Annotated in this window: 62 protein-coding genes and 1 tRNA gene (2 of these 63 only partly in view); 58 read left to right on the forward strand and 5 right to left on the reverse strand. The window is 61.2% G+C overall.

The genetic code is table 11. The features are described from left to right. Together rpoB and rpoC are read left to right on the forward strand one after the other, a co-directional pair. A protein-coding gene (gene rpoB, locus KAK11_RS14260; protein ID WP_210809859.1) for a DNA-directed RNA polymerase subunit beta crosses the window boundary here: on the forward strand, positions 1-1,949 show its end. It extends 2,173 nt beyond the left edge of the window; the window shows 1,949 of its 4,122 coding nt (coding positions 2,174-4,122); the start codon falls outside the window, past its left edge; the stop codon is at positions 1,947-1,949. 156 nt (positions 1,950-2,105) lie between these two features. Further along, the gene (gene rpoC / locus KAK11_RS14265) at positions 2,106-6,326 is read left to right on the forward strand and encodes a DNA-directed RNA polymerase subunit beta' (RefSeq protein ID WP_210809860.1); all 4,221 of its coding nucleotides are present in this window, start codon (positions 2,106-2,108) and stop codon (positions 6,324-6,326) included. An 87-nt stretch (positions 6,327-6,413) separates the two neighbouring features. Here rpoC and KAK11_RS14270 read toward each other — a convergent pair whose 3' ends face one another. Both KAK11_RS14270 and KAK11_RS14275 read right to left on the reverse strand, forming a co-directional pair. Next, positions 6,414-6,908 (reverse strand): putative toxin-antitoxin system toxin component, PIN family, encoded by a 495-nt coding sequence (locus KAK11_RS14270; protein WP_246498954.1) that lies wholly within the window; start codon positions 6,906-6,908, stop codon positions 6,414-6,416. After that, complete coding sequence (locus tag KAK11_RS14275) at positions 6,905-7,984, reverse strand: LacI family DNA-binding transcriptional regulator (protein WP_246498956.1); 1,080 nt, start codon at positions 7,982-7,984, stop codon at positions 6,905-6,907. Before KAK11_RS14275 ends, KAK11_RS14270 begins: the two co-directional genes overlap by 4 nt. 406 nt (positions 7,985-8,390) lie before the next feature. Here KAK11_RS14275 and rpsL point away from each other — a divergent pair, with 406 nt between their 5' ends. The 43 genes from rpsL (at position 8,391) to KAK11_RS14490 (ending at position 38,636) form a co-directional block, all read left to right on the forward strand. Then, positions 8,391-8,768 carry a 30S ribosomal protein S12 gene (rpsL, locus tag KAK11_RS14280; protein ID WP_210809861.1) on the forward strand — a complete coding sequence of 126 codons (378 nt, stop codon included), beginning with the start codon at positions 8,391-8,393 and terminating at the stop codon, positions 8,766-8,768. Between the two features lie 196 nt (positions 8,769-8,964). After that, positions 8,965-9,435: a 30S ribosomal protein S7 gene (gene rpsG / locus KAK11_RS14285; RefSeq protein WP_210809862.1), complete on the forward strand. Its 471-nt coding sequence runs from the start codon at positions 8,965-8,967 to the stop codon at positions 9,433-9,435. Positions 9,436-9,512: 77 nt separating this feature from the next. Continuing rightward, positions 9,513-11,615, forward strand: a complete 2,103-nt coding sequence (gene fusA / locus KAK11_RS14290; RefSeq protein ID WP_210809864.1) for an elongation factor G — start codon at positions 9,513-9,515, stop codon at positions 11,613-11,615. 208 nt (positions 11,616-11,823) lie between these two features. Further along, a complete protein-coding gene (tuf, locus tag KAK11_RS14295; protein ID WP_210809851.1) occupies positions 11,824-13,014 on the forward strand; it encodes an elongation factor Tu in 1,191 nt (396 codons plus the stop codon). A gap of 11 nt (positions 13,015-13,025) precedes the next feature. Continuing rightward, positions 13,026-13,337 carry a 30S ribosomal protein S10 gene (gene rpsJ, locus KAK11_RS14300; protein WP_210801696.1) on the forward strand — a complete coding sequence of 104 codons (312 nt, stop codon included), beginning with the start codon at positions 13,026-13,028 and terminating at the stop codon, positions 13,335-13,337. Positions 13,338-13,573: 236 nt separating this feature from the next. Next, the gene (gene rplC / locus KAK11_RS14305) at positions 13,574-14,245 is read left to right on the forward strand and encodes a 50S ribosomal protein L3 (protein WP_210809865.1); all 672 of its coding nucleotides are present in this window, start codon (positions 13,574-13,576) and stop codon (positions 14,243-14,245) included. After that, positions 14,245-14,865, forward strand: coding sequence for a 50S ribosomal protein L4 (gene rplD / locus KAK11_RS14310; RefSeq protein WP_210809866.1), 621 nt, complete (start codon positions 14,245-14,247; stop codon positions 14,863-14,865). Before rplC ends, rplD begins: the two co-directional genes overlap by 1 nt. Continuing rightward, positions 14,862-15,173 carry a 50S ribosomal protein L23 gene (gene rplW, locus KAK11_RS14315; RefSeq protein WP_210809867.1) on the forward strand — a complete coding sequence of 104 codons (312 nt, stop codon included), beginning with the start codon at positions 14,862-14,864 and terminating at the stop codon, positions 15,171-15,173. The genes rplD and rplW overlap by 4 nt, the downstream gene beginning before the upstream one ends. Positions 15,174-15,176: 3 nt before the next feature. Next, on the forward strand, positions 15,177-16,001 hold the full coding sequence (rplB, locus tag KAK11_RS14320; protein WP_210809868.1) for a 50S ribosomal protein L2: 825 nt from the start codon (positions 15,177-15,179) through the stop codon (positions 15,999-16,001). A gap of 10 nt (positions 16,002-16,011) precedes the next feature. Continuing rightward, a complete protein-coding gene (gene rpsS, locus KAK11_RS14325; protein WP_210809869.1) occupies positions 16,012-16,287 on the forward strand; it encodes a 30S ribosomal protein S19 in 276 nt (91 codons plus the stop codon). Positions 16,288-16,299: 12 nt separating this feature from the next. Beyond that, positions 16,300-16,629: a 50S ribosomal protein L22 gene (gene rplV, locus KAK11_RS14330; RefSeq protein ID WP_210809870.1), complete on the forward strand. Its 330-nt coding sequence runs from the start codon at positions 16,300-16,302 to the stop codon at positions 16,627-16,629. An 8-nt stretch (positions 16,630-16,637) separates the two neighbouring features. Then, positions 16,638-17,495: a 30S ribosomal protein S3 gene (gene rpsC, locus KAK11_RS14335; RefSeq protein ID WP_210809871.1), complete on the forward strand. Its 858-nt coding sequence runs from the start codon at positions 16,638-16,640 to the stop codon at positions 17,493-17,495. Between the two features lie 2 nt (positions 17,496-17,497). After that, entirely contained in the window at positions 17,498-17,914 is a 417-nt protein-coding gene (gene rplP / locus KAK11_RS14340) for a 50S ribosomal protein L16 (RefSeq protein WP_210809872.1), read from the forward strand. Positions 17,915-17,941: 27 nt separating this feature from the next. Beyond that, a complete protein-coding gene (gene rpmC, locus KAK11_RS14345) occupies positions 17,942-18,142 on the forward strand; it encodes a 50S ribosomal protein L29 (RefSeq protein ID WP_210809873.1) in 201 nt (66 codons plus the stop codon). Next, positions 18,139-18,414, forward strand: coding sequence for a 30S ribosomal protein S17 (rpsQ, locus tag KAK11_RS14350; protein ID WP_210809874.1), 276 nt, complete (start codon positions 18,139-18,141; stop codon positions 18,412-18,414). The genes rpmC and rpsQ overlap by 4 nt, the downstream gene beginning before the upstream one ends. Before the next feature lie 169 nt (positions 18,415-18,583). Next, positions 18,584-18,805 (forward strand): hypothetical protein, encoded by a 222-nt coding sequence (locus KAK11_RS14355; protein ID WP_210809876.1) that lies wholly within the window; start codon positions 18,584-18,586, stop codon positions 18,803-18,805. Positions 18,806-18,878: 73 nt separating this feature from the next. Beyond that, the gene (locus KAK11_RS14360) at positions 18,879-19,313 is read left to right on the forward strand and encodes a hypothetical protein (protein WP_210809877.1); all 435 of its coding nucleotides are present in this window, start codon (positions 18,879-18,881) and stop codon (positions 19,311-19,313) included. Between the two features lie 8 nt (positions 19,314-19,321). After that, the gene (locus KAK11_RS14365; protein WP_210809879.1) at positions 19,322-19,711 is read left to right on the forward strand and encodes a hypothetical protein; all 390 of its coding nucleotides are present in this window, start codon (positions 19,322-19,324) and stop codon (positions 19,709-19,711) included. Between the two features lie 545 nt (positions 19,712-20,256). Further along, on the forward strand, positions 20,257-20,766 hold the full coding sequence (locus KAK11_RS14370; RefSeq protein WP_210809880.1) for a peroxiredoxin: 510 nt from the start codon (positions 20,257-20,259) through the stop codon (positions 20,764-20,766). Between the two features lie 266 nt (positions 20,767-21,032). Further along, complete coding sequence (gene rplN, locus KAK11_RS14375) at positions 21,033-21,401, forward strand: 50S ribosomal protein L14 (RefSeq protein ID WP_210809882.1); 369 nt, start codon at positions 21,033-21,035, stop codon at positions 21,399-21,401. A 27-nt stretch (positions 21,402-21,428) separates the two neighbouring features. Further along, positions 21,429-21,746 (forward strand): 50S ribosomal protein L24, encoded by a 318-nt coding sequence (rplX, locus tag KAK11_RS14380; protein WP_210809883.1) that lies wholly within the window; start codon positions 21,429-21,431, stop codon positions 21,744-21,746. Positions 21,747-21,784: 38 nt separating this feature from the next. Next, complete coding sequence (rplE, locus tag KAK11_RS14385) at positions 21,785-22,324, forward strand: 50S ribosomal protein L5 (RefSeq protein ID WP_210810071.1); 540 nt, start codon at positions 21,785-21,787, stop codon at positions 22,322-22,324. 8 nt (positions 22,325-22,332) lie between these two features. Next, positions 22,333-22,638: a 30S ribosomal protein S14 gene (gene rpsN, locus KAK11_RS14390; protein WP_210809884.1), complete on the forward strand. Its 306-nt coding sequence runs from the start codon at positions 22,333-22,335 to the stop codon at positions 22,636-22,638. A 22-nt stretch (positions 22,639-22,660) separates the two neighbouring features. After that, positions 22,661-23,056: a 30S ribosomal protein S8 gene (gene rpsH, locus KAK11_RS14395; protein ID WP_210809886.1), complete on the forward strand. Its 396-nt coding sequence runs from the start codon at positions 22,661-22,663 to the stop codon at positions 23,054-23,056. Between the two features lie 24 nt (positions 23,057-23,080). Continuing rightward, positions 23,081-23,614 carry a 50S ribosomal protein L6 gene (gene rplF / locus KAK11_RS14400; RefSeq protein ID WP_210809887.1) on the forward strand — a complete coding sequence of 178 codons (534 nt, stop codon included), beginning with the start codon at positions 23,081-23,083 and terminating at the stop codon, positions 23,612-23,614. An 11-nt stretch (positions 23,615-23,625) separates the two neighbouring features. Next, a complete protein-coding gene (gene rplR, locus KAK11_RS14405; RefSeq protein WP_210809888.1) occupies positions 23,626-23,985 on the forward strand; it encodes a 50S ribosomal protein L18 in 360 nt (119 codons plus the stop codon). A gap of 24 nt (positions 23,986-24,009) precedes the next feature. Then, positions 24,010-24,528, forward strand: coding sequence for a 30S ribosomal protein S5 (rpsE, locus tag KAK11_RS14410; RefSeq protein ID WP_210809889.1), 519 nt, complete (start codon positions 24,010-24,012; stop codon positions 24,526-24,528). A 23-nt stretch (positions 24,529-24,551) separates the two neighbouring features. Beyond that, entirely contained in the window at positions 24,552-24,737 is a 186-nt protein-coding gene (gene rpmD, locus KAK11_RS14415) for a 50S ribosomal protein L30 (protein ID WP_210809890.1), read from the forward strand. A 25-nt stretch (positions 24,738-24,762) separates the two neighbouring features. Beyond that, positions 24,763-25,194, forward strand: coding sequence for a 50S ribosomal protein L15 (rplO, locus tag KAK11_RS14420; RefSeq protein WP_210809891.1), 432 nt, complete (start codon positions 24,763-24,765; stop codon positions 25,192-25,194). A gap of 30 nt (positions 25,195-25,224) precedes the next feature. Continuing rightward, a complete protein-coding gene (secY, locus tag KAK11_RS14425; protein WP_210809892.1) occupies positions 25,225-26,535 on the forward strand; it encodes a preprotein translocase subunit SecY in 1,311 nt (436 codons plus the stop codon). 31 nt (positions 26,536-26,566) lie between these two features. Next, on the forward strand, positions 26,567-26,785 hold the full coding sequence (infA, locus tag KAK11_RS14430) for a translation initiation factor IF-1 (RefSeq protein ID WP_210809893.1): 219 nt from the start codon (positions 26,567-26,569) through the stop codon (positions 26,783-26,785). Positions 26,786-26,812: 27 nt separating this feature from the next. Beyond that, positions 26,813-26,926 carry a 50S ribosomal protein L36 gene (gene rpmJ, locus KAK11_RS14435; RefSeq protein ID WP_028997278.1) on the forward strand — a complete coding sequence of 38 codons (114 nt, stop codon included), beginning with the start codon at positions 26,813-26,815 and terminating at the stop codon, positions 26,924-26,926. A gap of 33 nt (positions 26,927-26,959) precedes the next feature. After that, positions 26,960-27,325 carry a 30S ribosomal protein S13 gene (gene rpsM, locus KAK11_RS14440; protein WP_210809895.1) on the forward strand — a complete coding sequence of 122 codons (366 nt, stop codon included), beginning with the start codon at positions 26,960-26,962 and terminating at the stop codon, positions 27,323-27,325. A 27-nt stretch (positions 27,326-27,352) separates the two neighbouring features. After that, a complete protein-coding gene (rpsK, locus tag KAK11_RS14445) occupies positions 27,353-27,757 on the forward strand; it encodes a 30S ribosomal protein S11 (RefSeq protein WP_210809898.1) in 405 nt (134 codons plus the stop codon). A 218-nt stretch (positions 27,758-27,975) separates the two neighbouring features. Beyond that, positions 27,976-28,599 (forward strand): 30S ribosomal protein S4, encoded by a 624-nt coding sequence (rpsD, locus tag KAK11_RS14450; RefSeq protein WP_210809899.1) that lies wholly within the window; start codon positions 27,976-27,978, stop codon positions 28,597-28,599. Between the two features lie 146 nt (positions 28,600-28,745). Then, positions 28,746-29,732 (forward strand): DNA-directed RNA polymerase subunit alpha, encoded by a 987-nt coding sequence (locus tag KAK11_RS14455; protein ID WP_210809901.1) that lies wholly within the window; start codon positions 28,746-28,748, stop codon positions 29,730-29,732. 99 nt (positions 29,733-29,831) lie between these two features. Then, positions 29,832-30,227 (forward strand): 50S ribosomal protein L17, encoded by a 396-nt coding sequence (rplQ, locus tag KAK11_RS14460; protein WP_210809903.1) that lies wholly within the window; start codon positions 29,832-29,834, stop codon positions 30,225-30,227. 214 nt (positions 30,228-30,441) lie between these two features. Next, entirely contained in the window at positions 30,442-32,322 is a 1,881-nt protein-coding gene (gene dsbD, locus KAK11_RS14465) for a protein-disulfide reductase DsbD (protein ID WP_210809905.1), read from the forward strand. A gap of 31 nt (positions 32,323-32,353) precedes the next feature. Then, a tRNA-Met gene (locus KAK11_RS14470) sits at positions 32,354-32,430 on the forward strand. Between the two features lie 251 nt (positions 32,431-32,681). Then, entirely contained in the window at positions 32,682-33,011 is a 330-nt protein-coding gene (gene yajC / locus KAK11_RS14475; protein ID WP_210809906.1) for a preprotein translocase subunit YajC, read from the forward strand. Between the two features lie 86 nt (positions 33,012-33,097). After that, a complete protein-coding gene (secD, locus tag KAK11_RS14480; protein ID WP_210809907.1) occupies positions 33,098-35,044 on the forward strand; it encodes a protein translocase subunit SecD in 1,947 nt (648 codons plus the stop codon). A gap of 71 nt (positions 35,045-35,115) precedes the next feature. Continuing rightward, positions 35,116-36,150, forward strand: a complete 1,035-nt coding sequence (gene secF, locus KAK11_RS14485; RefSeq protein WP_210809908.1) for a protein translocase subunit SecF — start codon at positions 35,116-35,118, stop codon at positions 36,148-36,150. Positions 36,151-36,188: 38 nt separating this feature from the next. After that, positions 36,189-38,636, forward strand: coding sequence for a DUF1631 family protein (locus tag KAK11_RS14490; protein WP_210809910.1), 2,448 nt, complete (start codon positions 36,189-36,191; stop codon positions 38,634-38,636). A 58-nt stretch (positions 38,637-38,694) separates the two neighbouring features. On the opposite strand, the gene KAK11_RS14495 is transcribed toward KAK11_RS14490, so the two are convergent. From KAK11_RS14495 to KAK11_RS14505, 3 genes are read right to left on the reverse strand one after another with little or no spacing between them, the layout of a single operon-like run. Further along, complete coding sequence (locus KAK11_RS14495) at positions 38,695-39,153, reverse strand: Smg family protein (protein ID WP_210809911.1); 459 nt, start codon at positions 39,151-39,153, stop codon at positions 38,695-38,697. 50 nt (positions 39,154-39,203) lie between these two features. Beyond that, positions 39,204-40,328 carry a DNA-processing protein DprA gene (gene dprA, locus KAK11_RS14500; protein WP_210809912.1) on the reverse strand — a complete coding sequence of 375 codons (1,125 nt, stop codon included), beginning with the start codon at positions 40,326-40,328 and terminating at the stop codon, positions 39,204-39,206. A gap of 15 nt (positions 40,329-40,343) precedes the next feature. Continuing rightward, complete coding sequence (locus KAK11_RS14505; RefSeq protein ID WP_210809913.1) at positions 40,344-41,540, reverse strand: LysM peptidoglycan-binding domain-containing protein; 1,197 nt, start codon at positions 41,538-41,540, stop codon at positions 40,344-40,346. Between the two features lie 272 nt (positions 41,541-41,812). Here KAK11_RS14505 and def point away from each other — a divergent pair, with 272 nt between their 5' ends. The 13 genes from def to KAK11_RS14570 all read left to right on the forward strand — a co-directional run. Continuing rightward, positions 41,813-42,325, forward strand: a complete 513-nt coding sequence (gene def / locus KAK11_RS14510) for a peptide deformylase (protein WP_210809914.1) — start codon at positions 41,813-41,815, stop codon at positions 42,323-42,325. A 35-nt stretch (positions 42,326-42,360) separates the two neighbouring features. Next, positions 42,361-43,320 (forward strand): methionyl-tRNA formyltransferase, encoded by a 960-nt coding sequence (fmt, locus tag KAK11_RS14515; RefSeq protein WP_210810073.1) that lies wholly within the window; start codon positions 42,361-42,363, stop codon positions 43,318-43,320. Positions 43,321-43,394: 74 nt separating this feature from the next. Continuing rightward, positions 43,395-44,249, forward strand: a complete 855-nt coding sequence (gene htpX, locus KAK11_RS14520) for a zinc metalloprotease HtpX (protein WP_210809915.1) — start codon at positions 43,395-43,397, stop codon at positions 44,247-44,249. 131 nt (positions 44,250-44,380) lie between these two features. Next, the gene (locus KAK11_RS21850) at positions 44,381-44,827 is read left to right on the forward strand and encodes a hypothetical protein (RefSeq protein WP_246498962.1); all 447 of its coding nucleotides are present in this window, start codon (positions 44,381-44,383) and stop codon (positions 44,825-44,827) included. A gap of 88 nt (positions 44,828-44,915) precedes the next feature. After that, positions 44,916-45,647 (forward strand): AzlC family ABC transporter permease, encoded by a 732-nt coding sequence (locus KAK11_RS14530; protein WP_210809916.1) that lies wholly within the window; start codon positions 44,916-44,918, stop codon positions 45,645-45,647. Continuing rightward, positions 45,644-45,976 (forward strand): branched-chain amino acid transport AzlD family protein, encoded by a 333-nt coding sequence (locus KAK11_RS14535; protein ID WP_210809917.1) that lies wholly within the window; start codon positions 45,644-45,646, stop codon positions 45,974-45,976. The genes KAK11_RS14530 and KAK11_RS14535 overlap by 4 nt, the downstream gene beginning before the upstream one ends. Before the next feature lie 37 nt (positions 45,977-46,013). Then, positions 46,014-47,207 carry a phosphoglycerate kinase gene (locus KAK11_RS14540; protein ID WP_210809918.1) on the forward strand — a complete coding sequence of 398 codons (1,194 nt, stop codon included), beginning with the start codon at positions 46,014-46,016 and terminating at the stop codon, positions 47,205-47,207. A 79-nt stretch (positions 47,208-47,286) separates the two neighbouring features. Continuing rightward, positions 47,287-48,294, forward strand: coding sequence for an acyltransferase family protein (locus KAK11_RS14545; RefSeq protein WP_210809919.1), 1,008 nt, complete (start codon positions 47,287-47,289; stop codon positions 48,292-48,294). 119 nt (positions 48,295-48,413) lie between these two features. Further along, positions 48,414-50,717 (forward strand): NADP-dependent malic enzyme, encoded by a 2,304-nt coding sequence (locus KAK11_RS14550; protein WP_210809920.1) that lies wholly within the window; start codon positions 48,414-48,416, stop codon positions 50,715-50,717. Positions 50,718-50,836: 119 nt separating this feature from the next. Beyond that, on the forward strand, positions 50,837-52,267 hold the full coding sequence (gene pyk / locus KAK11_RS14555) for a pyruvate kinase (RefSeq protein ID WP_210809921.1): 1,431 nt from the start codon (positions 50,837-50,839) through the stop codon (positions 52,265-52,267). Positions 52,268-52,432: 165 nt separating this feature from the next. After that, positions 52,433-53,497, forward strand: a complete 1,065-nt coding sequence (gene fba, locus KAK11_RS14560) for a class II fructose-bisphosphate aldolase (RefSeq protein WP_210809922.1) — start codon at positions 52,433-52,435, stop codon at positions 53,495-53,497. A gap of 125 nt (positions 53,498-53,622) precedes the next feature. Continuing rightward, positions 53,623-54,519 carry a phosphoribosylaminoimidazolesuccinocarboxamide synthase gene (locus KAK11_RS14565; RefSeq protein WP_210809923.1) on the forward strand — a complete coding sequence of 299 codons (897 nt, stop codon included), beginning with the start codon at positions 53,623-53,625 and terminating at the stop codon, positions 54,517-54,519. 9 nt (positions 54,520-54,528) lie between these two features. Then, a protein-coding gene (locus tag KAK11_RS14570) for a hypothetical protein (RefSeq protein ID WP_210809924.1) crosses the window boundary here: on the forward strand, positions 54,529-55,515 show its 5' portion. It continues 135 nt past the right edge of the window; only the first 987 of its 1,122 coding nucleotides appear in the window; the start codon lies at positions 54,529-54,531; its stop codon lies off the right edge, out of view.

Genomic DNA, 55,515 nt, shown 5'->3' on the forward strand with positions numbered 1-55,515 from the left:
TGGTGACGGCGCGCCGGGGTGGCGTGGTCGACTACGTGGACACCAACCGCATCGTGATTCGCGTCAATGACGCGGAGACCGTGGCCGGTGAAGTCGGCGTGGACATCTACAACCTGATCAAGTATCAGCGTTCCAACCAGAACACCAACATTCACCAGCGCCCCATCGTGCGCCGCGGTGACCAGGTTGGCGCGCGTGACGTCATCGCTGACGGCGCGTCCACCGACCTGGGCGAGTTGGCGCTGGGCCAGAACATGCTGGTCGCCTTCATGCCCTGGAACGGCTACAACTTCGAAGACTCGATCCTGATCTCCGAACGCGTCGTTGCCGAAGACCGCTACACCTCGATTCACATCGAGGAACTGGTGGTCATGGCCCGTGACACCAAGCTGGGCAGCGAAGAAATCACCCGCGACATCCCCAACCTGTCCGAGCAGCAACTGGCTCGCCTGGACGAGTCGGGCATCGTCTACATCGGTGCGGAAGTCAACCCCGGCGACGTGCTGGTCGGCAAGGTCACGCCCAAGGGTGAAACCACCCTGACGCCTGAAGAAAAGCTGCTGCGCGCCATCTTCGGTGAGAAGGCGTCCGACGTGAAGGACACCTCGCTGCGTGTGGACCAAGGCACCAGCGGCACCGTGATCGACGTGCAAGTCTTCACCCGTGAAGGCATCCAGCGTGACAAGCGCGCTCAGCAGATCATTGACGACGAACTGAAGCGCTTCCGACTGGACCTGAACGACCAGCTGCGCATCGTGGAGGCGGACGCCTTCGACCGTATCGAGAAGCTGCTGGTGGGCCGCGTGGCCAACGGTGGCCCGCAGAAGCTGGCCAAGGGCACGGCGCTGACCAAGGACTACCTGTCATCCATCGACAAGTTCCATTGGTTCGACATCCGCCCGGCTGAAGACGATGTGGCCAACCAGCTGGAGTCCATCAAGAACTCCCTGGAGCAAACCCGTCACAGCTTCGACCTGCTGTTCGAAGAAAAGCGCAAGAAGCTCACCCAAGGCGACGAGTTGCCGGCGGGCGTGCTGAAGATGGTCAAGGTCTACTTGGCCGTCAAGCGCCGCTTGCAGCCCGGTGACAAGATGGCCGGCCGTCACGGCAACAAGGGCGTGGTCTCCAAGATCACCCCGATCGAAGACATGCCTTACATGGCCGACGGCACACCGGCTGACATCGTGTTGAACCCGCTGGGCGTGCCCTCGCGGATGAACGTGGGTCAGGTTCTGGAAGTGCACCTGGGCTGGGCCGGCAAGGGCATTGGCCAGCGCATTGGCGACATGCTGCAGCAAGAGGCCGCCGTGGCCGAGCTGCGCAAGTTCATGGATGAGCTGTACAACCAATCCGGTGGCAAGAAGGAAGACCTGAGCGCTTTGTCCGACACGGAAGTGCGCGAAATGGCCGCCAACTTGGCCAAGGGCGCGACCTTCGCGACGCCGGTGTTCGACGGCGCCAAGGAAGAAGAAATCCGCGGCATGCTGAAGCTGGCTTACCCGGATGACATCGCGGCCAAGAAGGGCCTGACAGCCACTCGCACCCAGGCTTACCTGCATGACGGCCGCACCGGCGAGCGCTTCGAGCGCCCGACCACCGTGGGCTATATGCACGTGCTGAAGCTCCACCACTTGGTGGACGACAAGATGCACGCCCGCTCGACGGGGCCCTACTCGCTCGTCACGCAGCAGCCGCTGGGTGGTAAGGCGCAGTTCGGTGGCCAGCGTTTCGGTGAGATGGAAGTGTGGGCCCTGGAAGCGTACGGCGCTGCCTACGTGCTGCAGGAAATGCTGACCGTCAAGTCCGACGACGTGAATGGCCGTACCAAGGTGTACGAGAACATCGTCAAGGGTGAGCACTCGATCGACGCCGGCATGCCGGAATCGTTCAACGTGCTGATCAAGGAAATCCGGTCACTTGGTATCGACATCGAATTGGAGAAGAACTGACTTGTCAAAGCCGCGCCATGCGTCGTTGAAGGGTGGTCGGTTGCATAGCGCTGCCGAATGTCCCGATGAAGGGCCCTCCCTCTCGCCTAGCCTGGCGCACCTTTGCCGGCGTCATTTCCCTGCCAACGCGTTGAGTACCTCATTTAGGAGAAAGCCATGAAAGGCTTGTTAGACCTCTTTAAGCAGTTCACCCCGGATGAACACTTTGATGCGATCAAGATCGGGCTCGCGTCGCCCGAGAAGATCCGCTCGTGGTCGTTCGGCGAGGTGAAGAAGCCCGAGACGATCAACTACCGTACCTTCAAGCCCGAGCGTGACGGCTTGTTCTGCGCCAAGATCTTTGGCCCGATCAAGGACTACGAGTGCTTGTGCGGCAAGTACAAGCGCCTGAAGCATCGCGGCGTGATCTGCGAAAAGTGCGGCGTTGAAGTCACCCAGACCAAGGTGCGTCGTGACCGCATGGGTCACATCGACCTGGCCGCACCTTGCGCCCACATTTGGTTCTTGAAGTCGCTGCCGTCACGTCTGGGCCTGGTGCTCGACATGACCCTGCGCGACATCGAACGCGTGCTGTACTTTGAAGCGTACGTGGTGGTGGACCCCGGCATGACGCCGCTGAAGAAGTTCAGCATCATGACCGAGGACGACTACGACGCGAAGCGCCTGGAGTTCGGTGACGAGTTCATCGCCCTGATGGGGGCTGAAGGCGTCAAGAAGCTGCTGGAAGACCTGGACCTGGAAGTCGAGATCGACAAGATCCGCAACGACGCCACTGGCTCCGAGCTGAAGATCAAGAAGAACTCCAAGCGCCTCAAGGTCATGGAAGCCTTCAAGAAGTCGGGCATCAAGCCGCACTGGATGGTGATGGACGTGCTGCCCGTGCTGCCGCCGGACCTGCGTCCGCTGGTGCCGTTGGACGGCGGTCGTTTTGCGACCTCTGACCTGAACGACCTCTATCGTCGCGTCATCAACCGCAACAACCGTCTGGCTCGTCTGCTGGAGTTGAAGGCCCCTGAGATCATCGTGCGCAACGAAAAGCGCATGCTGCAGGAAGCCGTGGACTCGCTGCTGGACAACGGCCGTCGTGGCAAGGCCATGACCGGCGCCAACAAGCGCGCGCTGAAGTCCTTGGCCGACATGATCAAGGGCAAGAGCGGTCGTTTCCGTCAGAACTTGCTGGGTAAGCGGGTCGACTACTCGGGTCGTTCCGTCATTACCGTGGGCCCGACCCTCAAGCTGCACCAGTGCGGCCTGCCCAAGCTGATGGCGCTGGAGTTGTTCAAGCCCTTCATCTTCTCGCGTCTCGAGGCAATGGGCATTGCCACCACCATCAAGGCGGCCAAGAAGGAAGTCGAATCCGGCACGCCGGTGGTCTGGGACATTCTTGAAGAAGTCATCAAGGAACACCCGGTCATGCTGAACCGTGCGCCCACGCTGCACCGTTTGGGCATTCAGGCGTTCGAGCCCGTGCTGATCGAAGGCAAGGCCATTCAGCTGCACCCGCTGGTCTGCTCGGCCTTCAACGCCGACTTCGACGGTGACCAGATGGCCGTTCACGTGCCGCTGTCCATCGAAGCGCAGATGGAAGCCCGCGCGCTGATGCTGGCCTCCAACAACGTGCTGTTCCCCGCCTCGGGTGAGCCCTCCATCGTGCCGTCGCAAGACGTGGTGCTGGGCCTCTACTACGCGACCCGTGAGCGCACCAATGGCAAGGGCGAGGGCATGGTCTTCTCCGACACCGTGGAGCTGCAACGCGCGCTCGACAACGGCGCCGTGGAAATCACTGCCAAGATCAGCGTGCGTCTGGTCGAGTGGACCAAGGACGCCAACGGTGAGTTCCAGCCCGAAACCAAGTTGGTGGAAACCACGGTCGGTCGTGCGCTGTTGTCGGAGATCCTGCCTAAGGGGCTGCCGTTCTCGAACATCAACAAGGCGCTGAAGAAGAAAGAAATCTCGCGCCTGATCAACACCTCCTTCCGCAAGTGCGGCTTGAAGGAAACCGTGGTGTTCGCCGACAAGCTGCTGCAGTCGGGCTTCCGTTTGGCCACGCGTGCCGGCATCTCCATCGCCGTGGACGACATGCTGGTGCCGCCGCAAAAGCCCGCTCTGATCGAGCGTGCTGAGAAGGAGGTCAAGGAGATCGAGCAGCAGTACGTCTCGGGCCTGGTGACCGCCGGTGAGCGCTACAACAAGGTGGTGGACATCTGGGGCAAGACCGGTGACGAGGTCGGCAAGGTCATGATGTCCCAGCTCTCCAAGGAAAAGGTCCAAGACCGTCACGGCAAGGAAGTCGACCAAGAGTCCTTCAACTCCATCTACATGATGGCGGACTCCGGCGCCCGCGGCTCTGCAGCGCAGATTCGCCAGTTGGCTGGTATGCGGGGTCTGATGGCCAAGCCTGACGGCTCCATCATTGAGACGCCGATTACCGCGAACTTCCGCGAAGGCCTGAACGTTTTGCAGTACTTCATCTCCACCCACGGTGCTCGTAAGGGCCTGGCGGACACGGCGTTGAAGACCGCGAACTCCGGCTACCTGACCCGTCGTCTGGTGGACGTGACCCAAGACTTGGTGGTCGTTGAAGACGACTGCGGCACCGAGCACGGCTTTGCCATGCGTGCTTTGGTCGAGGGCGGTGAAGTCATCGAGTCGCTGCGCGACCGTATCCTGGGCCGTGTCACGGCCGTGGAAGTGCTGCACCCCGAAACCCAGGCCTTGTTGCTGCCGGCCGGCACCATGCTGGACGAAGATACCCTGGATGTGCTCGAAGCCGCTGGCGTCGACGAAGTCAAGGTCCGCACACCGCTGACCTGTGCCACACGCTTCGGCCTGTGCGCTCAGTGCTACGGCCGCGACCTGGGCCGTGGTGGCCGCGTCAACACCGGTGAAGCGGTGGGCGTGATCGCTGCGCAGTCCATCGGTGAGCCGGGTACCCAGCTGACCATGCGGACCTTCCACATCGGTGGTGCGGCTTCGCGTGCGGCCATTGCATCCAGCGTGGACGCGAAGTCCGATGGTTTCATCGGCTTCAACCCCACCATGCGCTACGTGACCAACGGCAAGGGCGAGTTGGTGGTGATTTCGCGTTCCGGCGAAATCATCATCTCCGACCAGCACGGCCGTGAGCGTGAGCGTCACAAGGTGCCTTATGGCGCGGTGCTGAACATCAAGGCGGACCAGCAGATCAAGGCTGGCACGGTCTTGGCGAATTGGGACCCGCTGACTCGACCCATCATCACCGAATTCGCTGGTAAGGCGCAGTTCGAGAATGTGGAAGAGGGCGTGACCGTGGCCAAGCAGTTGGACGAGGTCACTGGTCTGTCTACCTTGGTGGTGATCGACCCGAAACGCCGTGGCGCTGCCAAGGTCATTCGCCCGCAAGTCAAGCTGCTGGACGCGGCCGGCCAGGAAGTGAAGATCCCCGGCACCGACCACTCGGTGACCATCGGCTTCCAAGTCGGCTCGCTGATCCAGATCCGCGACGGCCAAGACCTGGCGCCTGGTGAAGTGCTGGCACGTATTCCGGTTGAAGGTCAGAAGACCCGAGACATTACCGGCGGTCTGCCGCGTGTGGCCGAGCTGTTCGAAGCCCGCTCACCCAAGGACAAGGGCGTGCTGGCGGAAATCACCGGCACCATCTCCTTCGGTAAGGAAACCAAGGGCAAGGTTCGCTTGGAGATCACTGATCCGGAAGGCAACAAGCACGAAGAGCTGGTGCCCAAGGAAAAGAACATCCTGGTGCACGAAGGCCAAGTGGTCAACAAGGGCGAATTGGTGGTGGACGGCGCGGCCGACCCGCAAGACATTCTGCGCCTGCTGGGCGTGGAAGAGTTGGCGCGCTACATCGTCGACGAAGTGCAGGACGTCTACCGTCTGCAGGGCGTGAAGATCAACGACAAGCACATCGAGGTGATCGTTCGCCAGATGCTGCGTCGGGTTCAGATCGTCAATGTGGGCGATTCGTCCTACATCTCGGGCGAGCAAGTCGAGCGCTCCGAGCTGTTCGACACCAACGACAAGCTGCGTGCCGAAGGCAAGGTGCCTGCCACCTACCAAGACGTGCTCTTGGGCATCACCAAGGCCTCGCTGTCGACCGACTCCTTCATCTCGGCGGCTTCCTTCCAGGAAACCACCCGCGTGCTCACCGAGGCTGCCATCATGGGCAAGCGCGACGAGCTGCGTGGCCTGAAGGAAAACGTCATCGTGGGTCGTCTGATCCCTGCCGGTACCGGCATGGCCTTCCACCAGGCTCGCAAGGCCAAGGAAGAGATGGACGACACCGAGCGCCGCGCCATCGCGATGCAAGAAGCGCAAGAGTTGGCCTCTGCCCAGCTGGCCAGCTTGGACGCTGAAGGTTCGGACAGCAGCGAAGGCTGATGATCCCCCGGGCCCGGTGACGACTGGGCCTGTCCATCCGCAAAGGGAGCCCTCGGGCTCCCTTTGTTCTTTCTGGTCGCTTGAGCGCTAGGCGTCCGCTGCGTGGACGTGGGCGGTGAGCCCGGGCCAGTGTTCGGGCGTGGTGATGGTGACGCCGTGAGCTGCGGCGCGGCGGGCCAACTTCAGCAGGGCTTTGTCGCGGCTGATCAGCCAGCGTGCCTGCTGAGCCAGCGCCAAGTCAATGAACTGCTGGTCGCTGGGGTCGCTGCAGCGCAAGCGCGGCAAGTCTTCGCTGCTTGGCGCGGGGACCACCCGGGCCTGCTGCCAGCGCTCGGTGTCCAGCAGCACCGCTTGGCGGGCCGCTTCAAAGCGCACTGGCTGTGGGCGAGCCAGCACGAAGCGCAGCTCGTCCAACATGCTGGCGCAAACCACCCATTGCAGCTGTTGAGCCGCGAGTGCTTCGCCAATCGGCGCCCAAGCCGGATTGCTAAACACCCAACCGTCCAGGATCACATTCGTGTCCAGAACAATCCGAGGCAGGTCTAGATCGGCGTCTGCGCCGACGTCCGCAGCCTCACTCAAACGCTATGCCCTGTGCTGCGGCTGGACTCGCGCTGCACCAACTCGGTGGGCAGCTGAATCGGCGCGACCTTCTGCCCCTTCATCAAGGCCACAAGGGCTTCCACCATGACCACCCCGGCACGGTCGATCGACTGGCGCACCGTGGTCAGGGATGGGTGGAGGTGGCGAGCCAGTTCCACATCGTCATAACCCACCACAGGAATGTCTTGCGGCACCTGCCGCCCTTGAGCGCGCAGGGCGTTGATGGCGGTCATGGCCAACAGATCCGAGCAGGCAAACAGGCCGTCGACGGGGGGTTGAGTGGCCAGGTAGTCGTCGATCATTGGGCGAGCCAGATCGGTGGCGAAAGGGGCCTTCAACAAGCAGCCTTCCTCGGGCTTCAGGCCTTGGGCGCGCAGGGCGTTCACAAAGCCTTCATAGCGCTGTGCCACTTCAGGCAGGTCCGTGTCGCCGACAAACAAAATGCGCTTGCAGCCCTGGGCCAAGAGGTGGGCTGTGGCCAACTCGCCGCCCGCGACGTTGTCGCTGCCCACGGTGCAATAAAGCTGGCCGGGCAGTTGCGCCCCCCAGACCACAATCGGCACGCCGCGCAGGGCCAGGGCATTGAGCTGGTCGTGGTGATGCCATTGGCCGATCAGCAACACGCCCATGGCGCGGCCGGTGTCCACCAGCGAAGCGGCGTGGTCCAGGCGCTCGGCATCCACCCGCGAGAGCAGCACGTCGAACCCCTTTTCCGTCAGTGCGTCCGCAATCGAGCCCATCAAGGCCAGAAAGAACGGGTCCGAAATGTGCTGCCGGCTTTGGGTGTCCAAGGGGATCACCAGCCCGACCGTGCGGTTCTGACCCAGGCGCAGGTTCTGGGCCCCGACATTGATGGTGTAGTTCAGCGAGCGTGCCAGCTCGATCACCCGGGCCCGCGTCTCGGGGTTCACCAACTCGCTGCCTGACAGCGCGCGCGACACGGTGGAGACGGAAACGCCCGCCAGCCGGGCCACATCGGCCATTTGCAGGCGGCGCTGTTTGGCGCTGTCGGAAGGATGGGTGGCGGGCGGGGTGGTCGGTGCGGGGCGATTCATGCCGGTCTTGAGCGGTCTACAAAGCGCTTGGAGCGCTCAGGGCGGCAGAGGGGAGACCTGCTGCCGTCAAGGGAGGCCGATTCTCACACGCGCCGCCCCAGCGCCGCCATGCGTGCAGACCTTGAGCGGAAGCGTCGGTCAAGGTGGCTGAAAACAGCGAGGCTTGCGGCTTGGGCCTGCACTACATATAATCGTCGGCTTTTCGGCAGTTTTTGCCGTGCCCATTGCTGCGCGCTATTGTGCAGCAAGAGCGGGTCAAAAACACCTAAAACCCAATCAAAACAAAGCCTTAGCGCTGTGCTGCCCATGTGGCAGTCGCCTTGAGGCTTGGCGAGAAGGGGTGAAGCGGTGCCTAGAGTGGCCGGAAAGTTTTTTAGTCGTAACTTCAAACGGGAACAAGTTACCCATGCCAACGATCAATCAGCTCGTGCGCCAAGGCCGTAAGGTCGAGGTCACGAAGTCCAAGTCGCCTGCGATGCAAAACTGCCCGCAGCGCCGCGGTGTTTGCACCCGCGTCTACACCACCACCCCCAAGAAGCCGAACTCCGCGCTTCGTAAGGTGGCCAAGGTTCGTCTGACCAACGGTTTCGAGGTCATCTCGTACATCGGCGGTGAAGGCCACAACCTGCAAGAGCACAGCGTTGTGCTCGTGCGCGGCGGCCGTGTCAAGGACTTGCCCGGTGTGCGCTACCACATCGTCCGTGGCTCCTTGGACCTGCAAGGCGTCAAGGATCGCAAGCAATCGCGTTCCAAGTACGGCGCGAAGCGTCCGAAGAAGAAGTAATGTGCCGCGCCGGCTTTTGCCGCGCTGTCTCGTTGCTGTGTCGAACACGCCAGAGTCTCAGATCTGCTGAGAGCCTGGATGTGAATTGCGGTAAGCCAAGAATTGGCCCCTGCCGAGTAAGTGAAAGATCCGCTTCAATGTGATCTTTCAAGGTGTACGGGAAACCGTCGCCAACTGAAGATGAAGGAAGAGAGAAATGCCTCGTCGTCGCGAAGTCCCCAAGCGTGAGATCCTGCCTGATCCGAAGTTCGGTTCTGTCGATCTGTCCAAGTTCATGAACGTGGTCATGGAATCCGGCAAGAAGGCCGTTGCAGAGCGCATCATTTACGGTGCCCTGGAACAGGTCGAGAAGAAGGCCAACAAGGATCCGCTGGAAGTCTTCATGGTTGCTCTGAACAACGTGAAGCCGATGGTTGAAGTGAAGTCCCGCCGCGTCGGCGGTGCGAACTACCAAGTTCCCGTGGAAGTTCGTCCTGTCCGCCGGATGGCTTTGGCCATGCGTTGGTTGAAAGAGTCCGCTCGCAAGCGCGGTGAGAAGTCGATGGCTGCACGTTTGGCCAATGAGCTGCTGGAAGCCTCTGAAGGCCGTGGCGGCGCCATGAAGAAGCGTGATGAAGTCCACCGTATGGCTGAAGCCAACAAGGCCTTCTCGCACTTCCGCTTCTGATCCACCGTTTTTCAGCCGCTCAGGGTTTCTGCTGACCCCGGGCGGCTTTCGCCGTTTCAGGCAATTGGAGTTACACCATGGCTCGCAAGACCCCCATTGAGCGCTACCGCAATATCGGTATCTCAGCGCACATCGACGCTGGCAAGACCACGACGACCGAGCGCATCCTGTTCTACACAGGCGTGAATCACAAGATTGGTGAGGTGCATGATGGCGCCGCCACCATGGACTGGATGGAACAAGAGCAAGAGCGTGGTATCACCATCACCTCTGCTGCGACCACCTGCTTCTGGAAGGGAATGGACAATTCCTACGAGCAGCATCGCTTCAACATCATCGACACCCCGGGGCACGTGGACTTCACCATTGAGGTGGAGCGTTCCATGCGCGTGCTGGACGGCGCTTGCATGGTCTATTGCGCTGTGGGTGGCGTGCAGCCCCAGTCTGAAACCGTGTGGCGTCAGGCGAACAAGTACAAAGTGCCTCGTCTCGCCTTTGTGAACAAGATGGACCGTACGGGTGCGAACTTCTTCAAGGTCGTCGACCAGATGAAGACGCGCCTGAAGGCCAACCCTGTGCCTATCGTCATTCCTATCGGCGCTGAAGAAAACTTCACCGGCGTGGTGGACCTCATCAAGATGAAGGCCATCTTGTGGGATGAGGCCTCGCAAGGCATGAAGTTCAGCTACGAAGACATTCCCGCTGACTTGGTGGAAGTGGCCAAGGAATGGCGCGAGAAGATGGTCGAAGCTGCGGCTGAAGCCACCGAAGAGTTGATGAACAAGTACCTGGAAACGGGCGACTTGACCGAGGAAGAAATCAAGCTGGCCATTCGTACCCGTACGATCGCCACCGAGATTCAGCCCATGCTCTGCGGCACGGCGTTCAAGAACAAGGGTGTGCAGCGCATGCTGGACGCCGTGATCGACTTCCTGCCCTCGCCGGTGGACATTCCTCCGGTCACTGGCACGGACGAGTCCGACAATGAAATCAGCCGCAAGGCCGATGACAACGAAAAGTTCGCCGCCTTGGCGTTCAAGCTGATGACCGACCCCTTCGTCGGCCAGCTGACCTTCGTGCGCGTGTACTCGGGCGTGTTGGCGTCGGGCACCACCGTCTACAACCCGATCCGTGGCAAGAAAGAGCGTATCGGCCGGATTCTGCAGATGCACGCCAACCAGCGTGAAGCCATCGAAGAAATTCTGGCAGGCGACATCGCTGCTTGCGTGGGCTTGAAGGAAGTGACCACGGGCGAAACCCTGTGCGATCCGGATGCCGTGATCACCCTGGAAAAGATGGTCTTCCCTGAGCCTGTGATCTCGCAGGCCGTGGAGCCCAAGACCAAGGCTGACCAGGAAAAGATGGGTCTGGCGCTGGGCCGTTTGGCTGCAGAAGATCCTTCCTTCCGCGTGCGCACCGACGAAGAGTCTGGCCAGACCATCATTTCCGGCATGGGCGAGCTGCACCTGGAAATCATTGTCGACCGCATGAAGCGCGAGTTCGGCGTGGAAGCCAACGTGGGCAAGCCTCAAGTGGCTTACCGCGAAACCATCCGCAAGACCGCGACCGACGTCGAAGGCAAGTTCGTGCGTCAGTCCGGTGGTAAGGGCCAGTACGGTCACGTGGTGTTCACCGTCGAGCCGCAAGAACCCGGCAAGGGCTTCGAGTTCGTCGACGCCATCAAGGGTGGTGTGGTTCCTCGCGAATTCATCCCTGCCGTCGAAAAGGGCGTGATCGACACCCTGCCGAACGGCGTGTTGGCCGGCTACCCCGTGGTGGACGTGAAGGTCACGCTGACCTTCGGTTCGTACCACGACGTGGACTCGAACGAAAACGCGTTCAAGATGGCTGCTTCGATGGGCTTCAAGGACGCTTGCCGCAAGGCCAGCCCCGTGATCCTCGAGCCGATGATGGCTGTGGAAGTCGAGACCCCGGAAGACTACGCCGGCTCGGTGATGGGCGACCTGTCCAGCCGTCGTGGCATGGTCCAGGGCATGGACGACATGGTCGGCGGTGGCAAGATCATCAAGGCCGAAGTTCCGCTGTCTGAAATGTTCGGCTACTCGACCACCCTGCGTTCGATGTCGCAAGGCCGCGCTACGTACACCATGGAGTTCAAGCACTACAGCGAAGCTCCGAAGAACGTGGCGGACGCGATCATTACTGCCCGCGGCAAGTAAACACACCCCCGAAGCGCCTGCGGCGCTCCCCCTCAAGGGGGCTCCGCCAGCAGCCCGGCCAAGCCGGGCTGCGGCTCCCACCAGATGGGTTGCGCTACTTTCTTTGTCTTCAGCGCCTCGCACAACGAGGTTGGCTTGCTGCCCGTGGCAGCCAAGGCTGGAGACGTTAAACCGACACGGGCAACTGTTCTTTCTCTAGGAGTTTGAAATGGCAAAAGGTAAGTTTGAGCGGACCAAGCCGCACGTGAACGTGGGCACCATTGGTCACGTGGACCATGGCAAGACGACGCTGACGGCAGCGATCACCACGATCTTGTCGGCCAAGTTTGGCGGCGAGGCCAAGGCCTACGACCAGATTGACGCAGCGCCTGAAGAAAAGGCTCGCGGCATCACCATCAACACCGCACACGTCGAGTACGAGACCGCCAACCGCCACTACGCGCACGTTGACTGCCCCGGCCACGCTGACTATGTGAAGAACATGATCACCGGTGCCGCCCAGATGGACGGCGCGATCCTGGTGTGCTCGGCCGCTGACGGCCCCATGCCCCAGACCCGCGAGCACATCCTGTTGGCTCGTCAGGTGGGCGTGCCCTACATCATCGTGTTCCTGAACAAGTGCGACATGGTGGACGACGCTGAGTTGCTGGAACTGGTCGAAATGGAAGTGCGCGAGCTGCTCTCCAAGTACGACTTCCCCGGCGACGACACCCCCATCGTCAAGGGTTCGGCCAAGCTGGCCATCGAAGGCGACAAGGGCGACCTGGGCGAGCAAGCCATCATGCGTTTGGCCGATGCGCTGGACAGCTACATCCCCACGCCTGAGCGCGCTGTGGACGGCACCTTCCTGATGCCTGTGGAAGACGTGTTCTCGATCTCTGGCCGTGGCACCGTGGTGACCGGTCGTGTGGAGCGCGGCATCATCAAGGTCGGCGAAGAAATCGAAATCGTCGGTATCAAGGACACCCAGAAGACCACCTGCACGGGCGTGGAAATGTTCCGCAAGCTGCTGGACCAAGGTCAAGCGGGTGACAACGTCGGTATCTTGCTGCGCGGCACCAAGCGCGAAGACGTCGAGCGTGGTCAAGTGCTGTGCAAGCCCGGTTCGGTCAAGCCGCACACCCACTTCACGGCTGAGATCTACGTGTTGTCCAAGGACGAAGGTGGTCGTCACACCCCGTTCTTCAACAACTACCGTCCTCAGTTCTACTTCCGCACCACCGACGTGACCGGCGCTGTGGAACTGCCGGCCGACAAGGAAATGGTGATGCCTGGCGACAACGTGTCGATCACCGTCAAGCTGATCGCCCCCATCGCCATGGAAGAAGGCCTGCGCTTCGCTATCCGTGAAGGTGGCCGTACCGTCGGCGCCGGCGTGGTTGCCAAGATCCTCGCCTAAGGACACCTACCATGTCCAAGCAAAAGATCCGCATCCGCCTGAAGGCCTTCGATTACAAGCTGATCGACCAGTCTGCCCTGGAAATCGTTGACACCGCCAAGCGCACCGGCGCGATCGTCAAGGGCCCCGTGCCCCTGCCGACCCGCATGCAGCGTTTTGACATCCTGCGCTCGCCGCACGTCAACAAGACCTCGCGTGACCAGTTCGAAATCCGCACGCACCAGCGTCTGATGGACATCGTGGACCCGACCGACAAGACGGTTGACGCCCTGATGAAGTTGGACCTGCCCGCGGGTGTCGACGTGGAGATCAAGCTCCAGTAATGCCCAATCCGGTGAGGGTGCTTGCACGCTCACCGGACCCAGCATATACTCGAGAGCTTTTGCGGCGATGGGGTGGCCTGTTTTTGGGTCGCCCTTTTGCCGTGAGTCGTGCTGATGATGTTCCAAAGGTCAACTTTGGGCCTAAGTCAGCGCATTAGTCAGTTCGGCCAATCGATGTCGAACTTGTGAAACCCAGCCTCAGTCAAGCCTGTGCTTGCGAGGGGCGGAGAAGAACCATGAGTCTAAGCAATCGTCTCGGATTGCTGGGCCGCAAGGTGGGCATGATGCGCGTGTTCACAGACGACGGCGATGCCGTTCCTGTGACCGTGCTGGATGTGTCCAACAACCGCGTGACCCAGGTCAAGACCGTAGAGACCGACGGCTACAGCGCCATTCAAGTGGCGTTCGGTGCGCGCAAAGCGTCGCGCGTGACCAAGCCGGAAGCTGGCCACCTCGCGAAAGCGGGCGTTGAAGCCGGTGAAATCCTCAAAGAATTCCGCGTCGCTGCAGAAGTGGCTGCTGAGTACAAGCCGGGTACGGCTGTGCCAGTGACCCTGTTTGCCGCTGGCGAAAAGGTGGACGTGCAAGGCACTTCCATCGGTAAGGGATTCACGGGCACCATCAAGCGTCACAACTTCAGCTCGCAGCGCGCCTCGCACGGTAACAGCCGTTCGCACAACGTGCCGGGTTCGATCTCGATGGCGCAAGATCCGGGCCGCGTGTTCCCGGGCAAGAAGATGTCGGGCCACCTGGGCGACGTGACCGTCACCACCCAGAACCTGGACATCGTTCGCATTGACGAAGCCCGCCAGTTGCTGCTGGTGCGTGGCGCCGTGCCGGGTTCCAAGAACGGTTTCGTGACCGTGCGCCCTGCCGTCAAGGCCAAGGCCCAGAAGGGAGCCAACTGATGCAGCTCGAGCTCCTGAACGAACAAGGTCAAGCCACCGCCAAGGTGGATGCACCGGATACCGTGTTTGCGCGTGATTACAACGAAGCTCTGGTTCACCAGATCGTTGTGGCCTACCAGGCGAATGCTCGCCAAGGCACCCGCAAGCAACTGACCCGCGCTGAAGTTCATCACTCCACGAAGAAGCCGTTCCGCCAAAAGGGCACCGGCCGCGCTCGTGCAGGTATGACGTCTTCGCCGCTGTGGCGTGGGGGTGGTCGCACCTTCCCGAACACACCGGACGAGAACTTCTCGCACAAGGTCAACAAGAAGATGTACCGCGCCGGTATGGCCACCATCCTCTCCCAGCTGGCCCGTGACGGCCGTCTGGCTGTGGTGGACTCGCTGACTGTTGAAGCGCCGAAGACCAAGCTCTTGGCTTCGAAGTTCAAGGCCATGGGCCTGCAGTCGGTGTTGGTGATCTCCGACGTCGTGGACGACAACCTGGCTCTGGCTTCGCGCAATCTGCCTAACGTGCTCGTCGTTGAGCCGCGTTACGCTGACCCGCTGTCGCTGGTCTTCTACAAGAAGGTGCTGGTGACCAAGGCGGCCATCGAGCAGCTCAAGGAGATGTACGCATGAGCGCCGCATTCAAAGAGGGCCGTCTGGCTCAAGTGCTGGTGGCACCGGTGATCTCCGAGAAAGCCACTCAAGTCGCTGAAAAGCAGAACCAAGTTCTGTTCAAGGTCTTGCGTGACGCGACCAAGCCCGAAATCAAGGCCGCTGTTGAACTGATGTTCAAGGTCGAGGTGGAGGCTGTGAACGTCGTGAACGTCAAGGGCAAGGTCAAGCGCTTCGGTCGCTCGATCGGCCGTCGTGACCACGTCAAGAAGGCCTATGTCTCGCTGAAGGCGGGCCAGGAGCTGAACTTCTCCGGGGAGGCCGCGTAAATCATGGCAGTCGTCAAAGTCAAACCAACCTCGCCTGGCCGCCGTGCCGTGGTGAAGGTGGTGCACAAGCACCTGCACAAGGGCGCTCCGGAAGCTTCGCTGCTGGAACCCCAGAAGCAAAACTCTGGCCGTAACAACAACGGTCACATCACGATGCGTCACAAGGGTGGTGGTCATAAGCACCACTACCGCGTTGTCGACTTCAAGCGCAACAAGGACGGCATTCCCGCGAAGGTTGAGCGTATTGAGTACGACCCCAACCGTACGGCCCACATCGCTCTGGTGTGCTACGCCGACGGCGAGCGTCGCTACATCATCGCTCCGCGTGGTCTGGAAGTCGGTGCAACCATCCTGAGCGGCTCGGAAGCGCCGATCAAGGCGGGCAACACCCTGCCGATTCGCAATATCCCCGTCGGCTCGACCATCCACTGCGTGGAAATGATGCCTGGCAAGGGTGCGCAGATCGCTCGCTCCGCTGGTACCGCTGTGACCCTGATGGCGCGTGAAGGCACCTACTCGCAGATCCGTCTGCGTTCGGGTGAAGTGCGCAAGATCCACATCGATTGCCGCGCCACCATTGGTGAAGTGAGCAACGAAGAGCACAACCTGCGTCAGTACGGCAAGGCCGGCGCCATCCGCTGGAAGGGCATCCGCCCGACCGTGCGTGGTACCGCCATGAACCCGGTCGACCACCCGCACGGTGGTGGTGAGGGTCGTACCGGCGAAGGCCAGGCTCCAGTGTCGCCGTGGAACACCCTGACCAAGGGCTACCGCACTCGCAACAACAAGCGCACGCAGACGTTCATCGTTTCGCGCCGCAAGAAGTAAGGGCTGGACCATGGCACGTTCACTCAAAAAGGGTCCCTTTGTGGATCATCACCTTCTGGCCAAGGCTGAAAAGGCCGTCGCCACGAAGGACAAGAAGCCGATCAAGACCTGGTCGCGTCGCTCTACCATTCTTCCCGACTTCATCGGCCTGACCATTGCTGTGCACAACGGCAAGCAGCACGTGCCGGTGTATGTGTCTGACCAAATGGTCGGCCACAAGCTCGGCGAGTTCGCACTGACCCGTACGTTCAAGGGTCACCCTGCGGACAAGAAGGCCAAGAAGTAAAAGGACACGACGATGGAAACCAAAGCAATCGTCCGTGGCGTTCGCCTCTCCGTGGATAAGGGCCGCCTCGTGGCAGACCTGATCCGTGGCAAGAAGGTTGACCAAGCCCTGAACATCCTGGCCTTCACCCAAAAGAAGGCCGCCGGCATCGTCAAGAAGGCGCTCGAAAGCGCCATCGCCAACGCCGAGCACAATGATGGCGCAGACATCGATGACCTGAAGGTCACCTCGATCTACGTCGAGCAAGGCACCACGCTGAAGCGTTTCTCGGCCCGCGCAAAGGGCCGTGGCAATCGCATCAGCAAGGGTACCTGCCACATCTATGTGACCGTCGGGAACTGAGGAAGACCATGGGACAAAAAATCCATCCAACCGGCTTCCGCCTGCCCGTCACCCGTGCATGGGCGTCGCGCTGGTACGCGAGCAACAAGAACTTCGCCGGCATGCTGGCTGAAGATCTTGATGTGCGCGAGTACCTCAAGGCCAAGCTGAAGAGCGCCGCTGTGTCGCGCATCCTGATCGAGCGTCCTGCCAAGAACGCCCGCATCACCATTTACTCGGCACGTCCGGGTGTGGTGATCGGCAAGAAGGGTGAAGACATCGAAAACCTGAAGGCCGAACTGACCAAGCGTCTGGGCGTGCCTGTGGCCGTGAACATCGAAGAAGTGCGCAAGCCTGAAATCGATGCTCAACTGATCGCTGACTCGATCACCCAGCAGCTCGAAAAGCGCATCATGTTCCGTCGCGCCATGAAGCGTGCGATGCAGAACGCCATGCGTTTGGGCGCTCAAGGTATCAAGATCATGTCGGCCGGTCGTCTGAACGGCATCGAAATCGCTCGTACCGAGTGGTACCGTGAAGGCCGCGTGCCTCTTCACACCCTGAAGGCTGACATCGACTATGGCTTCTCTGAAGCCAAGACGACCTACGGCGTGATCGGCGTGAAGGTGTGGGTCTATCGTGGCGACCGCCTGGCCAATGGTGACGCTCCGGTGATCAACACGCCCGCAGGCGCTGAAGATGACCGTCGCCCACGTCGCAACGCTCGTCCGGGTGCCCCGGCCGGCCGTGGCCGTCCTGGTGGCGATCGTGGTGCTCCCCGTGCGGACAAGCCCGCTGAAGCCGGCGCAGCCGGTGCTGGCGCACCTGCAGCAGCCAAGCGTGTCCGCAAGGCCGCTCCCGCTGCCGGTGAAGGCAAAGGAGAATAAGCATGCTGCAACCAGCACGTCGTAAATACCGCAAGGAACAAAAAGGCCGTAACACCGGCGTCGCTACCCGCGGCGCTCTGGTGTCCTTCGGTGACTTTGGTCTGAAGGCGACCGAGCGCGGTCGTCTGACGGCTCGTCAAATCGAAGCGGCTCGTCGTGCCATTTCGCGCCATATCAAGCGCGGTGGCCGCATCTTCATCCGCATCTTCCCGGATAAGCCGATCTCGCAAAAGCCTGCCGAAGTCCGTATGGGTAACGGTAAGGGCAACCCTGAGTACTACGTGGCTGAAATCCAGCCGGGTAAGGTGCTCTATGAGATCAATGGCGTTCCCGAGGCGCTCGCCCGTGAAGCGTTCACCCTGGCGGCAGCCAAGCTGCCGCTGCGGTGCACCTTCGTGGCTCGCCAGCTCGGCGCTTAATCCGCGCAGACACAAGGAAAGCACACCATGAAAGCATCTGAACTGCGAGCCAAGGACGTGGCCGCGCTGGAAAAGGAAGTCACCGACCTCCTGAAGGCGCACTTCGGCCTGCGCATGCAAAAGGGTACGCAGCAGCTCGGCAACACCGCGCTGTTGGGTAACACCCGTCGCGACATCGCTCGCGCCAAGACCATCTTGGCCGAGAAGAAGAGGGAGGCTGCGAAATGACGCAAGCTCAAGAAACCACGACCAACACTCGGACGCTGGTCGGCCGCGTGGTCAGCGACAAGCGCTCCAAGACGGTCACCGTCCTGGTCGAGCGTCGCGTCAAGCATGAGCTCTACGGCAAGATCGTGGCCCGCTCGCGCAAGTACCATGCACACGACGAAAAAGGCGAATACCACCTGGGTGACACCGTGGAAATCGCCGAGTCGCGCCCCATCTCCAAGACCAAGAACTGGGTCGTGACCCGTTTGGTCGAGAAGGCTCGGTTGATCTAAATAGATGAGCATTACAGACGCAGCTTTTGTGCGGCTGTAAATTAGGCAGCTAAACGCAATGTTTGGCTGCCTAGTTTGCTATGGTCTTGGGAAGGTATTGCACGCCTTGATTTTTTGTTCTATGCTTGGCGCGCTAAGAGGCCTTTTAAGCGAATTGAAAAGGTAGAAGATGAAGATCTTGGACCATGTCTTGTTCGTTGAGGGTAATGACAATTTTGTATTTCGAGACGTCGCAGATAAGCTTCGCTTAGGTGTTGTGACGAATGGAAAAGGAAATAATTCCCCGGCGTTTCAGGATGACTTGGCAATTAAGTCAGCGAAAGAGCGTGAAGCTGAAATAGTGGCATCGGCTAAGAGATTGTTTGCTGACATGCTTGCTAACGATCGATAGCGGAGTTGCTGTGACGAGGAAGATAAATAAAAAATATTTGGCGAGAATTAGTCCAGAGAGGGTTTCAAGTCGAATGAGCCTTCTTAAATGCGCTGGGGAAGTTCTTGAAAAGACTTTACCTGAGGGGTTGACGTTGTCTACCACAAGCGTATTGCTGCATGCGGTGGTAGTCTCGCATTTTTTGGATGTTGAACGATTCAAAGAATTTCATTGCGAGCCGAAAGATGCAGGAGAGGAAGCCAGAATTAGTTACCCAAAGATTGCTGCCTTCATGATTAAATGGGTGGCAAAGATCAGGCCCTTTCGAGTTGAACTAGATCCGAATTCTGGTGAAAAAATAACGGCCGTAGAATGGGATTTTTATTCCGTACAAATAAATGCGTTAATTGCGCCTATTTTGTATGCGATGATCACTAATCAACCCCCATTTGAAGATTACCGAATAATTCATGAGCTTCAGTTCGGCAACCTTGGAACCGATGCATTGGTGCTCTTGCTGGAGAGGTAGGCTCGCTCGTGAAGATTGACGATTCTGACTATGAGTTCGCATTGGCCCGAAAATTTGCTGAAAAATTAAATTCGGCGACTGATCGGACGGAAACAGAAAATAAGCAAGTCGCTGCGGTAGTGGCTCACGAAGCAATTCGAGAGGTCAAGAGTCGACTCACATGGCCATTGATTGCTGTTGGTGCTATATTCATAGCCAGCAACATTTCGGTCCTGATCTTACTGGGGGTTGCCATGACGTATGATCAAAATGCAATGTCTTTCGCGCTGGAAAGAAAAATGGCATATAACCGATTAATAGAGCCACAAGTCATACTGTCCCTTGTTGCTGGTGTCACTGTTCAATCGGTTGTGGCATTTACGGTGATTGTCAAGGGATATTATCAGGCAACCAAATAGTAAAAATTGATATTGTCTCATCTGAGACTGTTTGGTTATTTAATGTCAATAGTACTAGATTTCGACCCAATGAAAAGACACCATTCGCTGGTGCTCATCGTCCTTGGTGTGGGTCTGCAAAATTCACTGAATTGTGACCGCAATGCATTTTCGAGCGATGTTTTTGTTCATTGGAATGACTCGATTGCCATATATGGAGAAGAGGCAACGTGGTTGGGGTTCTGGGGTGCATAACGTATCGTTTCGCAAGCAGAGCTTAGTCGGTCATTTTTGATGACGTTGCTGCGGTCTCTGCCTTGCGCTCGATGCAGAGAGTCTGTTCCGGCTGGGGGTAGGGTTTTGACCCGCTTGATTGAGAAGGCCAACTTGGTCTAAGGCGGCAACCCTGCTTCGCACGGAGGTCTTTAGGGGTCAATGCGTAGGGTAGGGGTGTAGCAGCGATACTCGCGGCCCACCGTTTCGGATCATGCATCTGGCTGAGGCCTTGCGCAGCACCAGAGCAGCCCGCCCTTCGGCGGGCTTTTTCATTTCAGGAGACTTTGATCATGTTGAATGTTGGCGACAAGCTCCCCGCAGGGGCACTGCAAGAATTCATTGAAGTGGAGGGCGGTGGTTGCAGCCTGGGCCCCAACAGCTTTGATATCGAAGCCTCGACGCGTGGTAAGACCATCGCGATCTTCGCCTTGCCTGGCGCCTTCACCCCGACGTGCTCCGCACAACATGTGCCGGGCTATGTGGCCCAGGCCGACGCCTTGCGCGCGGCGGGCGTCGATGAGATCTGGTGTCTGTCCGTGAATGACGCCTTTGTCATGGGCGCCTGGGGGCGCGAGCAAAAAACGGCCGGCAAAGTCCGCATGATGGCGGACGGCTCAGCGGACTTCACGCGCGCCACCGGCTTGACCCTGGATCTGACGGCGCGTGGCATGGGTGTGCGCTCGCAGCGCTACTCCATGTTGGTCGTCGACGGCGTGGTCAAGACCCTCAATATCGAAGCGCCCGGCAAGTTCGAAGTCAGCGACGCCGCCACCATGCTGGCACAAGCCCAGGCCCGCTGAACGCGCGCCACAAAAAAGCTGCAAAAGGTGTTGACATGGAGTTAGCACCTCACGCATAATCGAGAGCTTCGCTGGTGAAGCGTGCTCTTCAGTCTTTCCGAAGTTGCCTTTGGCGCTTCGGAGGGATTTGAAAGTACCGCTCACTGGTTTCAGCCCAAGCGGCTGTGTGCATGCTTCAGGCGTGTGCTCAGCAAGACGGGCCCAATACTGACCGCTTATGCGCAACCGTTGTGGTTGTGCGCAGCGGGCCAAGTTGGGGATAAGACATGATCCAAATGCAATCGCGACTCGACGTCGCGGACAACACTGGCGCGAAGTCTGTCATGTGCATCAAGGTGCTGGGCGGCTCAAAGCGTCGCTATGCCGGCATCGGTGACGTGATCAAGGTCAGCATCAAAGAAGCTGCGCCGCGCGGTCGCGTCAAAAAGGGCGAGGTCTACAACGCTGTGGTCGTTCGCACGGCCAAGGGCGTTCGTCGTCAAGACGGCTCGCTGGTGAAGTTTGATGGCAACGCTGCAGTGCTGCTGAACGCAAAGCTCGAGCCCATCGGCACCCGTATCTTTGGCCCCGTGACGCGTGAACTGCGTTCCGAGCGCTTCATGAAGATCGTGTCGCTGGCGCCTGAGGTGCTTTGATCGTCCGCCACGAGTAAAGGAAACGCGATGAACAAGATTCGCAAGGGCGACCAAGTTGTCGTCCTGACTGGCCGAGACAAAGGCAAGCGTGGCACGGTGTCGCTGCGCGTTGATGCGGACCACGTGGTGGTTGATGGCATCAATATGGTCAAGAAGCACGTCAAGCCCAACCCCATGAAGGGGACGACTGGCGGCGTGATCGACAAGACCATGCCGATCCACCAGTCCAATGTGGCCATCTGGAACGCAGCAGCTGGCAAGGCTGACCGCGTGGGCATCAAGACGCTGGCCGATGGCAAGCGCGTCCGCGTGTTCAAGTCCAGCGGCGAAGAAATCAAGGCCTGAGGAGTGCTGGCATGAGTCAAAAGCAACAAGCCGCGATCGTGGCCCGTCTGCAGGCCTACTACCAAGAGAAGGTCGTCCCCGACATGGTCGCCAAGTTTGGCTACAAGTCGGTGATGGAGGTGCCTCGCCTGACCAAGATCACCTTGAACATGGGCGTCAGCGAAGCTGTGGCCGACAAGAAGGTCATGGATCACGCTGTGGGCGACCTGACCAAGATTGCAGGTCAAAAGCCTGTGGTGACCAAGTCCCGTAAGGCTATCGCTGGTTTCAAGATCCGCGACGGTGTGCCTATCGGTTGCATGGTCACCCTGCGTGGCGCCCGCATGTTTGAATTCCTGGATCGTTTCGTCACTGTGGCACTGCCCCGTGTGCGTGACTTCCGTGGTATCTCTGGCCGCTCGTTCGACGGCCGGGGTAACTACAACATCGGCGTCAAGGAACAGATCATTTTCCCGGAAATCGAGTACGACAAGATCGACGCGATCCGTGGCATGAACATTTCCTTCACGACCACTGCGAAGACCGACGACGAGTGCAAGGCACTGCTCGCCGCGTTCCGCTTCCCGTTCAAGAACTGAGGTGACCTGTGGCAAAACTCTCCCTCAAGCAGCGTGAAGACAAGCGTGAAAAGCTGGTCGCCAAGTACGCAAAGAAGTACGCGGAGCTGAAGGCCATCATTGACAACGCCAAGAAGTCCGATGACGAGCGTTATGCCGCTCGCCTGGAGCTTCAAAAGCTGCCGCGCAATGCAAACCCGACACGTCTGCGCAATCGTTGCGCCCTGACGGGTCGTCCCCGCGGCACGTTCCGCACCTTCGGCCTGGCCCGTAGCAAGATCCGCGATCTCGCCTTCAAGGGTGACATCCCTGGCGTGATCAAGGCCAGCTGGTAATCGAGGCGATAAGGAGAAAACTATGAGCATGAGTGATCCTATCGCCGACATGCTGACCCGCATTCGCAATGCGCAGGCTGTTGAAAAGTCGTCGGTAACCATGCCGGCTTCCAAGATCAAGACTGCAATTGCGCAGGTGTTGAAGGACGAGGGCTATATCGATGCCTTCGCCGTTCGCGCCGAGGGTGGCAAGAGCGAACTCGAAATTTCGTTGAAGTACTACGCCGGTCGCCCGGTCATCGAGCGCATTGAGCGCGTGAGCCGCCCTGGCCTGCGCATCTATCGCGGTCGTGAGGCGATCCCTCAAGTCATGAACGGCTTGGGTGTTGCCATCGTGACCACGCCCAAGGGTGTGATGACGGATCGCAAAGCGCGCGCTGCCGGTGTCGGTGGCGAAGTGCTCTGCTACGTCGCCTAACTCCACGAAGGAAGGAATCGAGCAATGTCCCGCGTAGGAAAAATGCCGATCACCGTCCCGCAAGGCGTGGACGTGAAGATCGCAAATGGCCAAATCACCGTCAAGGGTGCAAACGGTACGCTGGTGCGTGCTGCGAATGCGCTCGTGACCATCAAGAATGAAGCTGGTGTGGTTCAAGTGGCTCCGGCCAATGACTCCGCCGAAGCGAACTCCATGAGCGGCACCATGCGCGCACTGCTGGCCAATATGGTCAATGGTGTGAGCAAGGGCTTCGAAAAGAAGCTGACCTTGGTGGGCGTGGGTTTCCGTGCCCAGGCCCAAGGTCAAAAGCTGAATCTGCAGATCGGCTTCTCGCATCCCGTCGTCAAGGACATGCCTGCCGGCATCACCGTGACCACGCCGACGCAGACGGAAGTGCTGATCAAGGGTGCGGATCGTCAAGTGGTGGGTCAGTTGGCCGCTGAAGTGCGCGCCTTCCGTCCGCCCGAGCCTTACAAGGGCAAGGGTATCCGCTACGCCGACGAGCGTGTGGTCCTCAAAGAGACCAAGAAGAAGTAAGGAGCGACACCATGCTGACAAAGAAAGAACAGCGTCTGCGTCGTGCGCGTCAAACGCGTGCTCGTATCGCGATTCAAGGCGTCGCCCGCCTGACTGTCTTCCGCTCGAACACCCACATCTACGCCAGCGTTATCTCTGGCGACGGCGCTGTGGTGGTGGCTTCGGCCTCGACGGCAGAGAAGGAGCTGCGCGACCAATTGGGCGGCAATGGCGGCAACGCTGCTGCAGCTGCCTTGGTGGGCAAGCGTATCGCCGAAAAGGCCAAGGCTGCTGGCGTCGAGAAGGTTGCCTTCGACCGCGCTGGTTTCGCCTACCACGGTCGTGTCAAGGCACTGGCAGAAGCTGCTCGTGAAGCAGGTCTGCAGTTCTAAGCGGCCGGATAAGGAATACTGAAAATGGCAAAGTTCACTCCCCGCGCCCAGGCTGAAGGCAATGACGACGGCCTGAAGGAAAAGATGATCGCGGTTAACCGCGTCACCAAGGTTGTTAAGGGTGGTCGTACCCTGAGCTTCGCAGCGCTGACCGTGGTTGGCGACGGCGACGGCCGTGTCGGCATGGGCAAGGGTAAGGCCAAGGAAGTGCCGGTGTCGGTGCAGAAGGCCATGGAATCTGCTCGTCGCGGCCTGTTCAAGGTCAGCCTGAAGAGCGGCACCATTCACCACCGCGTGGAAGGTCAGCACGGCGCAGCTCGCGTCTTGATGATGCCCGCACCGGCTGGTACCGGCATCATTGCTGGCGGCCCGATGCGCGCCGTGTTTGAAGTGCTCGGCATCACCGACATCGTGGCGAAGAGCCATGGTTCTTCCAATGCCTACAACATGGTTCGTGCCACGTTGGACGCTCTGAAGAACCTGTCGACTCCCGCCGAAGTCGCCGCCAAGCGCGGCAAGACAGTTGAAGACATCTTCAACTGATCCGCGCCCAAGGAGAAGACCAAATGACTGAAGCCAAAAAGACCTTGACGGTCAAGCTGGTGAAGAGCCCGATCGGCTGCAAGACGTCGCATCGCGACACCGTGCGTGGCCTGGGCCTGCGTCGCCTCAACAGCCAGCGCGTGTTGGAAGACACGCCTTCTGTGCGCGGCATGATCAACAAGGTGGCTTACCTGGTTCAGGTGCTGTAAGTCGGCACGAACGAGGAGAAACAACATGCAACTCAATACTGTCAAGCCCGCTGAAGGCTCCAAGAAGGCTGCGCGTCGCGTCGGTCGTGGTATTGGCTCCGGCTTGGGCAAGACCGCTGGTCGTGGCCACAAGGGTCAAAAGTCGCGTGCCGGTGGCTACCACAAGGTGGGCTTCGAAGGCGGTCAGATGCCGCTGCAGCGTCGCCTGCCCAAGCGTGGCTTCAAGTCTGCTTTGTTGAAGTACAACGCTGAGCTGACCCTGTCTGAACTGCAATCCTTCGGCGCTGACGAGATCGATCTGCTGGCACTCAAGGCCGCTGGCCTGGTTCCGCAAATTGCTCGTAACGTCAAGGTGATCAAGTCCGGCGAGTTGACCAAGAAGGTCGTGCTCAAGGGTATTGGTGCCACTGCGGGCGCCAAGGCTGTGATCGAAGCCGCTGGCGGCCAAATCGCCTAAGACTGGCGATTGATTAGGATCTGACCACTCGTGGCAACCTCTCAGACTCAGTTGGCTAAGAACGGCAAGTTCGGCGACCTTCGTCGTCGGCTTGTGTTCCTGCTGTTGGCCTTGGTGGTGTATCGGTTGGGGGCGCATATCCCCGTGCCGGGCATCAACCCTGCCAAGTTGCAAGAACTGTTCAGCGGCCAGCAGGGCGGCATCCTGAACTTGTTCAACATGTTCTCGGGTGGTGCGCTCTCTCGTTTCACAGTGTTTGCACTGGGGATCATGCCGTACATCTCGGCGTCGATCATCATGCAATTGATGGGGCATGTGCTGCCGGCACTGGAGGCGCTGAAGAAGGAAGGCGAAGCGGGTCGTCGCAAGATCACGCAGTACACCCGCTACGGCACCTTGGTGCTGGCTATCTTCCAGTCCTTGGGTATTGCCCTGGCCTTGGAAGGAAGTGCAGGTTTGGTGATCACGCCGGGCTTTGGCTTCCGTATGACGGCCGTCGTGAGCTTGGTGGCAGGCACGATGTTCCTGATGTGGCTGGGTGAGCAAATCACTGAGCGGGGTCTGGGCAACGGCATCTCGATCTTGATCTTTGCGGGTATCGCTGCAGGCTTGCCGGGTGCGATCGGTGGCTTGTTTGAATTGGTTCGTACCGGTGCGATGAGCATTGCGGCTTGCCTGTTCATCATCACCTTGGCTGTCGGTGTCACCTTTGCCGTGGTGTTTGTGGAGCGTGGCCAGCGCAAGATCTTGGTGAACTATGCCAAGCGTCAGGTCGGCAACAAGGTCTACGGTGGGCAATCGTCGCACCTGCCCTTGAAGCTGAACATGTCGGGTGTGATTCCGCCGATCTTCGCCTCGTCCATCATCTTGCTGCCGGCGACGGTGGTGGGCTGGTTTGCCACGGGTGAAGGCATGCGTTGGTTGAAGGACATCTCGGCAGCTTTGTCGCCAGGTCAGCCGATCTACGTGTTGCTCTATGCCGCGATGATCGTGTTCTTCTGCTTCTTCTACACGGCACTGGTGTTCAACAGCCGTGAGACCGCAGATAACCTGAAGAAGAGTGGCGCGTTCATCCCCGGCATTCGGCCTGGTGAGCAAACGGCCAAGCACATTGACAAGATTTTGGCCCGCTTGACGCTGGCAGGTGCAGCCTACATCACCTTGGTGTGTCTGCTGCCCGAGTTCTTGATTTTGAAGTACAACGTCCCGTTCTATTTTGGTGGCACGTCGCTGCTGATCATCGTGGTCGTGACAATGGATTTTTGGGCTCAGGTCCAGTCTTATGTGATGAGTCAGCAGTACGAATCACTGTTGAAGAAGGCGAATTTCAAGGCAAGCTGATCGGTGTGGGTCAGCTGCGGTTAGAGCAGCCATGGCGAAAGACGACGTCATCCAGATGCAGGGTGAGATCCTCGAAAATTTGCCTAACGCCACCTTCCGTGTGAAGTTGGAAAACGGGCACAACGTCTTGGGTCACATTTCGGGCAAGATGCGCATGCACTACATACGCATCCTTCCTGGGGATCGGGTAACAGTCGAGCTAACGCCGTACGATTTGAGTCGCGCTCGCATCGTGTTCCGCGCGAAGTGAGTGTTTGAATAGGTCAAGGAGAAGACCATGAAAGTCGCAGCATCAGTCAAGAAGATGTGCCGCAATTGCAAAATCATCCGCCGCAATGGGGTGGTTCGGGTGATCTGCACCGACCCGCGCCACAAGCAGCGGCAAGGCTAAGCGGCCTCGCTTGAGCGAATCGAAGGAAGCACAATGGCACGTATTGCTGGTATCAACGTTCCGCCGCAAAAGCACGCGGAAATCGGTCTGACTTATATCTACGGCATCGGCCGTACCACCGCGCAGAAGATCTGCACCGCGGCCGGTATCCCGTTTGCCAAGAAGGTCAAGGACCTGACTGACTCTGACCTGGAGAAGATCCGGGAAGAAGTCGGCAAGCTGACGATCGAAGGTGACCTGCGTCGCGAAACTTCGATCAACATCAAGCGCCTGATGGACTTGGGTTGCTATCGCGGCTTCCGCCATCGTCGCGGTTTGCCCATGCGTGGTCAGCGTACCCGCACCAATGCTCGTACCCGCAAGGGTCCGCGTAAGGGTGCTGCGGCGCTGAAGAAGTAAGCCCACCCACTGACTGGTAGAAGATAAATGGCAAAAGCACCCGCCAATAGCGCTGCACGTCGAGTGAGCAAGAAGGTCCGCAAGAATGTTGCGGACGGTATCGCCCACGTGCACGCCTCGTTCAACAACACCATCATCACCATCACCGATCGTCAGGGCGGCGCGCTGTCCTGGGCGTCGTCGGGTGGTCAGGGTTTCAAGGGTTCGCGTAAGTCGACGCCTTTTGCAGCTCAGGTGGCCGCTGAAGTGGCCGGTCGCGCTGCTCAGGAACAAGGCATCAAGAATCTGGACGTCAAGATCAAGGGCCCAGGCCCCGGTCGCGAGTCCTCGGTGCGTGCTCTGGCGTCGCTGGGCATCCGCATCAACTCCATCTCCGATGTGACACCGGTGCCGCATAACGGCTGCCGTCCGCAAAAGCGTCGTCGCATCTGAGTTGAAAGCGGGGTTGCCAATAACCCTGCTACAATCAAGAGTTGCCTGAACGCCGGCGATGGAGAAATCCATCGTCGGCTGTTTCGACTCTGGCAATTTGCAAGCCCACCGTCTGCGCACTGTCTCCCTGCATCCAGCAAGGGCGGTCGCCAGACTTGCGTGTCCAGCAAGCCTCAATGCTTGCCGGTGCACGTCAGACCATCGCATAAGGAAGCAACGTGGCACGTTATCTCGGCCCCAAGGCCAAACTTTCCCGCCGTGAAGGCACCGACCTGTTCCTGAAGAGCGCACGCCGCGCCATCAGCGACAAGGCCAAGTTCGACTCCAAGCCTGGCCAACACGGCCGCACTTCGGGTCAGCGCACTTCGGACTTCGGTCTGCAACTGCGTGAAAAGCAAAAGGTCAAGCGCATGTATGGCGTGCTGGAGCGTCAGTTCCGCCGCTACTTCGCTGAAGCTGACCGTCGCAAGGGCAGCACTGGCGCTAACTTGCTGACCATCCTCGAATCCCGCCTGGACAATGTCGTCTATCGCATGGGCTTCGGTTCGACCCGCGCAGAAGCTCGTCAGTTGGTGTCTCACAAGGCGCTGACCGTCAACGGCGTTGTGGTGAACATCCCTTCCTATCAAGTCAAGGCTGGCGATGTGGTCGCCATCCGTGAGAAGGCCAAGAAGCAGCTGCGCGTTGCGGACTCTCTGAAGCTGGCTGAGTCGATCGGCTTGCCGGCTTGGGTGTCGGTCGATGCCACCAAGCTCGAAGGGACCTTCAAGAAGGCTCCGGACCGTGATGAGTTCGGCGCTGAAATCAATGAGTCGCTCATCGTCGAGTTGTATTCGCGTTGATGTTGACTGCTGGCTGGCGGGTGCGCCTGTGCCAGCCACACCCCGCTGCGGCATGCCGGTTCCGTGGCGGGTTTTTTCGCTTCCGGCGTGGTCCGTCAGCCTTATCGGTGTAACGAGCCGAGGGTATTGAGAGGAACAGGACTTACATGCAAACCAATCTGCTGAAACCCAAAGCCATCGTTGCGGAACCCCTGGGCGGTCACCGCGCCAAAGTCACGCTGGAGCCGTTTGAGCGTGGTTACGGACACACGCTCGGCAATGCGCTGCGTCGTGTGCTCTTGTCCTCGATGGTGGGCTATGCGCCAACCGAAGTGACCATCGCAGGTGTCCTGCACGAGTACTCCACCATCGACGGCGTGTCCGAAGATGTGGTGCACATCATGCTGAACCTGAAGGGCGTGGTCTTCCGCCTGCACAACCGTGACGAAGTCACCCTGGTGCTGCGCAAAGAGGGCGAAGGCCCTGTGACGGCGGCTGACATTCAGACCCCGCACGACGTCGAAATCGTCAACCCTGAGCACGTCATTGCCCACCTGGCCCAAGGCGGCAAGCTGGACATGCAGATCAAGGTCGAAAAGGGCCGTGGCTACGTGCCGGGTACCTTGCGTCGTCATGGCGATGAGCCGACGAAGTCCATCGGTCGCATCGTCTTGGACGCCTCCTTCTCTCCGGTCAAGCGTGTCAGCTACGCCGTTGAGAACGCTCGCGTTGAGCAGCGTACCGACCTCGACAAGCTGGTCATGGAGATCGAAACCAATGGCGCTATTTCGCCAGAGGAAGCGATCCGCGCCTCGGCCAAGATCTTGGTGGAGCAGTTGGCTGTCTTTGCACAGTTGGATGCCGGTGATCTGACCGACATCACCGCGCCGGCCAAGAGCTCTGCGGTGTTCGATCCGATCCTGCTGCGTCCTGTGGACGAGCTGGAGCTGACCGTGCGCTCGGCCAACTGCTTGAAGGCAGAGAACATTTACTACATCGGCGATCTGATCCAGCGCACTGAGACTGAATTGCTCAAGACGCCGAATCTGGGTCGCAAGTCCCTCAACGAAATCAAAGAAGTGCTGGCCTCGCGCGGCCTGACCTTGGGTGCCCGTCTCGAAAACTGGCCTCCTCAAGGATTGGACAAGCGTTAATCAAGCATTTCAACAAGGGGCGGAGCATCCTGCTCTGCCCGGTGCACCCAGCAGTACCTGATCCGGCTGCTGGCTATTACTCAAGGAAAGGAAAGCACCATGCGTCACCGTCACGGCCTCCGTAAACTCAATCGCACCAGCGAACACCGCGCAGCCATGCTGCGCAATATGTGCGTCTCTTTGCTTCAGCATGAAGCCATCAAGACCACCGTGCCCAAGGCCAAAGAACTGCGTCGCGTTGTCGAGCCGCTGATCACCTTGGCCAAGGAAGCCACCGTCGCCAACCGTCGTCTGGCCTTTGCCCGTCTGCGTGACCGCGATGTCGTCACCAAGCTCTTCAACGAACTGGGCCCGCGTTACAACGCTCGTCCGGGCGGCTACACCCGCATCTTGAAGATGGGTTTCCGCGTCGGCGACAACGCTCCGATGGCCTATGTAGAACTGGTCGATCGTCCTGAAGTCCAGGCCGAAGCCGCTCCGGCAGCTGCAGAATAAGGCGAGAAGGTCTTCGGGCCTTCACTACAGCGCTCAAAAGGGGTCGGCATTGCCGGCCCTTTTTCTTTGCCGCAGTCCATCCCAGGCGAGGCGGTAGGTGAGCAACCGCCGTGGTCAGCGAGCGCCCAAGGAACTTTGGGGGCTTTGCAGGGCTCCATCCTGCGCCATTCAACTTGGGGACAGCCGCCGCGCGGCGTTCGAGATAACCTTGGACATGACTATTTCTTCCTTCTGGCGTCCGCTGCAGCGTCGTTTGGGCCTCTGTGTGGTCTGGGCCAGCGTGCTTTGGGCCCTGCTTGTGCCCGCGGCGCAGGGCGCGCAAGAGTTTCTGGAACCTGAACAGGCCTTCAAGTTCAGCGTCAAGGTGCTTGATGAGCGCACGGCTCAAATCAACTTTGAGATTGCGCCGGGCTACTACCTCTATCGCGAGCGGCTGAGCGTTCAAGTCGACGCGGCCACCTTGGGGCCGGTGGTGCTGCCCGCTGGCAAGGTTAAGTTCGACGAAACCTTCCAGAAGGAGGTGGAAACCTGGCGCGAGCAGGTCACGATCAACGTGCCTCTGGTGCAGGCCGCTGGGCCGGTGCTGTTGCAGGTCATGAGCCAAGGCTGTGCCGACGCCGGCCTCTGCTATCCTCCCATGACGAGCCAAGCCCAGTTGTCGCTCGCGGCCTTCGGCGGCAATGGCAGCGCGGCTGTGGTGACTGACGCGGCTGCTGCGCCTTCGGGGCTGCTGGCAAAAGCGCAAGAGTCACCCGCCGCTGCAGCACCGAGCGCGGTGCAAGACGGAGCTGCGGCAGTCAGCACCCAAGAAGGATCCCGGGTTGAACGGTTGCTGCAGGGAGGGTCTTACCTCGCTGTGGTGGGTGGCTTCGCCGTGATGGGCCTGCTCTTGGCCTTCACGCCTTGCGTGCTGCCCATGCTGCCCATCCTGTCGTCCATCATTGCCGGCGGTGGAGAGGTCAGTCGACGCAAGGGTCTGGCCTTGGCATTCGCCTACTCCCTGGGCATGTCGCTGGTCTACACCGCCTTGGGCGTCGCAGCAGGCCTGGCTGGAGAAGGGCTCGCTGCTGCTTTACAAAAGCCTTGGGTCTTGCTGTCTTTTGGCCTGCTCTTGGCGGTCTTGTCGCTGTCCATGTTCGATGTCTTCGAACTGCGTCTGCCTTTGGCGCTGTCCGGGCGTCTGGATGGCGTCTCTCGGCGCTTGCCCGGCGGACAATTTGCGGGCGTCTTCTTGATGGGTGGTCTCTCGGCGCTCATCGTGAGCCCCTGTGTCACTGCACCCCTGGCTGGAGCACTGCTGTTCCTGAGCAAAACCGGCGACGTATGGCTGGCAGGTTCTGCGTTGTTCGCCATGGCCTGGGGCATGAGTGTCCCCTTGTTGATTCTGGGCGCATCGGCAGGGCGTTGGCTGCCGCGCTCGGGCTCCTGGATGCACGCCATCAAGCGCTTCTTTGGCCTCTTGCTCTTGGGCGTGGCGCTGTGGATTGTTCAACCCGTTTTGCCGAGCGCCCTGGCCCTGGTCGCCTGGGGCGTCTTGGCGCTGGTGGCCGGATTCATGCTTAGGCCTTTTGACCCCCATCCCCACAGCGCGGCACCTCGGGTTTGGGTACAGCGAGCCGGCGGCTTGGCCTTGCTGACCGTTGGCGTGTTGCAACTGGCAGGCGCCAGCTCTGGCGGGATGGACCCCTTGCAGCCCTTGGGCCATTGGGGTCGCGCATCCGCTGCGCCAGCCTCGGTGGGCCCACAGTTCCAGAAAGTGAAGTCAGAAGCGGAGCTGGAGGCTATCCTGAAAAATGCAGGAAGACCCGTGATGCTTGACTTCTACGCCGACTGGTGCGTGTCGTGTAAAGAGATGGAACGCTTCACATTCTCCGACCCAGCCGTGCAGGCGCGGCTCTCCAAAGCGCTCTTGCTCAAAGCCGATGTCACCGCCAACACTCCCGATGACAAAGCCTTGCTCAAGCGCTTTCACCTCTTCGGGCCGCCGGGCACCATCTTCTTCGATGCACAAGGAAAAGAACTCCCTGAAGTCCGCGTTATGGGCTTTCAGTCCGCGCGAGACTTTGAGAAAACTTTGATGGCGGCTGGCCTCTGAGGCCAATCCATGCCATAATCACAGCTTCAGTCGCGGGGTGGAGCAGTCTGGTAGCTCGTTGGGCTCATAACCCAAAGGTCGCAGGTTCAAATCCTGCCCCCGCAACCAAATCATCAGCAAAAGTAGACCAATATTTTTGCTGACCGAAAGCCCTCCCTGCCTTGAGTAGCGAGGGCTTTTTGTTTGGTGCCATCACAAAAGCAAGCTCAACAAAGTGTGGTGTTGATCGTGCGGCCTTCCTGAAGGGTCTGCGGGCTTCCCCGGGGCTTGCAACCAAGCAGCCTGCCCGCACCTAGAATCCGCTTTTGATCCAAGGCCCGCCGCCGATGTGGGCCAAGTCTGTCTTTAAAGGAATTGTTGTGTTCATTTCCAGCGCATATGCCCAAGCTGCAGCCCCCGCAGCGACCCCCGCCGGTGCCGGCGGCCTGATGTCCTTCCTGCCTCTGGTGCTGATGTTCGTGGTGTTGTACTTCATCATGATTCGTCCTCAAATGAAGCGCCAGAAAGAGCACAAGGCCATGATCGACGCCTTGGCCAAGGGTGACGAAGTCATCATCGCTGGCGGCGTATTGGGCAAGATCGCCAAGTTGGGCGATGCCTATGTGCACGTTGAAGTCTCGCAAGGGGTCGAGTTGCAAGTGCAGCGCGCCTCGGTGTTGCAGGTTTTGCCCAAGGGCAGCGTGAAGTAATCGCAGCTTGTTGAGGCTGGAGCCCGTGCCACTGCGCGGGCTTTCCCTTTTCTTTGACCCAGGCCCAGGCGCCTGAGGATGCACGCATGAATCGCTATCCCTTGTGGAAGTACCTCATCCTGGCTGTCTCGCTGGTGGTGGGCTTGATCTATACCTTGCCCAACTTCTTCGGAGAGGCCCCAGCGGTCCAGGTCTCCAGCGGCAAGGTGACCGTCAAAGTCACGCCGGCCATGGTGTCGCAGGTCGAGACGATCTTGGCTGAGGCCGGCGTCAAGCCCGACTTCGTCCAGTTTGATGGCAACTCCATCAAGGCGCGATTCCCGGACACCGACACGCAGATCAAGGCCAAAGACGCCATCAGCCGGGTGCTGAACCCCGATGCGGCCAATCCGAGCTATGTGGTGGCGTTCAACCTGATCTCACGCTCGCCGCAGTGGCTGACGGCCCTGCATGCCAACCCCATGTACCTGGGCCTGGACCTGCGGGGCGGCGTCCACTTCCTCATGCAAGTGGACATGCGTGCTGCGCTGACGAAGAAGGCTGAATCGCTGACCAATGATGTGCGCTCGCTGCTGCGCGACAAGAACATCCGTCACGCTGGCATCAGCCGCGATGGCAATGATGTGCACGTGCTGTTCCGCGATGCGGCGTTGCGCCTGGCGGCCAAGAACGCCTTGCTCGATAGCCAGCCTGATGTGGTCTGGACCGATGTGGCCGCTGAGAACGGCGAATTCAAGCTGGTGGGGGCGCTCAAGCCGGAAGCGGCGCGCAAGGTTCAAGATGCGGCGCTGAAGCAAAACATCACCACCCTGCACAACCGGGTGAATGAGTTGGGAGTGGCCGAGCCCATCATTGCCCAGCAAGGGCTGGATCGCGTGGTGATTCAGCTGCCTGGTGTGCAGGACACCGCTAAAGCCAAAGACATCATCGGCCGGACCGCTACGCTCGAGTTGCGTATGGTCGACGAAAGCGCCGAAGCCGGGGCTGCGGCCGCCGGCACTGGCCCAGTTCCCTTTGGCACGGAGCGCTATGTCGAGCGCGGTGGTGCGCCGCTGATCGTCAAGAAGCAGGTCGTCCTGACCGGCGATTCGCTGTCCGATGCTCAGCCTGGCTTTGACCAGAACCAGCAGCCCTCGGTGTCGCTGAGTGTAGATGCCAAGGGCGCGCGCATCATGCGCGATATCTCGCGCGAGAACATCGGTAAGCGCATGGCCATCTTGATCTTCGAAAAGGGCAAGGGTGAAGTGGTCACCGCGCCCGTCATTCGAGGTGAATTGGGCGCTCGTTTCGAGATCACAGGCCGCATGAGCACCCAAGAGGCCAATGACACCGCGTTGCTGCTGCGTGCGGGCTCATTGGCCGCGCCGATGGAAATCATCGAAGAGCGCACCATTGGCCCGAGCTTGGGCAAGGAGAACATCGAAAAGGGCTTCTACAGCGTGGTGTGGGGCTTTGCCGCCATCGCGGTGTTCATGTGCCTCTACTACATGCTGTTCGGCGTGTTCTCCACCCTGGCCTTGGGCTTCAATCTCCTGCTCTTGTTGGCCATTTTGTCGATGCTGCAGGCGACGCTCTCCTTGCCGGGCATTGCCGCTATCGCGCTGGCCCTGGGCATGGCCATTGACGCCAACGTGCTGATCAATGAGCGTGTCCGGGAGGAGTTGCGCTCCGGGGCCTCGCCGCAGGCGGCCATTCATGCGGGCTATGAGCGGGCCTGGGCCACGATTCTCGACTCCAATGTCACAACCTTGATTGCCGGTCTGGCCCTGTTGGTGTTCGGCTCCGGCCCCATCAAGGGCTTTGCCGTGGTGCACTGTCTGGGCATCGTCACCTCGATGTTCTCGGCGGTGATGTTCTCGCGCGGCTTGGTCAATCTTTGGTATGGCGGTCAGAAGAAGCTGAAGTCTGTGTCCATCGGCCAAGTGTGGCGGCCGCAAGCCGCGCCCGAGGTGTCGTCTGCGGATGCCGCGGAGACCGAAGGCGCCTCAGACGCCTTGGCCGCACCTCGCTCCGACGCTGCGGCGGGCCGCTGAACGCTTCCTCATTCAACCCAAGCAGGTGCTCTCCGGAGTGCCTGCCCTGAGATCCAGCACAGGACTCCATCATGGAATTCTTCCGTATCCGGCGCGACATCCCCTTCATGCGGCATGCGCTGGTGTTCAACATCATCTCGGCGCTCACGTTCGCAGCCGCAGTCTTCTTCTTGGTCACTCGGGGCTTGCACTTCTCCATCGAGTTCACCGGTGGTGCTGTCTTGGGGGTGGAGTACGCGGCACCTGCTGACCTGAACAAAACCCGAACCACCGTCGAGAGCATGGGGTTTGGTGAAGTTCAGGTCCAAGGCTTCGGCTCTGCGCGCTCGGCACTGATCCGCTTGCCCCTGCGTGGGGACATGAAGCAGGCTGAGTTGACCGAGAAGGTCTTTGCCAAGCTGTGTGCTGCGGAGTCGGGCACGGTCCAATCCAAGACCGAAACCACGCCCAAGGGCGAGCAGGTCACGCGCCAAGCCTGTTTGGTGGGCGACACGGAGCCGGTCAAGCTGACCAGCACCGAGGTCGTGGGTCCTTCAGTCGGTGAAGAGCTTGCGATCGACGGCGCCATGGCCCTGCTCTTTGTGGTGCTGGGGATCATGGTGTACTTGGCTGTTCGCTTCGAGTGGAAGTTCGCGGTCGCGGCCATCATCGCCAACCTGCACGACGTGATCATCATCTTGGGCTTCTTCGCCTTTTTTCAGTGGGAGTTTTCGCTGTCGGTGTTGGCGGCTGTGCTGGCAGTCTTGGGCTACTCGGTGAATGAATCCGTGGTGATCTTCGACCGGATTCGCGAAGCCTTCCGCAAGTATCGGAAGCTGGACACCCAACAAGTCATCGATCACGCCATCACATCGACCATGAGCCGTACCGTCATCACGCACGGCTCAACCCAGATGATGGTTTTGTCGATGTTGCTCTTTGGTGGCCCGACGCTGCACTATTTCGCAGTTGCGCTGACCATCGGAATTTTGTTCGGCATCTACTCTTCGGTCTTCGTCGCGGCCGCTATTGCCATGTGGCTCGGGGTAAAGCGTGAAGATTTGGTCAAGGCTGGGCCGGCCAAAGAGGGCGATGTCAATGATCCCAATTCCGGTGCAGTGGTGTAGAGTGGGCCGTTAGCATCGGCATATTCATTCCATCAGACATGGCAGGGCACGCTTCACCAGGCGGAATCATCGATCAGGCAAGGCTGTTCTTCGCGGAGCAATTCGTGAAGGACACGCAGGCTTTGCTGGATGCCGCCACGGAGAGTGCCGCCAAGCTCGTGGAGTTGACCGCCGAGCGGGCGGTCGCCCAGGCCCGACGGGACATGTTCCAGGATATCCAGCGCCATGCTGGCGCTTGGCCGGCGCAGCTCGGCGAGGACCTGCGGGAGCGGGTCAGTGCGGGCGACTCGTTGAGCTCGACAGCCACCGCCTTGGTGTCTTCGCTGGCGGTGCGGGTTGATCTGTCGCTGGTTGACGACGAAACGGTGGACCGTGACATCATCATGTCGCGCCTTTCGCTTGCACTCCAAGACATCACCACCTGGGAATACACCGACCTGCGGGCCCGTCTGGCCAAGATCAGCCAGCGTCAGGATGTCGATGAGACGGATGTCTTCAAGGCCCAGAATATTGCTCGCCTGCTCGTGAAGTCATGGATGGCGGTGGGCTTGAGCCTGAAAACCTGGCAGGCCTTGGAACAAGACATGCACAAGGCCTGCGGCCAGCGTTTGCTGGAGGCCTATCACGAGACCAATGCCTGGTTGGTGGAGCGGGGCGTTCTGCCCGAGGTCGACCTGCGGCCTTTCATCCGGCGCGCTGAAGGCCACAGCAGCGGCCGCCCACAGCTCGACATTCCCGCCGATGGCGGCGGCGGCCCGACCGGTATGTCGACCAGTGTCGGCCCCTATGGCACGCAGGCGGGCTCGCCCTATGCCACGGGCACCTACGGTGGGGCTTACTCCCCTCAAGCCACAGGCACCTTTGACCCAGTGCAGGGCCAAGGCTATCGAGGTGCGCCCGCGATCCCCCCCGGCCAAACGGCGGCAGCCCAGAGGGGCTCCGCTGCGGCGGGTCGCCTGCCGAACTTGGATGACGAAACCCGGATGCTGACCCGGCCGGCGCCGGCGCATTGGGGCGAGCCGAGCCCGGTGGGCGCGCATTTCAGCGCCATGATGGAGCGGCATCTCCCCGGCTTCAAAGACACCTCCAGCCCCAGAGCGCCCTCGCAGCGCCTGGCACAGGCCATGGAGCAGGTGCAGGCCCGGGTGGCGCACCAGGTCGAGCTGCCCTCCAGCGACACGCATTCCGACCCATCACCGTCGGCCTTGCTGCGCAACATCCGCGAGCGCCATGCTGACCTTAAGCAAGCCGCATCGTCCCCCGCGGAGCGCGCGACCATCGAGTTGGTCGCCCTGCTGTTTCAAGCCATCCTGACCGAGGACCGCTTGCCCGCGTCCTTGCGGGTCTGGTTTGCTCGACTGCAGATGCCCACCCTTCGGGTCGCGATTGCCGAACCCGATTTCTTCTCCAGCGAAGAACACCCCGCGCGCCGTCTGATCGACCGCATGGGCGCGTGTGTAATGGGCTTTGAGGGCGATGCCGACGTCATCGGTTCTCCCTTGGAGACCGAAATCCGCCGCGTGGTCCAGGTGGTCGAGGCCTTCCCGGACACGGGGCGCCGCGTCTTTCAGACGGTGCTCAACGAGTTCGAAAAGTTCTTAGAGGCCTACTTCCGCGACCACAACGACACCACGCGCTTTGCCGTGTCTTTGGCGGAGCAGGTCGAGCAGCGTGAAACGCTGGCCATCCAGTACACCATTGAGCTGCGCAAGATGCTCAGTGACGTGCCGGTGCAAGACGGCGTGCGCGACTTCCTCTTCCACATCTGGGCCGATGTGCTGGCCACCTCCGCCGTGCGCCACGGTGCGCAAAGCGAAGAGGTGCGACGTGTCCGCGGAGCCGCCACTGAGCTGCTGTGGACGGCGGGCGCCAAGACCACCCGCGAAGAGCGGGCCGAGGTCATCCGCCGCCTGCCGCCACTGTTGGCCACCTTGCGCCAAGGCATGACGTCGGCCGGTCTGTCCACCCAGCGTCAAGACGAGTCCCTCAAAAGCCTCAATTTGGCCCTGGCGGCCGCCTTTGGTGCGCGCGCGGTCAGCATCAGTGATGAGCAGCTCGACGCCTTGAAGCGGCGCCTGGAAACCATTGAAGAGTTGCTGCCCGACGAGGACTTCGAGCTCGATGAGTCCTGGGTGCTGGACGAAGCGAGCCATGAGCAAGAAGGCCTAGAAGTGGTCAGCGATGGTGGCTCCTTGCCGGGGCCACAAATGCTGGAAATGGCCGAACGCCTGCAGCCAGGCGAGTCCTTCCACCTGGACTACCGCGGCCGCCAAGAGCGCGTGCGTCTGGTGTGGCAAGGCATGAGCAAGCAGCTCACTTTGTTCAACGGTGCCAATGGCCGCTGCGTGTTGTTCCAAAAGGCGCGCTTGGCGGCGTTCTTGCAGGCCGGCTTGCTGATTCCGGCCCAAGAAGAGTCGCTCACCACGGCCGCCACGCGCAGCGCCATCAGCAAAATCAACGCTGACCCGGCACGTTTGCTGGGATAGCTGCGGCGTGGGCTGATTGCTGAGCGTCTCCGGGGCTTCGGCTGCGCCCGGCAGCGCTTCAGTGAATCAAACGATCTTCAGGCGCGACGAACAGCTCGTCCAGGATCAAGGCATCCGGCTCTTCGCCCAAGCTCCAGAACACCATCAAGACGATGATCTTCAGGTCATCCAGCGAGAGAGGGCCGGCGCCGACTGCCCAAGCACGGTCGATGACGAACTCGCGCAATGCCGGGGTCAGCACGCCTGCGGACTCTAAGAAGCTGATGAATGCGATGCACTCAGCGCCCAACTGCTCCTGCTCTTGAGGGGCGTAGAGGCGCAGGCTGCGCGACGAGGAGTCATCCAGCAGCGCCCGCGATTGTGCGTGGCCGTTGAGGCCAGACAACCAACTCAGCGCCTCCTGGATTTCGTCGGACTCAAACCCTACAGCGGAGAGCTTGCGGCTGAGCTGATCGGGCTCGGGGCAGGCGTCAGGTCGCCAGTAGTTTTCGTACAGGTAGACCAGAACTTCAAACATGATGCGAGCCACTATACCCGAGCCGGCCCGCCTGGGCGGGCAGCAGCCCGTCAAGCCTGGCCGCAGCGTTGAAAGTAGCCACCGGGCAGCCGGGCAACCTCGCCGGTGAGCTCCAGCTCCAGCAGCCGCGCAGACAGGGTGGCGGCAGGCCAGCCCGTGCGGGCCACCAGTGCATCCAGCGACAAGGGGTCTTGCCCCAAAGCCAGCAGCAAAGGGTCCGTGGTGCGGGCGCTGGCGACTGCTGGTGATACACCCTCCGGCGCACGTGCGCTGGGTGGGCTCAATAGCGCCGTCTGGGCCCGCAGCTCTTGCAAAATGTCTTCACCCGTTTCGACCAACTTGGCGCCCTGCTGGATCAAGCGATGGCAGCCCTTGGCCACGGGGGAGTGGATGGAGCCGGGAATGGCGAAGACTTCTCGGCCACACTCCGAGGCCATGCGGGCGGTGATCAAGGAGCCCGATTGAACCGCGGCCTCCACCACCAAGGTCCCCAGTGACAGGCCCGCAATGATGCGGTTGCGCTGCGGAAAGTGCGCTGGCAGCGGTGGCGTGCCGGGGGCAAACTCGGTCAGCAACAGGCCTTCTTGCGCAATGCGCTCGCCGAGCTTTTGGTGCCGGCGCGGGTAAAGCTGTTCCGGCCCCGTGCCCATCACCGCAATCGTGCTGCCTCGGCCACTCAAGCCGCCTTCGTGAGCGGCGCCGTCGATGCCTGCGGCCAGACCGGACACGATACACAGACCCGCGTCACTGAGGTGCTTGGCAAAGGCGCGGGCGTTCTCAATGCCCTGGGCCGTGGCATGGCGGCTGCCGACAATGGCGAGTGAGGGCTGCTGCAGCAAACTCACTTGGCCGCGGCAAAACAGCAGAAACGGTGGGTCCGCCGTTTGGAGCAAGGCTGCCGGGTAGGCAGGCTCGCCCAGTGCGATCACCTGGGCGCCCGGCGTGGTGGCCTGCCACTGCAGGCCGTGCGCCACGATCTGCTGCGCCAAGTCGCTGGGCTGCGCCAAGGCTTTGGCGGCGTCCGCGCCGCCCACTTCACGCCAAGCGCCAGGGCCTGCGTCCAAGACCGCTTGGGGTGACCCAAAGGCCGCCAGCAGACGCCGCACGGCCGCGGCCCCAAGACCAGCGCGAGGGTTCAAATACAACCAGGCTTCCAGCTCCTTGCCGTCGGCCATGGTCTGCCTTTGTCCTCAGGGTTGGCTGAAGCGATCGCCCGCCTGCACCGGCTGCTCGGCCTGCAGGATCAGGGCATAGGAGACGCGTTCGAATACCCGGAACACAAACAAGGTGCCGTGGCGCTCATCGGGGATGGCCAACGTGGCACGGTCACCGGTGATTGAGTCGCGCTTGATACCGCCCTTGGCCCAAAGCGCCAGTACATGGCCGCGCTCCATGCCGTCTTGGGCGCCTCGGTTGATGGCCACGATCTGGTTTTGGCCGGCGACTCGGCCGTCACCATAGATGGACACGATGCGGCCGTCGACCGGGCCATTGGGGCTGTGAGGTGCAAAGGCCTCGGTGTCGCGGGCCGGCAGCGGAGCGAGGCGGACGCCGACATCAGCCTCTTCGCGCAGGCTGGTGACGCGAATGCTGTGCGGCACGACCAAGTCTTTGCCATCCGCCCCTAGGCCCGAACCCGCGGCACCCTCGCCACGGCGCACGATCTCGGCGACCCCAACATGGCGGGCTTCAAACCCGAGCACTTGGCCGGTTTGGGGGTCGCGCAGCGGCTTGGGGCTGCGGAACATCTGCCAATTACGGGCCGCGTCCACGTCACCCCGGACATAGGCCACTTCACCCTTGGAGACCAACATGCGGCCCGCTTGGGTCGCCACCACGCGAGGGGCCGACTCCAATTCGTTGCTGTCAAAGACGACTGCATCGGTGAGGAAGGGACCGATCAGTTGCATGGGAACGGAGGCAATCGCGCCCAAGGTCAGGGGCTCAGCGCGGACGCTGGGGCTGAGCTTGGTGAGGCCGGCCTCGCCGCTCGCGCCGCCAGGGCCGCCCACTTGCTTGCCCATGCGCAACACGGCCTTACCGTCGGCGGTACGCTCCAGCACCAACACCTGACCTGGGTAGATCAGGTGAGGATTGCGAACGGCGGCTTTGTTCATGCCCCACAGCTCGGGCCAGCGCCAAGGCGACTTGAGGAACAGCTTGGAGATGTCCCAGAGCGTGTCGCCGCGCTTGACCGTGTAGCTGTCGGGGGCATTGGCAGCCAACTCGGACAGCGGTACACCTGCGTCGGCGACCTTGTTGGCCGTGGCTTGCTGCTGTGGCGTAACCCCTTGCGCCAAGGCGCCGGGGCCTGCTGCGCACAGCGTCAACACGGCGCTGAGGGCCAGCGAAAAGGCAAAAGGTGGACGGTGATGGAATCGGCTCATGGTGTGTCGCTCCCGGGCAATGAGCCGGAAATTCTGGGCAGTGCAACAATTCCGGGTGTGAACCCCGGTGCGATTCTTGACGGGGTGTGCACATAACCACCCGCTGAAATGCTGAGAAAGCTCCGCAAATTCTGCCCCTAAAGCCTTGATGCCGCAATGAAACAAGGGTCGCCAATGAGAAACCATTCGCGTCTTTGACCGGGTTAACGCCCGCTCGTTGTGTCGCCTCAACATCCTGCCCAGGCCTTGCCAGGCCGCAACCGTGCTGATTCATGGCTCTTCTGAACATTCTCCGCTATCCCGATCCCCGCCTGCACAAGGTGGCCGCACCCATTGCCCAGGTCGATGACCGAATTCGCACATTGGCCGCCGACATGCTGGAAACCATGTACGCCGCTGAGGGGGTGGGCCTGGCCGCCACCCAGGTCGATGTGCATGAGCGCTTGATCGTGATGGACACCTCCGAAAAACACGACCAGCCCTTGGTCTTGATCAACCCTGAGTTGATCGCCGTCAGCGACGAGATGATGCTGGGCGACGAAGGCTGCCTCTCCGTGCCGACCATCTACGACAAGGTCGAGCGTCATGCCCGGGTGACGGTCAAAGCACTCGATCGCCATGGCCAGCCCTTCCAGTTCGAGGCCGAAGGCTTGGCCTCGGTCTGCGTCCAGCACGAGATGGACCACCTGCGCGGCAAAGTGTTTGTCGAGTACCTGAGCCTGCTCAAGCGCGAGCGCATCAAGGTCAAGATGATCAAGCGCACGCGTGACGAGCAAAGGCCATGAGCATGGCTTCTGTGCCTGGGGCTGCGCCGGCTGGTCTGCGGGTTGCGTTTGCGGGCACGCCCGAGTTTGCGGCGGTGGCCTTGCGGGCGATTCACGCCGCAGGCTTTGAGCCGCCGCTGGTGCTGACCCAGCCCGACCGGCCGGCGGGGCGCGGCATGAAGCTCCAGGCGTCGCCGGTCAAACAGGCCGCGCAAGAATGGGGTGTGCCGGTGGCTCAGCCGCGGAGTTTGCGTCTGGACGGCAAGTATCCCGAGGACGCACGGGCTGCTCAGCAAGCCTTGCAAGCAGCGGCCCCTGACGTGCTGGTGGTGGCTGCCTATGGTCTGATCTTGCCCGCCTGGGTGCTGACCTTGCCGCGCTTGGGCTGCCTGAACATCCATGCCTCGCTGCTGCCGCGCTGGCGCGGTGCGGCGCCCATCCACCGTGCCATCGAGGCCGGCGACGCCGAAACCGGCATCACCTTGATGCAAATGGATGAGGGCCTGGACACCGGGGACATGCTGGCCCTAGAGCGTCTTGCCATTCAAGCGCAGCACACCACCGCCAGCTTGCATGACGAGTTAGCGGCCATGGGCGGTCGCATGGTGGTGGCCGCACTGCAGCAGTTGCGCGTTGGGCCTCTGGCGGCCACGCCGCAACCCAGCGAAGGCATTACCTATGCCCACAAGATCGAGAAATCGGAAGCCGCACTGGACTGGACCCTGCCGGCTGAAGTGATCTCCCGCCGTATTCGGGCCTTCGACCCCTTCCCTGGGGTGAGCTTTGACTGCGCTGGCGAGTCCGTCAAAGTCTGGCAGGCCACGGTGCTGAGCGGCCTTCACGGCCAGCCCGGCCAGGTGTTGGATGCCAGTGGCGACCGCTTCATCGTGGCTTGTGGGCAAGGCGCTTTGGCCCTGCAGCAGGTGCAGCGCCCCGGCGGGCGGCGGGGCCCGATTGCCGCCTTTTTGCAGGGGCGGCCCGGTTTGGTGGGGCAGTCGCTTCTCCTGGCGGATTGAACTTTGCGGGTCCGCCCGCATCTCAGGGGGCGGTGGGCTGCTTCCTGCCCACACACCTCCAAGGAGTTCTCGGCATGTTCAATCTGATGAAGACCGCCATCCTGATGGCGGCCATCACCGCCCTGTTCATGGTCATTGGCCAGTTTCTGGGGGGCCAGACGGGCATGATGATCGCGCTCGCGGTGGCCGTGGGCATGAACTTCTACAGCTACTGGTTCTCGGACAAGATGGTGCTGCGCATGTACAACGCGCAGGAGGTCGATGCCCAGAGTGCGCCGCAGTTCTATCACATGGTTCAAGAGCTGGCCGAGCGGGCGCAGATGCCCATGCCGCGCGTCTACCTGATCAACGAGCAGGCACCCAATGCTTTTGCCACCGGCCGCAACCCTGAGAACGCGGCGGTGGCGGCCACCACCGGCATTTTGCGGGTGCTCAACGAGCGCGAACTGCGCGGCGTGATGGCCCATGAGCTGGCCCATGTCAAGAACCGCGACATCCTGATCTCCACCATCAGCGCCACCATGGCTGGCGCCATCTCCATGCTGGCCAACTTCGGCATGATGTTGGGCGGGCGAGACAGCGAAGGCCGCCCGGTCAATCCCATCGTGTCTATCTTGGTGATGTTCCTGGCCCCGCTGGCGGCCAGCGTGATTCAAATGGCCATCAGCCGCTCGCGTGAGTTTGAGGCCGACCGTGGCGGCGCCGAAATCTCTGGCGACCCGGCTGCATTGGCCTCGGCTCTGCAAAAAATCCAGCGGGTCGCCCAAGGTGTGCCTCTGCAGGCCACCGAGCAGCATCCCGAAACCGCCCAGATGATGATCATGAACCCACTGTCTGGTGGTGGGCTGCGGGGCTTGTTCTCCACGCACCCGGCCACCGAGGAGCGGGTCGAGCGCCTGCTGGAAATGGCGCGAAGCATGGGGCGCTGAGCGGCGGTTTGCCGTCACGAGCTGTTGCAGGGCAGGGCGCATCGCGCCCTCAAGCGACAACGGTGTGTGGCCGATAAGACCTCAGAGGCACCCTCAATGTGCCGCGTCCTTCGGCTCTCTTGCTCACCGCCATGCGCTCACCTCTTCTGTCGCTTGCTCTGCTGGCCTCCGCCCTGACCTTGGGTGGCTGCGACATGCTGGGCATCGAATCGGCCACCGTGGTCGCTGAAAAGCGCACGGCCGAGGGCAAGGCCTTGGGGGCGGCCTGCCGCCATGCCGGGCGGGCCATTGAGGACTGCTACACGCTGAACAAAAAGTCTGACAAAGCCGCCATGTACACCGGCTGGCGCGAAATGGACGACTACATGCGGGAAAACAAGTTGGAGCCGGTGATCCCGGTGGTGCCGCGCGACCCGCCCAAACCCAAGCCCAAGCCGCCCGCCGAGGGTGAAGAGGGCGATGCTCACGGCGCAGCCGCTGATGGGCACGCAGCCAGCGAAGACAAGGCCGCTGATAAAGCGCCAGACAAATCCGCTGACAAATCCACGGTCAAGTCCGCCGGCAAAGCGGCTCACTGAGGCGCGCCAAACGGGGCAGTGCCTGCGGACGCCAGCCGTCCCGTCCGGGCGTTGTTGAGAGCGCTGCGCGTCATAGGACAATGGCGGGATGCATTCCCTGCCCTCCGTCCTGGCCCTGCGCCACCACCCTGAGTTTGAGCGCGGCGCCCGCGATATGGCGTCCGCAGCCCTGGGCATTGGCGCCTGGGGCTTGGTGACCGGTGTGGCCATGGTCAAGTCGGGCCTGGGGGTGCCACTCTCCCTGGCCATGACCTTTCTGGTGTTCGCGGGCAGCGCCCAACTGGCTTCGTTGCCCTTGATCATCGCCGGCGCACCGGTCTGGCTGATTTGGGCCACCGCGACCTGTGTCAATCTGCGCTTTGTGATCTTCAGCGCCGGCCTGCGGCCCTACTTCGCGCATTTGCCGCTCAAGCGCCGCCTGACGCTGGGCTATTTCACGGGCGACTTGAACTACATCTTCTTCCAGCGGCGCTTCCCTGAACCTCGCCCCGCCGATGGCCAAGAAGCTTATTTCTGGGGCAGCGTGGCCACCAATTGGGTGGCTTGGCAGACCTTCTCCGTGGCGGGCATTTTGTTGGCCAACGTGATCCCGCCGCATTGGGGCCTGGGCTACGCCGGTGTGCTGGCGCTGCTGGGCATCACCGCCTCATTGCTGACCACGTCGACCACCTGGGCGGCGGCCGGCGTGGCGGCGGTCGCCGCCGTGGCGTCCTATGGTTTGCCGCTCAAGCTGCACATCGTGGTGGCCATCGTCGCGGCCATCGTCACCGGGCTGGCGCTGGAGCAATGGCAGCGCCGCCAGCGGGGAGTCGCTCCATGAATGAATGGATGGCGCTCTTCACCATCGTGGGCTTGGCGGTGATCACCGTGCTGTGCCGCAGCTTCTTTCTCATCCCCAAGACCGACCTGCCTATGCCTGATTGGCTGCGTGATGCGCTGCGTTACGCCCCCTTGGCGGCCTTGGTCGCCATTGTGGTGCCTGAAACCGTGCTGACCCAAGGCCACCTGATCCAAACCTGGCAGGACCCCCGCCTTTTCGCCGCGGCCGCGGGCCTCGCCTGGTATGTGCTGCGCAAAGGCATTCTGGGCACGATTGTGTGCGGCACTGCCGTGCTGCTGGTGCTGCGCCTGGGCCTGGGTTGGACCTGATTTTTGCTTTGTTTTTGAACCTCAAGAGGAGATTGCCATGAAAGTGATTCGATTCGCCGATCTGGTGGCCCAAGGCCAAGTGGAAGGCAAACGCGTGTTCATCCGTGCTGACCTGAACGTGCCGCAAGACGATGCCGGCAACATCACCGAAGACACCCGCGTGCGGGCCTCGGTGCCCTGCATCGAGCTGGCGCTCAAGGCGGGTGCCGCCGTGATGGTCACCTCCCACCTGGGCCGCCCCACCGAGGGCGAGTTCAAGCCCGAAGACTCGCTGGCCCCAGTGGCCAAGCGCATGGGCGAGTTGCTGGGCCGCGAAGTCAAGCTGGTGGCCAATTGGGTGGACGGCGTGCAAGTCGCGCCGGGCGAGGTGGTGATGCTGGAGAACTGCCGCGTCAACAAGGGTGAAAAGAAAAACAACGAAGAACTCGCCAAGAAAATGGCGGCGCTCTGCGACATCTTTGTGCACGACGCCTTTGGCACTGCCCACCGCGCCGAGGCTTCCACCTATGGCATCGCGCAATTCGCGCCCATCGCTTGCGCCGGCCCCTTGTTGGCGGCCGAGATCGACGCCATCTCCAAGGCCTTGGCCAATCCCAAGCGCCCCTTGGTCGCCATCGTCGCCGGCTCCAAGGTCAGCACCAAGCTGACCATCTTGCAAGCGCTGTCCAAGAACGTGGACGGCCTGATCGTGGGCGGCGGCATTGCCAACACCTTCATGCTGGCCGCAGGCCTGAAGATCGGCAAGAGCCTGGCCGAGCCCGACCTGCTGGGCGAAGCCACCGCCGTCATCGCGGCCATGAAGGCCCGTGGTGCTGAAGTGCCGATTCCTGAAGACGTGGTCTGCGCTAAGCGTTTCGCGGCCGATGCTGAAGCCACGGTCAAGGCGGCGACCGACGTGGCCGACGATGACCTGATCCTGGACATCGGCCCCAAGACGGCCGCCAAGTTGGCCGCTCAGCTCAAGGCCGCAGGCACCATCGTTTGGAACGGCCCGGTCGGCGTGTTTGAGTTCGAGGCTTTTGAAGGCGGCACCAAGGCCATCGCCCAGGCGATTGCCCAGAGCAGTGCCTTCAGCATTGCCGGCGGCGGCGACACCCTGGCAGCGATTGCCAAGTACGGCATTGAAAAGCAGGTGGGTTACATCTCCACCGGCGGCGGCGCCTTCTTGGAGGTGTTGGAAGGCAAGACCTTGCCGGCCTTCGAGATCCTCAGCAAGCGCGCAGCGGGCTGACACCCGAAGGGCTCTAGGGCCTGTGCTGCAGGCCCTGGAGCATTCTGCGCGCGCCGCAACAGCACATGGGCGAGCTGACATGGCGGAGCGCCACAACAACTTCAACATGCTCAGGCTGGTGTTTGCCAGCATGGTCATCTTGTCGCACGTGCCTGATTTGCAGGACGGCCATCGACAGCGAGAACTGCTGACCCAGGTTTTTGGAACGCTGTCATTTGGCGAACTGGCCGTTGACAGCTTTTTCGTGCTCAGCGGCTACTTGGTGAGCAAGAGCTGGATGGCTCGTCCAGTAGCCCGCGCCTACTTGGCCGCGCGGCTGTTGCGCATCTTTCCGGGCTTTGCGGTCGCGTCCTTGATCTGCGCCTTGGTCGTTGGGCCGATGTACGGCGGGGCAGAGTACCTCGAGCAGTTCAATGGGCTGCGCTATGCCTGGACCTGGATCACTCTGGCGCCACCGTCCACGCCACCTGTGTTCGCCGGTACACCCTATCCCCTGCTGAATGCCTCCTTGTGGACGATTCGTTATGAGTTCTTCTGCTATCTCTTGGTGATGGCCTTGGGCCTGTTGCTGCCGCTGCAGCAGGCCCGCGTCTGGGCAGCTTTGGCGGTGGTGTTGGTGGTCGCGTTTGTCAGCCTGCGTATGGGCGGCTGGACGCCCCCTTCGCCCATGGTCGAAAACCTTGTGCGCTGTGCCATGGTGTTCTCTGCCGGCGCATGTTTTGCTTGGTTTGAGTCAGGTTGGGTCTGGTCTGGCACTCGGGCCGCTGTCGCACTGCTGATGTGGCTGTTGTTGATGCCGCTGAACCCTTTGGCCGAGGTGGCAACGGCCTGGTGTTGGGGCTATGCCATCTTGGTTTTTGCCAAACAGGGGCTGGGGCCGCTGGCCTTTCATCGCCTGCCCGACATGTCCTATGGCACATACCTTTATGCGTGGCCCATCAACAAGATTCTGCTGTGGCATTGGCCAGATATGCCCTTGGTTTGGGGCGTCACTCTGACCATGGCCCTTTCGATGGCAGCTGGGGCCCTGAGCTGGCGCTTTGTGGAGCGACCAGCGCTAAGGCTCAAACAGCGCGGGTTGACGTGAGGCCGCTGCGCGCTGAGGCCTCGTCATCAATTCATGCAAAAACGGCATGATGTGGGCCCTACGGATGGGGGGACTGCTGGCAAAGCCTACAGTGCCTTCTCCCAAGGAGACTCCACCGAATGACCTCAAAAAACCTCAGCGCTGCCGAACAGGCCCTGCGCGATGCCGCCCTCGACTACCACCGCACCCCCACGCGCGGCAAGATCGCCGTCAATGCCACCAAGCCGCTGTCCAACCAGCGTGACCTGAGCCTGGCCTATTCGCCGGGCGTGGCCTATGCCTGCTTGGCGATCGAGGAAGACCCGTCGCTGGCAGCCGAGTACACCTCGCGCGCCAACTTGGTGGGGGTCGTCACCAACGGCACGGCCGTGCTGGGCCTGGGCAATATCGGCCCCTTGGCCGGCAAGCCGGTGATGGAAGGCAAGGGCTGCTTGTTCAAGAAGTTTGCCGGCATCGATGTGTTTGACATCGAGCTGGCCGAGAACGACCCCGACAAATTGGTCGAGATCATTGCCGCCATGGAACCCACGCTGGGTGGCGTGAACCTGGAAGACATCAAGGCGCCCGAGTGCTTCTACATCGAGAAGCAGTTGCGCGAGCGCATGAACATCCCCGTCTTCCACGACGACCAGCACGGCACGGCCATCATCTCGGGCGCGGCCTTGCTCAATGGCCTGGAGCTGGTGGGCAAGAAGATCGACGAGGTCAAGCTGGCGGTGTCGGGCGCCGGGGCCGCGGCCATTGCCTGCCTGGACCTGATGGTGGGCCTGGGCGTTAAGCCCTCCAACATATTTGTCTGCGACTCCAAAGGCGTCATTCGCGAAGGCCGGGGCGACAAACTGGATGAGTCCAAGCAGCGCTATTGCCAACAAACGACGGCCCAAACCTTGGCCGATGTGGTGGCCGGGGCCGATGTGTTCCTGGGCTGCTCGGCCGCTGGGGTGCTCACCGCCGAGATGGTCAAGACCATGGCCAGCCAGCCCATCATCTTGGCGCTGGCCAACCCCGAACCTGAGATCCGGCCCGAATTGGCCAAGGCCGTGCGCCCGGATTGCATCATTGCGACGGGGCGCTCGGACTACCCCAACCAGGTCAACAACGTCCTGTGTTTCCCCTACATCTTCCGCGGTGCGCTGGACTGCGGTGCGACCCGCATCACCGAGGCCATGAAGCTGGCCTGTGTGCGCGAGATCGCCGCCTTGGCCAAGGCTGAGGCTTCGGACGAAGTGGCCGCCGCCTATGCCGGCAAAGAACTGAAGTTTGGGCCTGAGTACCTGATCCCCACGCCGTTTGACGCGCGCCTCATCCTGCGCATTGCGCCGGCCGTGGCCAAAGCCGCGGAAGAGAGCGGTGTGGCCACTCGGCCCATCACCGACATGGAGGCCTATCGCCAGTCCTTGAACCGCTTTGTCTCGCAAACCGGCATGCTGATGCGCCCGGTCTTCATGGCGGCCAAGGCGGCGCCGGCGCGCGTCATCTACGCAGAAGGTGAAGACGAGCGCGTGCTGCGTGCGGTGCAAGTGGTGCTGGACGAGGGCTTGGCCAAGCCCATTTTGGTGGGCCGCCCGGCGGTGATTGCCATGCGCATTGAGCGCGCCGGCCTGCGCCTCAAACCCGGTGTGGACTTTGAAGTGGTGGACCCAGAGAACGACCCGCGCTTCCGCGACTGCTGGGAGGGCTACCACCGGCTGATGGGCCGCGACGGCGTGTCGCCAGAAACCGCCAAATCCGCGCTGCGCCGCTCCAACACCTTGATCGCCAGCATGCTGCTCAAGCGCGGCGATGCCGACGCCATGCTGTGTGGCTTGGTCGGCCGCTTTGATGCGCACTTCGAGCATGTCAAGACGGTCATCGGTGCTCGCCAAGAAGGCGGCGTGATGGCCACCATGAACGCGCTGATGCTGGAGCAGCACACCCTGTTCATCACCGACACCTTTGTGAATGAAGAGCCCAGCGCGGCCGAGCTGGCGCAGATCGCCCAGATGGCGGCTGATGAAGTGCAGCGCTTTGGCTTCCCGGCCAAGGTGGCGTTCTTGAGCCACTCGATGTATGGCTCTTCCAGCCGGGGCTCGGCCAAGCGCATGCGTGCCGCACGCGATCTGTTTGTGCAGCAGGCCCCGCACATCGAGTGCGATGGCGAAATGCACGGCGACGCGGCACTGTCTGAAACCATCCGCCAAGCCGTGCTGCCCGAGACCACGCTGAAGGGCTCCGCCAACCTGTTGGTGCTGCCCAATATTGACGCGGCCAACATCTTGTTCAATGTGCTCAAGGTGACGGGGAGCCATGGCGTCACGGTCGGGCCGATCTTGTTGGGCACCGCTGCGCCGGTGCATGTGCTGACGCCCTCAGCCACCATGCGCCGGGTGGTCAACATGACGGCCTTGGCCGTGGCCGATGTGGCCGCTGCCGCCAAGCGCTGAGGCCGCTGCGCGCCCCGGTAACCTAACGGTAACCCCCGAGGGGCTGGGGCTGCGTATGATGGTGTGCTGACAACAGCCCCTCAGACTGCTGAAGGGCACTACTTTCGGAGACTCCTTGCATGCCCCGCGCTACCAAAATCGTTGCCACCCTTGGCCCGGCCTCCAGCGACCCCGAGGTGCTGGAGCGGTTGCTGCGGGCCGGCGTGGATGTGGTGCGGCTGAACTTCAGCCATGGCAAGGCGCAGGACCACATTGACCGTGCCAACTTGGTCCGGGCCTGTGCAGCCCGGGTGGGCAAGCCCATTGCGCTGATGGCCGACCTTCAAGGCCCCAAGATCCGCGTTGGCAAGTTCGCCGAAGGTCGCGTCATGCTGGAAAACGGCCAGCCCTTTGTGCTGGACGCTGCGCGCACCGAGCCCGGTGACATCAACGGCGTGGGCTTGGACTACAAAGAGCTGCCCCGTGATGTGAAGCCCGGCGATGTGCTGTTGCTCAATGACGGCCTGATCGTGCTGACCGTGGACCGCGTTCAAGGCGAGCAGGTTCACACCTTGGTGAAGATCGGCGGCGAGCTCTCCAACAACAAGGGCATCAACAAGCAAGGGGGCGGTTTGACGGCCCCTGCCCTGACGGGCAAGGACATGGACGACATCCGTACGGCCATGAGCTTCCAGTGCGATTACCTGGCGGTGAGCTTCCCCAAGAATGCCACCGACATGGAGATGGCGCGCCAACTGGCCAATGTGGCGGGCGAGCCCTACCGCCACAAGCCCTGCATGATCGCCAAGATCGAGCGCTCCGAGGCCATCCCGCACCTGGAAGCCATCTTGCGCGCCAGCGACGGCATCATGGTGGCGCGCGGTGACTTGGCGGTGGAAGTGGGCAATGCGGCGGTGCCGGCCCTGCAAAAGCGCATGATCAAGCTGGCGCGCGAGCTGGACAAAATCGCCATCACCGCGACACAGATGATGGAGTCCATGATCCAAAACCCGGTGCCCACGCGCGCCGAGGTTTCAGACGTGGCCAATGCGGTGTTGGATGGCACCGACGCTGTGATGCTCAGTGCTGAAACTGCCGCAGGCAAGTACCCTGTGGAGACGGTAGAGCAAATGGCCCAGATCGCGCAGGAGGCAGAGCGTGCCGAGGATGTTCACCTGGACGCCGACTTCACCAACAAGCGCTTTGGCCGGATTGACCAGTCCATCGCCATGGGCGCGCTGTTCACCGCGCACCACCTGGGCTGCAAGGCCATCATCGCGTTGACGGAGTCGGGTTCGACGGCGCTGTGGATGAGCCGCCACAACATCCAGGTGCCGATTTTTGCGCTGACCACCAAGGCCACCTCGCAATCGCGCATGGCGCTCTACCGCAATGTGCGGCCCATCTTGATGTCCACCTTCACTGACCGTGACTTGGCCTTGGCCGAGGCCGAGCGCATCTTGGTGGCCAAGGGCGCGCTCAAGCCGGGCGACACCTATGCCATCACCTGCGGCGAGCCCATGGGTTACCCCGGCGGTACGAATATGTTGAAGGTCTGCCGGGTGGATTGACCGCGTTTTTGCCCGCGAGAAGCCCCTAAGGCTGTCAGTCTCTACAGAGCTTGGGGCCTTTAGAATCGTGAAAGTTACGACGCGGTTACGGCCTGCGTTGGCCTTTGAAGGGCGCTTTAGCACCTTCACGGCGCACCGGTTTCTTTCACTTCCTCGGGGTTTCCCATGCCACTCGTTTCCATGCGCGAACTGCTGGACCATGCTGCCGAAAACGGCTATGGCATTCCGGCCTTCAACGTCAACAACCTGGAGCAAGTCCAGGCCGTGATGGCGGCTGCCGATGAAGTCGGCGCCCCTGTCATCCTGCAAGCCAGCGCGGGTGCGCGCAAGTATGCGGGCGAGCCCTTCATCAAGCACCTGATTCAAGCGGCTGCAGAGATGTACCCGCACATCCCCTTGGTGATGCACCAAGACCACGGCACCAGTCCCAAGATCTGCCAAGGCGCACTCGACCTGGGTTTTGGCTCGGTGATGATGGACGGCTCTTTGATGGAAGACGGCAAGACGCCGGCTAACTTTGACTACAACGTCAATGTGACCCGTCAAGTGGTGGAAATGGCTCACCGTATTGGCGCCACCGTCGAGGGTGAGTTGGGCTGTCTGGGCAGCCTGGAAACTGGCGAAGCCGGTGAAGAAGACGGTGTGGGCGCCGTGGGCAAGCTCGACCACAGCCAGATGCTGACTGACCCCGAAGAGGCCGCTCAGTTCGTGAAAGCCACCCAACTGGACGCGCTGGCGATTGCCATTGGCACCAGCCACGGCGCTTACAAATTCAGCCGCAAGCCCACTGGCGATATCTTGGCCATCAACCGCGTCAAGGAAATCAACGCCCGCATCCCCAACACCCACTTGGTGATGCACGGTTCGTCCTCGGTGCCCCAAGAGTTGCTGGCCATCATCAACCAGTACGGCGGCAAGATGAAAGAGACCTACGGCGTGCCGGTCGAAGAGATCCAGCAAGCCATCAAGTACGGTGTGCGCAAGATCAACATTGACACCGACATTCGTTTGGCGATGACGGGCGCTGTGCGCAAGTTCATGGCCGAGAACCCCGACAAGTTCGACGCCCGCGAGTGGCTCAAGCCCGCCCGCGAAGCCGCCAAGCAGATCTGCAAGCAGCGCTATCTGGAGTTCGGTTGCGAAGGCCAGGCTGCCAAGATCAAGGGCATGAGCTTGTCCGACATGGCGGGGCTCTACGCCCGCGGCGCCCTGGCTCAACAGGTCCGCTAAGCCCCTCAGGGGCGTGCAAGGCCGAAACTATCGGTCTTGCACTCCTATGATTTGTGGAGGGGGCGTCAGGTCGCTGTCCGCCTGGGCGACCTACAATCTCAGGCCTTTGAGACCTTGCCTGAGCCATGGACAACGCCCTGCACACCAGCTCCCTTCACTCTCTCCCGCTGCTGGCCAGTGGCAAGGTGCGCGACAACTACGCGGTCGGCCATGACCGCCTGCTGATGATTGCCACAGACCGCCTGTCGGCTTTCGATGTGGTGATGGGGGAGCCCATCCCTGGCAAGGGCGCACTGCTCACCAAGATGGCGCTGTTCTGGTTTGACAAGCTGGGCCATGTGGTGCCCAACCACCTGACCGGCGAAGACCCCTTGAGTGTGGTGGCCCCCGACGAACGTGCTCAAGTTGAAGGGCGTGCCATGCTGGTCAAGCGGCTCAAGCCACTGCCCGTTGAAGCGGTGGTGCGCGGCTACTTGGCAGGCTCCGGCTGGAAGGAATACCAACAGAACCAACAGGTGTGCGGTGTGCCGCTGCCCGCAGGCCTGCAAAACGCATCCAAGCTGCCCGAGCCTATCTTCACCCCGGCCACCAAGGCTGAGATGGGCGACCATGACGAGAACATCTCGTTTGCCCAGATGGTGGCCATCATTGGTGAGGACCTAGCCACCCGCGTGCGCGATGTCTCGATCCGCCTCTACAGCGAAGCCGCAGCCTATGCGCTGACCAAGGGCATCATCATCGCTGACACCAAATTCGAATTCGGTCTGGACGAGCAGGGCACCCTGACCCTGATGGACGAGGTGCTGACCCCAGACTCCTCGCGTTACTGGCCTGTGGAGGGTTGGAAGGAGGGTGCCAACCCGCCGAGCTACGACAAACAGTTCGTTCGGGATTGGTTGGAGTCAGCGCAGGTCAATGGCCAAGCTTGGAACAAGCAAGCCCCTGCGCCTGCATTGCCTGCTGAAGTCACTGCGCACACTGCCGACAAGTATCGGGAAGCGTTGCAGCGGCTGGTGGGCTGAGGAGCATTGATGGTCGTCCCCCGTCTGTTGCAGCAACTCGACCAAGCCTTCGCGCAGTCTGAGTCCTCGCTAGAGCGCGAGTGCCTGAAGGCAGAGCGCGTGGTGGCCATGGCGCGCTTGGGCATGATGGTGGAGGCGCGTATGGCGCTGGGGCAGGTCAAGGCCCAACTTAAGCGCCAAGTCGAGCCGCGTTTGCAGGGCTGGGCGACTTACGCCGAGGCCGTGCTGACCTACACCGGCGACCATCATGCGCCATCGATCCGGGGCCTGTTTGTCCAGGCCAAGCAGCTCGCGCTCACCGCTGGCGATCAAGCCTTGCAAGCGCACACCAGCGTGTGGCTGGCGTCGCTGGATTTTCAAGAGGGGCTCTGGACCGCTTTTGCCGACGAGTTGATCTGGTCCATGCCCGAGCTGTGCCTGGCGTCCTCAGCGCGCCTGGAGTTGTTGATGGCGCGGGCCTACAGCTATGCGGGCCGGCCAGAGCAGTCGGCCGGCTATTACCGCGCCGCCCACAGGCTGGCGGCGCTGGACGGTGACACCGCCATGATCGGCGCCATCATCTCGACGCGCATGATTTTTCAAACCGATGCGCTGGCGCTGGAGGATGCCTTCGGGCGTTGCGCCCCAGAGGCGGCGCGGCGCGTCATGATCGAGGTCGAATCCTCGGTCAACTTCAATGCTGGCATTGGCAAGGCCGATCGAGTGTCCTGGAACCCGATGCTCAAGGCCATGGTCTGCATGGCCATGAAGCGTTACGAGGAAGCCACCGCGCTGCTAGAGACCCATATGCGCAATGCCATGGCCGATGGCTTGGGTGCGCACAGCGCCTACTTTCATGCGGCGCGCGCTTGGTGCTTGTGGCAGGTGGGTGAACAAGAAGCGGCGCGACGCGATTTGGTCACCGCGCGGGCGCATGTGGCGGACATGCCCGACCCCGACGACCTTGCGGCCACGCACGCACGGATCGCGTCGGTCATGGCCGTCATGGGCCAGGCT

The organism is Ideonella paludis, assembly GCF_018069865.1.
Taxonomy (GTDB): domain Bacteria; phylum Pseudomonadota; class Gammaproteobacteria; order Burkholderiales; family Burkholderiaceae_C; genus Ideonella; species Ideonella paludis.

Coding starts and splice junctions, on each gene's coding strand:
- rpoC (WP_210809860.1), top strand. CDS start 2,106: ATGAAAGGCTTGTTAGACCTCTTTAAGCAGTTCACCCCGGATGAACAC.
- KAK11_RS14275 (WP_246498956.1), bottom strand. CDS start 7,984: ATGAATCGCCCCGCACCGACCACCCCGCCCGCCACCCATCCTTCCGAC.
- rpsL (WP_210809861.1), top strand. CDS start 8,391: ATGCCAACGATCAATCAGCTCGTGCGCCAAGGCCGTAAGGTCGAGGTC.
- rpsG (WP_210809862.1), top strand. CDS start 8,965: ATGCCTCGTCGTCGCGAAGTCCCCAAGCGTGAGATCCTGCCTGATCCG.
- fusA (WP_210809864.1), top strand. CDS start 9,513: ATGGCTCGCAAGACCCCCATTGAGCGCTACCGCAATATCGGTATCTCA.
- tuf (WP_210809851.1), top strand. CDS start 11,824: ATGGCAAAAGGTAAGTTTGAGCGGACCAAGCCGCACGTGAACGTGGGC.
- rpsJ (WP_210801696.1), top strand. CDS start 13,026: ATGTCCAAGCAAAAGATCCGCATCCGCCTGAAGGCCTTCGATTACAAG.
- rplC (WP_210809865.1), top strand. CDS start 13,574: ATGAGTCTAAGCAATCGTCTCGGATTGCTGGGCCGCAAGGTGGGCATG.
- rplD (WP_210809866.1), top strand. CDS start 14,245: ATGCAGCTCGAGCTCCTGAACGAACAAGGTCAAGCCACCGCCAAGGTG.
- rplW (WP_210809867.1), top strand. CDS start 14,862: ATGAGCGCCGCATTCAAAGAGGGCCGTCTGGCTCAAGTGCTGGTGGCA.
- rplB (WP_210809868.1), top strand. CDS start 15,177: ATGGCAGTCGTCAAAGTCAAACCAACCTCGCCTGGCCGCCGTGCCGTG.
- rpsS (WP_210809869.1), top strand. CDS start 16,012: ATGGCACGTTCACTCAAAAAGGGTCCCTTTGTGGATCATCACCTTCTG.
- rplV (WP_210809870.1), top strand. CDS start 16,300: ATGGAAACCAAAGCAATCGTCCGTGGCGTTCGCCTCTCCGTGGATAAG.
- rpsC (WP_210809871.1), top strand. CDS start 16,638: ATGGGACAAAAAATCCATCCAACCGGCTTCCGCCTGCCCGTCACCCGT.
- rplP (WP_210809872.1), top strand. CDS start 17,498: ATGCTGCAACCAGCACGTCGTAAATACCGCAAGGAACAAAAAGGCCGT.
- rpmC (WP_210809873.1), top strand. CDS start 17,942: ATGAAAGCATCTGAACTGCGAGCCAAGGACGTGGCCGCGCTGGAAAAG.
- rpsQ (WP_210809874.1), top strand. CDS start 18,139: ATGACGCAAGCTCAAGAAACCACGACCAACACTCGGACGCTGGTCGGC.
- KAK11_RS14355 (WP_210809876.1), top strand. CDS start 18,584: ATGAAGATCTTGGACCATGTCTTGTTCGTTGAGGGTAATGACAATTTT.
- KAK11_RS14360 (WP_210809877.1), top strand. CDS start 18,879: ATGAGCCTTCTTAAATGCGCTGGGGAAGTTCTTGAAAAGACTTTACCT.
- KAK11_RS14370 (WP_210809880.1), top strand. CDS start 20,257: ATGTTGAATGTTGGCGACAAGCTCCCCGCAGGGGCACTGCAAGAATTC.
- rplN (WP_210809882.1), top strand. CDS start 21,033: ATGATCCAAATGCAATCGCGACTCGACGTCGCGGACAACACTGGCGCG.
- rplX (WP_210809883.1), top strand. CDS start 21,429: ATGAACAAGATTCGCAAGGGCGACCAAGTTGTCGTCCTGACTGGCCGA.
- rpsH (WP_210809886.1), top strand. CDS start 22,661: ATGAGCATGAGTGATCCTATCGCCGACATGCTGACCCGCATTCGCAAT.
- rplF (WP_210809887.1), top strand. CDS start 23,081: ATGTCCCGCGTAGGAAAAATGCCGATCACCGTCCCGCAAGGCGTGGAC.
- rplR (WP_210809888.1), top strand. CDS start 23,626: ATGCTGACAAAGAAAGAACAGCGTCTGCGTCGTGCGCGTCAAACGCGT.
- rpsE (WP_210809889.1), top strand. CDS start 24,010: ATGGCAAAGTTCACTCCCCGCGCCCAGGCTGAAGGCAATGACGACGGC.
- rpmD (WP_210809890.1), top strand. CDS start 24,552: ATGACTGAAGCCAAAAAGACCTTGACGGTCAAGCTGGTGAAGAGCCCG.
- rplO (WP_210809891.1), top strand. CDS start 24,763: ATGCAACTCAATACTGTCAAGCCCGCTGAAGGCTCCAAGAAGGCTGCG.
- infA (WP_210809893.1), top strand. CDS start 26,567: ATGGCGAAAGACGACGTCATCCAGATGCAGGGTGAGATCCTCGAAAAT.
- rpmJ (WP_028997278.1), top strand. CDS start 26,813: ATGAAAGTCGCAGCATCAGTCAAGAAGATGTGCCGCAATTGCAAAATC.
- rpsM (WP_210809895.1), top strand. CDS start 26,960: ATGGCACGTATTGCTGGTATCAACGTTCCGCCGCAAAAGCACGCGGAA.
- rpsK (WP_210809898.1), top strand. CDS start 27,353: ATGGCAAAAGCACCCGCCAATAGCGCTGCACGTCGAGTGAGCAAGAAG.
- KAK11_RS14455 (WP_210809901.1), top strand. CDS start 28,746: ATGCAAACCAATCTGCTGAAACCCAAAGCCATCGTTGCGGAACCCCTG.
- rplQ (WP_210809903.1), top strand. CDS start 29,832: ATGCGTCACCGTCACGGCCTCCGTAAACTCAATCGCACCAGCGAACAC.
- dsbD (WP_210809905.1), top strand. CDS start 30,442: ATGACTATTTCTTCCTTCTGGCGTCCGCTGCAGCGTCGTTTGGGCCTC.
- secD (WP_210809907.1), top strand. CDS start 33,098: ATGAATCGCTATCCCTTGTGGAAGTACCTCATCCTGGCTGTCTCGCTG.
- secF (WP_210809908.1), top strand. CDS start 35,116: ATGGAATTCTTCCGTATCCGGCGCGACATCCCCTTCATGCGGCATGCG.
- KAK11_RS14490 (WP_210809910.1), top strand. CDS start 36,189: ATGGCAGGGCACGCTTCACCAGGCGGAATCATCGATCAGGCAAGGCTG.
- KAK11_RS14495 (WP_210809911.1), bottom strand. CDS start 39,153: ATGTTTGAAGTTCTGGTCTACCTGTACGAAAACTACTGGCGACCTGAC.
- dprA (WP_210809912.1), bottom strand. CDS start 40,328: ATGGCCGACGGCAAGGAGCTGGAAGCCTGGTTGTATTTGAACCCTCGC.
- KAK11_RS14505 (WP_210809913.1), bottom strand. CDS start 41,540: ATGAGCCGATTCCATCACCGTCCACCTTTTGCCTTTTCGCTGGCCCTC.
- def (WP_210809914.1), top strand. CDS start 41,813: ATGGCTCTTCTGAACATTCTCCGCTATCCCGATCCCCGCCTGCACAAG.
- htpX (WP_210809915.1), top strand. CDS start 43,395: ATGTTCAATCTGATGAAGACCGCCATCCTGATGGCGGCCATCACCGCC.
- KAK11_RS21850 (WP_246498962.1), top strand. CDS start 44,381: ATGCGCTCACCTCTTCTGTCGCTTGCTCTGCTGGCCTCCGCCCTGACC.
- KAK11_RS14530 (WP_210809916.1), top strand. CDS start 44,916: ATGCATTCCCTGCCCTCCGTCCTGGCCCTGCGCCACCACCCTGAGTTT.
- KAK11_RS14535 (WP_210809917.1), top strand. CDS start 45,644: ATGAATGAATGGATGGCGCTCTTCACCATCGTGGGCTTGGCGGTGATC.
- KAK11_RS14540 (WP_210809918.1), top strand. CDS start 46,014: ATGAAAGTGATTCGATTCGCCGATCTGGTGGCCCAAGGCCAAGTGGAA.
- KAK11_RS14545 (WP_210809919.1), top strand. CDS start 47,287: ATGGCGGAGCGCCACAACAACTTCAACATGCTCAGGCTGGTGTTTGCC.
- KAK11_RS14550 (WP_210809920.1), top strand. CDS start 48,414: ATGACCTCAAAAAACCTCAGCGCTGCCGAACAGGCCCTGCGCGATGCC.
- pyk (WP_210809921.1), top strand. CDS start 50,837: ATGCCCCGCGCTACCAAAATCGTTGCCACCCTTGGCCCGGCCTCCAGC.
- fba (WP_210809922.1), top strand. CDS start 52,433: ATGCCACTCGTTTCCATGCGCGAACTGCTGGACCATGCTGCCGAAAAC.
- KAK11_RS14565 (WP_210809923.1), top strand. CDS start 53,623: ATGGACAACGCCCTGCACACCAGCTCCCTTCACTCTCTCCCGCTGCTG.